The following is a 57,671-nucleotide window of genomic DNA, read 5'->3' on the forward strand; positions in this document are numbered from 1 at the left end:
CGAGCTGTTTTTTCCAAACAGAAATCGTTGAAGGGGCAGGAATATTAAAGATAGCTGCCGTCTCAAATAAGGACATACCGTTTTCAATCATAAAGTTTAGTACGTCTAGTTTAAATTGTTGTGTGTAATTTGTACATCGTTTTAGAAAAGCTTCCAGACCATTCTGTTTATATTGGTTTACCCAATTCAAAATGATTGTGTCACTTATACCGAGCGATCTACCCATTTCTCGATAACTTTCATTTCCGTTCAAATAACGTAGAACGATTTGTATTTTTTCATCAGCTGTAAATTTAGCCATAGAAAAACTGCACCCCCAATTGTTAGGCTGTGTCTAACAATTGGGGTGCAGTTCACTCAGCTTGCTCTTTTACTTATGACGACGGTTTTTCCCACCAATCGGAATTGGTTTCGCTAAATATTTAATTCGTTCCATAATACGTGCTGCCTTCATTTCTTCAGCCTCGCCACGCTGCGTATACGTTAAATGGTGTTCCAGTTGTTTAAAATCAAAATTAGACGTAAAGAACGTCGGTAAGTTTTCTAACATACGGAATTGTAAGATTGCACCGAGTACATCGTCACGGACAAAGCTTGACATCGCTTCTGCCCCGATATCATCTAACATTAAAACTTGTACGCGTTTAACCGCATCAATCTTCTCACCAATCGAATTATCTTGAATTGAACTTTTAATTTCACGTAAAAATTCCGGGAAGTATACGAGCATCGAACTTATTTTCTTTCGAGCAAGCTCGTTCGCTATTGCTCCTAACAAATACGTTTTTCCTACACCAAATTTACCGTACAAATATAAACCTTGTGCTTTTTTACCTGGTTCATATGTACTTAAAAATTCATTCGCTGCACCAATCGCATCGATACGTGCATTTAAATCAGAAGGATCTAAGTTTTCCATAGTTGCCTGTAAAATATCCGTTGGCATATATACACTTTGAACAAGTTTTTCATATTTCTTTCTCTCGTCATGCGCTACTTTTCTAACGCAGCGATCGTATTGAATATCAATCATCTTCCCTTGAATAACAAGCTTTGGCTCGTACCCTTGTAGCATATTTTTACATGAGCCTAAATCCGGACAATCCACGCAACCTACACTTTGTCCAATATATTCATATAACTTCACAAGACTGCGCTCAATCATAGAAGTCGTTACTTCACCCTTATGTTCATCTATAAATTCTTTCACACGCGGATGCGCCATTACTTCTGCCTTTAATACTTCATATCTATTTTTAAAGTTTTCATTTTCCATTAATTTTGCAAATGAATTTTGAATATGCTCCATTTTCTCACCTCAAAGAGCGTTCATTCTCTTCTATTAATCACGCTTATATTTTTTTAACACTTCTTCTAGTCGTTTTCGTTCATCTTCTAGCGTACTTGCATCTTTTTCTACACTTACATCTTTCTTCACTGTTTCTTTCTCTTGTTCTTTCGGCTCTTCTTCCTTAAGCCAATCTGGCACCATTTCTTTCCGCACCGTTTTCTTCGCCGTACGGCCTTTTTTCTTCGTCTCAGCCCACTCTTGATATTGACGGTTCTCTTCTTTCGCTAACGCCATCGCGTCCGCTACTGTACCGACCTTTTTACGTGCCCAATGCCCAGCAATCTTCTCGACATACGTTTTCGCAAGTTTCATATCTGAGCGTAGCATAACGTAATAAATAAGTACATTCACAACTCCTGGTGTCAATTTTTGATTAATCATGACATCTTCAACGATTTGCAAGTCCGCTTTCGTTGCCTCTGCACCACCAGAAATCTCTTTCAATAGTTGTTTTGGTGAGATTTCCTCTAGCTGCTTTATTAGCATCTCCTCTTGCGATGAAGGCTCTTTCTCTTTCATCGTACGTGCAGCATGAGGCTGTACTCTTTCACTTAATACCGGTAATGCTTGACCATTTTCAAATTGATACCAATCGCGCGCTCCTTTTCTAAGCCTTTCCATATCAATTGTTTGCATCTCTGTCACTGCACCAAGAACGATATTTTGCATCGATAACACATCTACACCATACACGTAAGCAAGTGTTATAACGCAGTCTCTCACTTGATCTGTAATCGCCTTTTTAGGAACAAGAGCGGACAATCCATCTACAAATAAAGAGAAATCAAAGAAATCATTCCAAACTTTCGGAGCGTCTCCCTTCTCGTTACTTGGCATAGTTGTCGTTTTTGGAATACGAAGGTCTTCTTGCGCATGCTCAAGTTGTCCTGGATTAAACGAACCAAACACATCATTGAAAGAACGCGTAACATTTTCATAAGAAGCAAAATCAAATTCTTCTTCTAAGAAATATTGCTTTACTTGATTATATTTTGTCCTGCTCAATCGATTGTATAAAAAGATACTTAAAACAATATCATCAAAAAACTGCTTCGGAGATAAAGGTGGTTGCAACTCATATATGAACATTCGAATATCTTTTTCTTTCTTAATATATACCTTCAAAAGCCCAATTGCCTCTAACTTTACTCGTTCCTCATATACTTCAGGAAGTTGCATTTGCATAGTCACCATAAGGGAATGATGCGTATTCTCTTTTCCAAATACACGATCTTGCTCAAGCTCTCCCCATAGTGTCATGTATAAGCTAAAAGCTCTACTACCTATTAACGGCTGATACAACATCGTTAACACTTTTCGGTCGTAATTGTGCAGTAGTCCTTTCGCACTTACTTTATAACGATCAATCGGCAATAGCTCCATCCATGACTGTTTTTCCATTCTTGCTTTTCCTTTCTCTCATCCAATCTATCCTCTACTTCATTCGTTCTATCTTCATTATATAAATTCTTAGTGAAAAAGAGCTATTAGCTTGCGCTTCTAGCTCTCTTATCCTATTACTTACGGTATGTAAAGAGAATAAAATACAACTTCTACTCTCTTTCTTTTTGCAGTATATCTTTTAATTCTTCAATAAATACATTTAAATCTTTAAATTGACGATATACAGAAGCAAAACGTACGTAAGCAACATCATCAATATCGCGAAGTTCTTCCATAACAATTTCACCAATCATATCACTTTTCACTTCTGATATACCTAAATTACGCAGTTCACGTTCCACGCTTTGTGTTACTTCTTCTAATTGTCTTAAAGATACTGGTCTTTTTTCACACGCTTTAATTAAACCGCGTAAAATCTTTTCTTTATTAAACTCTTCTCGTGTGCCTTCTTTTTTTACAACGATAAGAGGTGACTCTTCTACCCTTTCAAAGGTCGTAAAGCGACTTAAGCAGCTTTCACACTCTCTCCTTCTTCGAATAGAGCGCCCCTCGTCTACCGGACGCGAATCTAACACTCTTGTACCATTATGAGAACAGGATGGACAACGCAATTCATTCACTCCTTTACACTATACTCTTTATTTTTCTCTACTCACTTCACCTAAAATATATATACAATATTATATAACTCATTCTAACTCTCTTACCACTTTAAGTTCCAGCGCATCACTTTATCATCTCATCCTTAAAAATAAGATGGTATATAGGGCACTACCTCATTTGCAAGAGTCCAATTTATTCAACTAACGAGTACGTTATATTTTCCCTTTTTTATAAACTAAAAAAGAGGTGCATTATACACCTCTTTACATTTTAAATCAATTATGTTCTTTTTTAAAGAGCTTTTGTTTCTCTCTGCTTAATTTCGAAGCTACCAGTGCCTCGAGGAAGCTCGATGCTCTCACGCGTTTTCGCGTTTAAACCTTCTGCAATATATTCTGCAGCAACATTTGGATCAATACGATCCCCACAAGTATAAACATCAATACTTGCGTAACCGTGCTCCGGAAAGCTATGAATTGTTAAATGTGATTCTGAGATAATTACTACTCCACTTACACCTTGTGGTGCAAATTTATGGAAAGCAACCTCACGCACTTCAGCACCAGCTCTTAGTGCTGCATCCACAAATAATTGTTCAATATACGGCATGTCATTAAGCTTGTCGAAATCGCAATCCCAAAGTTCAGCGATCACGTGACGACCCATCGTATCCATAGTATCCATTCTACAGTTCCCCCTTGTAAATTTATTCTAACTGTTCGAATTGAAAACTAATTTGCAATTTGGCTTGCTCCACTACCACGGGGGAAAGTTAGTCCAGAGAGGTCCTAACCCTTTAAGTAGTGACTACGTACCTCAGCTCTTAAGTTTACGAGTGTTAGTATACTTTGTTTATTTTCATTTTGCAACAACAGTTTTTTCGATTTTCTGTCATATTTTCCTCTTTACTTTTCCCTAAAAAAAATAAACGATTCACAAATGCAGTAATCACAACGTTTCGTGGTATGTCCACTTTTTAAAATATACTTATATAATTTTTTTCCTTTTCAGAAAAAATTAAAAAAAGAGGGCAAATATCGCCTTGCCCTCTCCTCCCTTATTCACTTAAATGTGTTGCACATTTTCTTGTTTCGCTAACTCTTCAACAACTAACGTTACAAGATCTACAACACGACGAGAGTAACCCCACTCGTTATCATACCAAGCAAGTACTTTCACTTTACGATCACCCATTACCATTGTAGATAAACCATCGATAATAGCTGAGTGTGTATTTGTATTAAAGTCGATAGATACTAAAGGCTCTTCGCTGAATTCTACAATACCTTTTAACGCACCGTTTGCAACAGTTTTGAATGCATCGTTAATAGCTTCAACTGTCACATCGCGTTTTACATCTACTACTAAATCAACAAGAGACACGTTTGGTGTTGGTACACGAAGTGCCATACCATGAAGTTTTCCGTTTAAATGTGGAAGAACTTTTGCTAGCGCTTTCGCAGCACCTGTCGTTGTCGGAATGATTGATTGTCCGCAAGCACGTGCTCTTCTTAAATCTTTATGTGGGTTATCAATATTTTTTTGGTCATTTGTATAAGCGTGAACTGTCGTCATTAAACCGTTTTCAATTCCAAACTGCTCATCTAACACCTTCACAACAGGCGCTAAACAATTTGTTGTACAAGATGCATTTGAAATAACAGTATGTTTTGTAATATCTAATTGGTCTTCGTTCACACCAACTACAATTGTTACATCTTCATTTTTACCAGGCGCTGTTAAAATAACTTTTTTCGCTCCAGCTTCAACGTGAAGAATTGCTTTTTCTTTCGAATTAAATTTACCAGTTGCTTCAATTACAACTTCAACACCTAAATCTGTCCAAGGCAATTCCTTTGGATCGCGGTTGTTTAAAAGGCGAATCATTTTTCCATCAACTAATAAGTGATCTTCAAATGCTTCTACTGTTCCGTCAAACTTGCCATGAACTGTATCATATTTAATTAAGTGTGCTAACGTTTCAGATGGATAGCTTGCATTGATTGCTACAATTTCGAATGCGCTTTCTTTTATTGCTTGACGAAATACCATTCTCCCAATACGTCCAAATCCATTAATTGCCACACGAGTCATAATATGTTATCCCCCTTGAATGCGTTATACTATTTATCTCCAATCCCAATAATAGTATAACACAAAAAGGGGATATGTCACTAAGCATTTTCATTAATTTCACAATTTTTTAGTCAATAATGTTCCACTTTTTTAAAATTACCTGCAATTGTGTTTTCGTTCCCATAATTGTGCCATCATTATTTATCACTTCATCTGCATTTTTCACTTTTTCTTCTAACGGCATTTGAGATTGAATACGAGCTGTTGCTTCTTCTTCTAAAAAGTTATTTCGTTTCATTAAACGTTCTAATTGCGTATGCGGCTTAACCGCTACAACTAAAATGCGGTCAACGAGACTTGTTAATTTGCTTTCAAATAAGAGAGGAATATCTAACACAACCGCTTGCATACCTTCTTTTATGTACATTTCCTTTTGCCTATTCATTTCCTCACGCACTGCAGGATGAACAATTTTATTTAACTGCAATCGTTTTTCTTCATTATAGAAAACGACACTTCCTAGTTTTGGACGATCTAGTTCTCCATCCTCTTGTAACACTTCCGTTCCAAATACTTCTACTATTTTGTTATATGCTGGTTTTCCTCGCTCTACAACTTCTCTTGCGATAATATCTGCATCAATAACTGGTATGCTCAGTTCACGAAACATTTGAGACACTGTACTTTTTCCGCTTGCAATGCCTCCCGTTAATCCAATTACTACTGTCATAATAATCCTCCTCATAATAAAAGGCGCGAAACTAATGTTCCACGCCCATACTTACATTTTCCAAATTCCAATAATGATGAGTAATACTCCAGGCAGGAATGTAAATTTTTGTAACCACTTCATATTTGATAAAACCGTTCCAAGTTTCATTCCAATAAATAAAAACAAAGAACTCATAACTGCAACTAATATCGCCATCATAGCGGGTGCATACCCTAATAAAGATGCACCAATTCCGGCACCAAATGAATCTACAGAAAGAGCTATACCAAGAAGTAATGCTTCTCCTGCAGAAATGGTGCCTGATTTATCAAAATCTGCAACAGTCGGTTTCCGTAAAATTTGAATCACTAGGCCTAGCGAGGCAATCTCTAATTTCCAGACCTTCTCCTCTTGCTTCGGTTCTTCTTTTCTCTCACTTCGAAAAAATTGATATAATACCCAAATCCCTATTCCAATAAGAACAAGCCCACCGATACGCGTTGCGATAACAGGTGAAAATACTTTCGCGATCATATGTCCAATTCCCATTGAAACAAGCATAACAGCCGCTGAACACATTCCGATAATTATAATTGATCTTAGTGGAATTCTTACGCTTCTTAAACCATATGTTAGCCCTACACTACAGCTATCTAAGCTTAATGTAAAAGCTAATAAAATAAGAGATAAATAAAGGTACATCGGTAAGCTCCTCCCTTATACATAGCTCTGCTGTATGTATATGACAAATGCCTATCCGATGTTATCTCTTTTCTATATTCTAGGCTGACAAATTGGGCAGTAATGCGTTCCTCGCCCGCCAACAACTGTTTTTTCTAATATCGTGCCACAAGTTACGCACGGCTCTCCTTTTTTCCCATATACATTTAGGAGTTCTTGGAACGAACCAATTTGCCCTTGTGAGTTGATATACGTCCGAATTGTACTTCCGCCACGCTTTACTGCTTCGCCTAGCGTTGTAACGGTAGCCTCATAAATTCGCTCAATTTCTTCTACTGTTAAAGACGAAGCTTCTCGTTCTGGATGGATTTGAGAACGGAATAAAACTTCATCTACATATATATTTCCAAGCCCTACTAAAAGACGCTGGTCCAGTAGCACAACTTTTATTTTACGATTTGTCTTTTGTAATCTTTCTTGTAAATACTGCGGTGTCATTTCAGCATCAAATGGCTCCGGACCTAAGTCAGCAAGAGGCATTTGGTTCATTTCTTCACCTTTCTTAAAGAGATGCATCGTACCAAACTTTCTCACATCTTTATAATGTAATTCCGTTCCATCTGTAAATAAGAAACGGACGTGCGTATGTTTATCAATCGGCTCATCCTCTTGATGTAATAAAAACTTACCTTCCATACGCAAATGTGAAACAATGACATAATTCGTTACATATAAAAGCAAAAACTTTCCTCTTCGCTTTATATTTTCAATCTTCTCGCCTTTTAGCATTTCTTTAAAGATTTCTGCATCATCCGGTCGTTTCACTATTTTTGGATAAGTAACAATAACATCTTCAATCGTTTTTCCTGTTACAAGATTTTCAAGTGTCCGTCTGACGTTTTCAACCTCTGGTAATTCAGGCATTTCATCACTTCCTTATTTTGCGTCGTACCAAGTTGGACCGTAAGAATAATCAACTTTCAGCGGAACTGCAAGTTCAATCGCATGTTCCATTACTTCAGGTACAAGCTGCTCTAATTTTTCGATTTCTTCTTTTGGTGCTTCAAATATTAATTCATCGTGTACTTGCAGAAGAAGACGCGCTTGTAATCCTTCTTCTTCTAAACGATCTGCCATAATAATCATCGCTTTTTTAATAATATCTGCTGCAGTACCTTGAATTGGTGTATTCATCGCTGTACGCTCAGCGAAGCTACGCAAGTTAAAATTACGACTCGTAATTTCTGGAATATAACGGCGACGATTTAATAATGTAGCTACATATCCTTTTTGTTTCGCATCTTTTACGATGTCCTCCATGTATTCTTGTACACCAGGGAAACTTTCTAAATACTTTTCAATAAATTCCGCTGCTGCTTTTCTTGTAATTCCTAAGTTTTGTGAAAGACCATAATCACTAATACCATACACAATTCCGAAGTTAACAGCTTTCGCTTGTCGTCTCATATTTGAAGTTACTTCATCTTTTTCAACGCCAAATACATCCATAGCTGTTTTCGTATGAATATCCATGTCATGTTGGAACGCTTCAACTAGCCCTTTATCATTTGCAATATGAGCTAATACACGCAGTTCGATTTGTGAATAATCAGCCGCATACATAATCCATCCTTCTTCTGAAGGAACAAATGCCTGACGAATCTTTCTTCCTTCTTCTAATCGAATCGGGATATTTTGCAAGTTCGGATCCGTTGAACTTAATCGACCTGTTTGCGTTAACACTTGATTAAAGCGAGTATGAATTTTAGATGAATCTTCATGTACAACTTTCAGTAAACCTTCAATATAAGTTGAATTTAGTTTCCCTAATTGACGATAATGTAAAATATTTGGAATAATTTCATGGTGATTCATAAGCTTATCTAGTACATCAGCTGACGTAGAATAACCTGTTTTCGTCTTTTTAATAACCGGTAAGTTTAAGTTCTCAAACAGAATAACACCAAGCTGCTTCGGTGAATTAATATTAAACTCTGTTCCCGCAAGCTTATAGATTTCCTGTTCCATTTCCTTTAATCTACCCGCAAGTTCTTCTCCCATATTACGAAGACGCTCTGTATCAACTTTTACACCCTTTACTTCCATATCAGCTAATACACGTGCAAGCGGCAATTCTAACTCTGTAAACAGTTCATATTGCTCATTCTTCTTTAACTCTTCAACGAATGTTTGCTTTACATCATATAATACATGCACTTTACGAGCCACATGCTCCGCGACTACCTTTAACTCTGGAACAGCACGTTTCGCACCTTTTCCGTAAACTTCTTCATCTGATTTCACAGCATGCGTTTCTTTCATTTTCGCTACAGTACGGAAATCTTTATCTGTATCAGCCGGGTCAAGTAAATAAGCAGCGATTAATAGATCAAAGTCAATCCCTTGCATATCTATCCCATTCCATTTCAGTGCAACGATTGCACGCTTCGCATCAAATGTATGCTTTCTCATCTCTCCATCTGCAAGCCACTCTTTAAAAGCATCTGACTTAAGAGCAATGTCTGTCTGAATAAAGTAACATCCATTTTCATTTTGAATACCGAAACCTTGAATGTCTGCTTTATGATAGTTATCTTCTTGTACTTCAACGATAAGCGCACTATCTTGCTGAAGCATTTCTTCTGTAACTTCTTCCACAATATCAAATGTAATATCATCTAATTCAGCTGGAGCTGTTTCTTCTGGCGTAACGCCTAATTTATTTAAAAGAGATGTAAATCCTAAACTCTCGAACATTGGAATGACATCACTTGCTTCATATCCTTTATACGCCATATCATCCACATGAACTGTAATCGGCGCATCTGTAATAATAGTTGCAAGATCCTTACTCATAAGAGCTTGTTCTTTATTTTCTTCCAGTTTTTCTTTTAATTTCTTCCCACTTACTTGATCTAGATTTTCATACACTTCTTCAACCGTTCCAAACTGTGTTAACAATTTAATCGCCGTTTTTTCACCAACTCCTGGTACACCCGGAATATTATCTGATTGGTCTCCCATTAAACCTTTCATATCGATAATTTGCTTTGGTGATAAGCTGTATTTTTCAAATAAAGCTTCTTTCGTATATTCATCCACTTCTGTAATCCCTTTTCGCGGAATACATACAAGCGTGTTATCAGAAACAAGTTGAAGTAAATCTTTATCTCCTGAAATAACTTTTACACTCGCCCCTTGCTCACTCGCTTCTTTCGCTAACGTTCCCATGATGTCATCCGCTTCATAATTTTCTAATTCATAACGCGGTACATTGAACGCATCCAGCATCTCACGAATAAACGGGAACTGCTCTGATAATTCAGGTGGAGTCTTTTGACGTCCTCCTTTATACTCACTATACGTTTTATGACGGAACGTTGTTTTGCCTGCATCAAACGCCACTAACATATGAGTTGGCTTTTCTTCCTCTAATATTCTCATTAACATCATTGTAAAACCGTAAATTGCGTTCGTATGTATACCTTTGTCGTTATTTAAAAGCGGTAGTGCAAAGAAAGCACGATACGCGATATTATTACCATCTACTAATACGACCTTTTTTTCCAAAATTGAAACCTCCCCATACAAATTTGAAATGATTTTTTTCACAGAAAAAAACCGTTCCTTTCCTCTCTCTATATTAACATGACTAATAGAGAGAAGAAAAATAACGGCTATTTTCTTTCATATATAAAACAGACTTATATTGGCATAAAGGGAAGTGACGAGAACAGCTTAACTATTCTCGTCCAAAATTACTCCTTGGATGAAGGGGTTTTCATGTATTATATTAACAGAGCTTTATTAATATTTAATTAAGCCATTGTTAATATATTGTAAACATCCTTCATCCTATTTTTCAGTTGCTGATTTCGGTAAAACAACTGTAAACGTTGTCCCTTCTCCAACTTCACTATCTACTGTAATCGTACCTTGATGCGCCTCAACTAAATGCTTTACGATCGACAATCCAAGGCCGGTACCACCAGTATTTCTACTTCTTGCTTTATCCACCCGGTAGAAACGTTCAAAAATACGCGGAATTTCCTCTTTACTAATACCAATTCCAGTATCCGATACTTTTATATAAGCATTATATTTATCTTCCGCTAACTCTACTGAAACAACGCCTCCAGCCGGTGTATATACGATTGCGTTATTAATTAAATTAATAAAGATTTGTTTCAAACGACTTGGATCTCCAATAACAGAGGCACGTTTTAATACATTAACTTGTAAAGAGATTTCTTTTTCTCCTGCTTTATTATCAAGTACCATATGAATATCTTCAAGCAGCCCCTTCATATCAACGGTTCCCATATTTAATTTAAATCCTTGTTGTTCGATCTTCGACAAATCTAATAAATCTTCAATTAATCCTTGCATGCGCTCACTTTCTTTTAAAATAATGTGCAAGAAATGTTCGCAGAATTTTTTATTATCCATCGCTCCGTCTAAGAGTGTTTCTGAAAAACCTTTAATAGAAGTAATCGGTGTCTTTAATTCATGAGAAACATTCGCTAAAAAGTCTTTTCTCATTTGTTCTAATTTCTTTAACTCTGTTATGTCATGGAATACGAGAACAATCCCTTTCCATTCATGGTTTGTCCCGATAATCGGCGCTCCATATACTTCGAAATGCTTCCGTTCAATTCCAAGTGGCAATAACATTTGTTTACGCACTTTCACTTCTGTCATAAAGATTTCTTCTACAAGCTCAATAATTTCTGTATGATGAAACGATTCATAATATAAGCGATCTAAATATTCTTCATCTGTTACGTGGAAAGTTTCCTTATAAGAGCGGTTTACAAGGTTTATATATCCTCGGCTATCAATTAAAATCATTCCGCTTCCCATATTTTCAATTAACGTATGCAGACGATCTTGCTGCATTTCTTGTTCAAGTGTCATCTCTTGTAAATTTCGAGCTAAAATATTAATCGCTTTACTCAGCATCCCTGTTTCATCCGAATGACTTTCGTATGCACGTGCTTTATAATTACCCTTTGCCAATTCAATTGCAACTTTCGTAACCGATTCAATTGGCCTAATATATTGCCCTGTAATTTTCATACCTAAAAATACAACTACGAGACAAGCAATGACAAATCCGATAATTAATAATCCCCACGTTTTTTGATGTACGTCTCTTAAAGGATCAATTATACTTTTCACCAAAATGTATCCTTGTTTTCCTTCTACATCTTGAACGAACACCGCATGATAAAATTCATTCTTTCGATCCGTTTCTTTCGTAATCACTTTACTTCGTTGTTTTGCCACTTCCGAAGAAAGTTCTTTAATCGTCTCTGGACTAAATGCCAATTCTTGTCCTTTTCTATATTGAACTTTCTTTTTTTCATCCAAAAATACGATAGAAGCTGGTATTTTTTCTTCTAACTTTTCAAATACGTATGGATTTTTTAAGACATTATCAAACCCTTGCTCTTCTGCTAACGTCGCAACATACTCTGTCTCTTTTACCATTCTCTCTTTAGCATGATCTATATAGTAGTTTTCAAACACAGTTTCTAGTAATAAACCTAGTCCAACTAAAATAAATACAATAAGAGAAACAAATGTAAAAAGAAGCCTGGAACGAAATTTATTCATTCCCTTTTGGCTCCTCTAATTTATATCCTAAACCACGTATCGTTTTAATGTACGTCGGTTTTTTCGTATTTTGTTCAATTTTATCGCGCAAATGGCTAATATGAACATCAACAATTCGTGTATCACCAGCAAAATCGTAATTCCATACAGCACTTAGTAATTGATCACGTGTTAACACGCGACTTTTATTTTTCGCAAGATACACAAGTAGTTCAAATTCTTTTGGTGTTAATTCAAGCTTTCTTCCTTGGAAATAAGCCTCATAAAATTCCGGTAAAATTTTAAGTTCTGCAATTGTGATGCTATCTTCATCTGGCGCTTCTGCAACTTGTTCTTCTTGTTGTAATTTCGTACGACGCAAAATCGCCTTCACACGAGCAACAACTTCTCTTGGACTAAATGGCTTTGTCATATAATCATCCGCCCCAAGTTCAAGGCCTAGCACCTTATCAAACTCATCATCTTTTGCCGTTAACATTAAAATCGGCGTCATAACGCGCTGCAATCGTAATTCTTTACACACTTCCATACCATCCATTTTCGGAAGCATTAAATCTAATATAATTAAATCTGGGCGTTCTGTTGTCGCTTTTTGAAGCGCCATTTCTCCATCCATCGCTGTTATAACTTCAAACCCAGCTTGTTGTAAATTAAATTCGATTAAAGTTAAGATAAATTCCTCATCATCAACTACTAAAATACGATTGTTCATTCTTTTCCTCCAAGTTATAGACTTGAAACCTTCTTCATCCTAGTATTTTCCCCGTTATTCTCATCATACTAGAAAACAAGGTCCCTCTCAATATAATTGTCTATTCATGGAGATCGTTTGTGTAGAATTGAGAAAATAGAAGTAATTACGATTCACCTGCAACTACACAGGATTTTGCCAAACTTTATAGATTGCTCTCTCTTCTTTAAAGCTCACTTCCGTATGAACTATAAAATCTTGATTTTGTGCTAAGAAAAACGAAAGAGCATACGCTATTTTATAATCTGGTGTTTCATATCCATCAAATACTCTCCCGTACATTTCATTCGCAACCCGGTCTGCCCACACTTCAGCTTCTCTTACCGTTTCAAAGATCACGTCTTCTCTTTTCCACCTCACCTAAAAAACCACTCCTTTAATTGACTTCAATTACCGATAATTATATTATTAATCTTAATATATAAATTAATAATATAAGGAGGTCTATTATGCGACTAATACTATCCATTCTATCTTTAGCAGTCACATGTATCCTTGCTTTTAACGCTCCGAGCTGGGATACGATTAAAACGGGGTGCTCAGAATTTGCTGAAGGGTTCAAAGAAGGGTTCTTCAACTAAAAATAGCGCTAGCATCCTTATTAAAGGTATGCTAGCGCTATTCATATTTTCATCTTTTTAAAAATTATCTAATGCTTTTTCCATAATAGAAACTGATTTAAAAGGTGGCGTTACTGTTAATGAACCTTTCACAACAGTTTCTCCTTTTTCATCATGAGCAGATACAAGCATATCAATTGTATGTTCCTCCTCAGAAACAGCCACAACTTCAAAGTGGATTTGTAACGTTTCATAATGGTGAACATGTTTCACGAATGTAAGGTCCTTTCTCGTAATATGACTTCCTGGACCCGGTAAATATTTCGTAACCGCCGTTGTAATCATTCCCGTTAGCATAATGCTTGGTACAATCGGCTTTTCATACGGAGTTTGGGATGCGTAATCATGCTGAATATATAATGGATTGGCATCATTCGTTAACCCTAAGTACAATAACAAATCTTTATCCTCAATTTTTTCAGTGATAGATAATTTCTCTCCTACTGTAATTTCATCCATTTTACGACCAATTTGAACTTTTTTCTTTAACATGTTACAACCCCCTCCGATTTTTTCACCTTATTATCCTACTAAAAGCGATACCTTATCCGAAATTTACTATGATGAGGGCAATGTATAGTATAAATCTACAGTTTCATTATAGGATATTACAAATGATAGCGTTTTCATATTATTTCAAAAAAACAATTCGGTAAATAGTAGAAAAAGATTCGGAATCCCGAATCTTTTTCACTACTATTCAATTATTAAACAAGAACTTTCATTACATTACGTACAGATTCTACAGAGCGATCTAACGCTTCTTTTTCATCTGCAAGAAGTTCTAATTCAATAATTTTTTCAATTCCGTTACCACCTAGAATTACTGGTACCCCTAAGTAAAGGTCACTATAACCATACTCACCTTCAAGGTACGCAATAGCTGGTAATATACGGCGTTGATCTTTTAAGATTGCTTCTGTCATTTCAACTAAAGAAGCTGCTGGTGCGTAATATGCACTACCGTTTCCTAATAAGCCTACAATCTCACCGCCACCTTTACGTGTACGTTCTACGATTGCTTCTAAACGCTCTTTCGGAATTAACGTTTCTAACGGAATACCGCCTGCATAAGAATAACGCACAAGAGGTACCATGTCGTCACCGTGTCCGCCAAGAACAAATCCTGTAATGTCTTTTACAGAAAGATTTAATTCTTGTGCGATGAATGTACGGAAACGAGCTGTATCTAATACACCCGATTGGCCGATTACACGCTCTTTCGGGAATCCTGCTTCTTTAAATACAGAATATGTCATTGCATCAACTGGATTTGTTAACACAACAATAATTGCATTTGGTGAATGTTTTGCAATGTCGCGCGTAATACTTTTCATAATTTTAGAGTTTGTTGCTACTAAGTCATCACGGCTCATACCAGGCTTACGTGCAATACCTGCTGTAATAACGACAACGTCAGAATCAGCAGTATCTGCGTAATCAGATGTTCCAATAATGTTAGCATCAAAACCTTGTACTGGGCTCGCTTCTAACATATCTAACGCTTTCCCTTTTGTTGGATTTTCCAGTTGTGGAATGTCCACTAATACAACATCTGCAAGTTCTTTTTGTGCTAATAAGAATGCCGTTGTTGCTCCTGTAAATCCTGCACCGATGACTGAAACCTTCTTGCGTTTGATTGTCATAATTTACCCCCCGCTTTAATTATGCGTTTTTGATTATCGCTACATCCATGTTTTTAATAAGTTCATTAGCGAACTCAGAACATTTCACTTCTGTTGCACCTTCCATTAAGCGTGCGAAATCATAAGTTACTACTTTTGAAGCAATTGTTTTCTCAACAGAAGCAGTTACTAATTTCGCAGCTTCGTTCCATCCTAAGTGTTCTAATAATAATACACCTGAAAGAAGAACAGAAGATGGGTTTACTTTATCTAAACCTGCATATTTTGGAGCTGTACCGTGTGTAGCTTCAAAGATAGCATGTCCAGTCACATAGTTAATGTTTGCACCAGGTGCAATACCAATTCCACCTACTTGTGCAGCAAGTGCATCAGAGATATAGTCACCATTTAAGTTCATTGTTGCAACAACATCGAACTCACGTGGACGAGTTAAAATTTGTTGTAAGAAGATGTCTGCAATAGAATCTTTTACGATGATTTTTCCAGCCACTTCAGCGTCTGCCATCGCTTTATTCGCTGCATCTTTACCATCTTTTTCAACGATACGATCGTATTCAGCCCAAGTAAATACTTTGTCGCCGAATTCTTGTTCCGCTACTTCGTAACCCCAGTTTTTGAAAGCACCTTCTGTAAATTTCATAATGTTTCCTTTATGAACTAATGTAACAGAAGAGCGTTTTTCGTTAATTGCATATTGAATTGCAGCACGAACAAGACGCTTTGTCCCTTCTTCTGAAATTGGCTTAATACCAATACCAGATGTTTCTGGGAAGCGGATTTTATTAACACCCATTGCTTCTTTTAAGAAAGCAAGAACTTTTTCTGCTTCTGGAGATCCTTGCGCATATTCAATTCCAGCATAAATGTCTTCTGTATTTTCACGGAAAATAACCATATCAGTATCTTCCGGACGTTTTACAGGTGAAGGAACACCTTCAAAATAACGAACTGGACGTAGACATACATATAAATCTAATTCTTGACGAAGTGCTACGTTTAGAGAACGAATACCACCGCCAACTGGAGTTGTAAGTGGACCTTTAATCGCGATTAAATATTCACGAATTAAGTTTAAAGTTTCTTCTGGTAACCACTCGCCTGTTTGGTTGAATGCTTTTTCCCCTGCAAGCACTTCTTTCCAAACGATTTTCTTCTCACCATCATAAGCTTTTTCAACTGCTGCTTCTAGTACGCGAGATGCAGCTGCCCAAATATCAGGACCAATTCCATCTCCCTCGATAAATGGAATAATCGGATTGTTTGGTACATTCATAACACCATTAGTTACAGTAATTTTTTCACCTGTCGTCAATGTGATAACCCCCATGTTTGAAATTTCATATGTATGAAACTGAGGGAATAACCCCTCAGTTCAAACCGTTAGTCAAATTAAAATATTCTAATCATTACATCTTTCCGAAAAAATCAGACTTTTGAAAGCGTATTTTCACTATCAAAATAGTGTTATTCGCTTATCGTTGTGCAATTGGAACATACACTTGATGCGTTGGTCCATTATAATCAGCACGCGGACGAATTAAACGGTTGTTTTCATATTGTTCTAGAATATGAGCTAACCAGCCTGACATACGGCTAATTGCAAAAATAGGTGTAAATAAGTCATGGTCAATTCCTAAACAATGGTATACAGAAGCTGAATAGAAATCAACATTTGGTGGAAGACCTTTTTCTTTTGTTACAATGTCTTCAATTTTGATAGACATATTATACCATTTCTCTTCTCCTAAAAGCACGCATAATCTCTTAGACATTTCACGTAAGTGTTTTGCACGTGGATCACCCTGCTCATACACACGGTGGCCAAAGCCCATGATTTTCACTTTATTTTGAAGAGCATTATGAATATATGACTCTACATTTTCTTCTTCACCAATCTCAGTTAACATCTTCATTACATTTTCATTTGCCCCACCGTGAAGAGGACCTTTTAATGCACCGATTGCTGCTGTAATACCAGAATATACATCTGAAAGTGTAGCTACGCAAACACGTGCAGTAAATGTAGAAGCGTTTAACTCATGATCTGCATGAAGTACAAGCGCCTTATCAAAAGCTTCAATTTCAACTTCATTTGGCTCGCGATCATTTAACATGTACAAGAAGTTTGCAGCTAATGATAAATCCTTTCTTGGCTCAACAATATCTAAACCTTTACGGATTCTCGCGTAAGCAGCAACTAAAGTTCCTACTTGCGCCTGTAATTTAACCGCTTTCAAATAATTGGACTTTTCGTCCATAATTTCAGCGCTCTCATCGTATAATGATAGCATGGAAATTGCAGTTCGTAAAACAGACATCGGATGTGCAATTTTTAAATCTACTTGTTTCAAATATGTTAAAATCTCACCTGGAACTTTATAGTATTCTGATACAATTTCATTAAATTCTGCTAGTTCTTTTTCATTAGGAAGCTTGCGGTGCCATAATAAGTACACTACTTCTTCAAACGTAGCATTCTCAGCTAAATCATCAATATTATACCCAACATAAGTTAATGTATCATCAATAATAGAGCTCACAGATGATGTTGTTGCTACTACCCCTTCTAAACCTCGAATAACAGTCATGACATTCTCTCCTTTTCCTGAAAATTCTCCCAACCTTGCTCCTTATATCTATTTGCTCCCCTTTTGAATTATGAACGCCCGTTCACTCTTTAGGCAAGCAAAATGCACGATCATGCAAATTTGTTGCAATGTTCCCCTCTTATTGTCCATTGTTTACATGGAAAGCATGAGCGTGAATGTCTCCCCGAATCCTCACGCTCAAAACAACAAGTTAGTGAGGAAAATTAATTCCGAAGAGTTTTATGATAAAAACAACATAAAACAATATCATTATAAAATTGTTTTATGTTGTTTTTATTTTATCTGGTGTAAAGTCTCTGCTGTTATGTAACTTTTCAAAGTTTCTAATCCTATTATAAACAATTATCTGACTTTTGTGAACAGAAAGAATTCAAAAATTTTATATTACTATAAAATTCCTTATTTAAACATTTGTATAATACTCATAACCGCATAGGCAATTCCAGCCCCAATTAACGGACCAACAGCAACCCCATTAAATAGCGCAACCGCTATAATTGTCCCAAAAACAAGCGCAGTTGTAATGTGGGGATCCGTTGTCAACAATTGTACGCCGCCTTTCGCTAACAAAGCGACCGCTACACCTGAAGCTAAAGCAATCCACGCATAATAAGATTTTGCCGCTTCTCCAAGTTGTTTAAAACCTATTTCCCCCGTCGCAATCGGTACGAGCACCGCTATTGTAATGACCGTTACACCTAGGTTAATTCCTTTCGTTTGTAAATAAGGAAAGACCTTATCTCCTAAAAACGTAAACTTCAATAAAAATAACACACCAATAGCCACAGTAAGCGATTGGTTTTTCGCAATAAGTCCTATAATAAGTAGTATGAATAAAAATAACGTTGACTGACTAATCATGTTTGCACTTCCTTTCTGAAAATAATGAACTCATTTCCAAACAAAAATACCTTTAAACCTATCGTTATACATGATATATCGATGCCTATTCAACATGAATCACTTCATTTTTTATGTATTTTAAAATGATAAATTGAGACTTTCACCATAAAAATTTAAGCGTGTATACATTTAAAAAAACAGACGTCTCTTCTTTCTTTTCTAATTAGAAACAGGTAAAATAAAAAGAAGAGAAAATGAAGTTTTTACCATATAGTAGAAGCATCAACACCAAGCTTTCACAGTCACTCACATACTGAAAAAGCAGGAAAAATCCATCATTCCACTATAACATAAAGTGAAACTTTAATCAGTGGGGCACACTCGTTATAAGTTGAACGAATTAGGATAATCCAAATTGGAATGGGAGGTATACATCTTTGAACCGAAACTTACTATATATGATATTGCGACTCATATTTGTCATTGTAGCAACGGTAGCTGGGTTCTATGTATTACTATACATGTCAGGGCTTATCTATCCTTTTATTATCGCTTTTGCATTTGCTTATTTGATTAATCCTGTCGTCAATTTCCTTAATCAAAAACTACAATTTCCTCGCGCACTAGCAGTACTCGTTAGCTTAATTCTCGTATTTGGAGCTATCGTTGGACTTGTTACATATCTTGTGACTGAAGCAATATCTGCCACAACATACTTACTACAACTTGTTACAGTAAAGTTTCCAGATATCGTTACATTCGCTCAGCAATTTGCACTTAATCATATTATGCCTCTCTACGATGATTTAATCTCTAAATTTAATCATCTTGGAGAACCACAGCGCTATACAATTACACAAAACATTCAAAACTTAGGAACAGAAGCGACAACACAAATGAAAGAACTTTTAACCGCCATTATAAGCGGGTTAACGAATTTCATTAGTGCACTGCCAACAACTTTAACTGTCCTTGTATTCATTTTATTAGCCACTTTCTTCATTAGTTACGATTGGCACCGTCTTGCTCAGAAAGCAAGAAAATTGCTACCGAATCGTGTACATGGCTATGGAAAAACTATTTTTGTCGACTTAAGAAAAGCTTTGTTTGGTTTTGTGAAAGCACAACTTACACTCGTATCTATGACAACTGTCATTGTACTAATCGGGCTTTTAATATTACGCGTACCATACGCCATTACTATCGCGATTATTACAGGGGTTGTAGATTTACTACCATATTTAGGAACAGGCGCAGTCTTTGTTCCATGGGTTATATACGTATTTTTCACTGGCGATACCGCATTCGCCATTGGTCTTCTCATTTTATACATCGTCGTGATTGTCCAAAGACAAATTATGGAGCCGAAAGTACTTTCATCTAACATCGGTCTCGATCCATTAGCAACACTCGTCGCTCTATTTGTCGGCTTTAAACTTTTTGGCTTTTTAGGATTAATCATCGGCCCAGTCACCTTAGTACTACTTAATACATTACACAAAGCTAATGTCTTCCATGACTTGTGGAAATATATTAAAGGTTCACCTTCAAAATAATAGTTTCTAATTCATACACAACAAAAAACTTACATGTAATCAGTGGGAAATTCCCACTGATTATTCCTTGTACTTATTTTTCATACTTATTACATAAAACAAGAGAATTGCACTCAAAAAAGATAATTCTCTTGTTTTTTTGCATGAAAAACGCATATTCCGTGGTGTTTTTACATATTTATTCTATTTATTTTATAATTATCATTTACATTTATTACTTTTTATGTAAATGAATAAATATACAAAATAGCATAAAATAAGACTTCAACTAACAATCTCCGCCTTTTTATATGAATTTTTTACACCAATCGTTCCTCTATATAAGAAAACAAAACTTTAATTTAGCAGTGTTTCCCTCCATCTTATTCATCTAAATTAATAGCACTAAAAAATCACAAGTTTAATCGAAGTACACACAAGAGTTCAAACGAAAATTATATAGCAAATATAATAAGCGAACGTTTTGTTCATCCCCACTCATCATTCGCCCCACATCAGACACTTACGAGCAGCCCAGCTTTGAGATAGAAATTCCACCCCACAAATAGCGCGGTAAAACAAAGCTTCAATCAGCAAGTTCCTCTCCTTTTACAAGACAAAAAAAATAGCACTTAGATTTCTACAATCTAAGTGCTATTTCTGAATAATAATAGTAGAATTCTTTCTAAATTTCCATTCCATCCACTTCATAACAAGCGGCTTCAATAAAGCTCTCGTAATAGGGATCACGCAGATAAACCCTAGCATATCTGTCACATACCCAGGAAGCACTAAGAGAATACCTCCTACAAATACAAAAATACCATCTAGTACCGCCTCACCTGGCATTTCCCCTCTATTCAACTTAGATTGAATCTCTCCAAGCACTTTAAACCCTTGTCTTTTCGCCAAATACACACCTACAACACCTGTAAATACAATCATAGCGAACGTAGACCATAAACCTATTACATGACTTGATCCAATTAAGACCGTAATCTCAATCGCCGGTATTAAAATAAACAAGAATAGTAACCACTTCATAGTTCTACACCTCTCTCACATCTCACTTTTAACGCCCTCACAATGCCTATATACATCATATGAAATATAGATACCCTTTCATATTAAAACCCATAACAAACAGCTTTTAAAAGCAATTCTAGGCGCTTTAAGCTAATTTTATCTCGTTTTTGTGTAAAAAAAAGAGAAGGACTCCGATCCTTCTCTCCGTATTACTTATAGCACTTCCGCATGTCCATTATAAACAATTCCGCGTGCTGCATCAACTGTTACTTCTTGGCCATTTTTTAAAGTTGCTGTTACGCCGTTTACACCAACGATAACAGGAATACCGATTGATACACCTACAACAGCTGCATGGCTTGTTAAGCCACCTTCTTCTACAACTAAAGCTGCAGCTTTTTCGATTGCAGGAATCATATCTTTATCAGTGCTTGTTGTAACAAGGATATCACCTTCGTTTACGTTCGCTACAGCTTCAGCAGCTGTTTTTGCTACAACTACTTTACCTTTTGCAGCTTTACGACCGATTCCTTGTCCTTTAGCAATTTCTTCACCAACAACGTGGATTTTCATTAAGTTTGTTGTACCAGTTTCAGCAACTGGAACACCAGCAGTAATCACTACAGTATCTCCAAGTCCGATTAGGCCTGCATCCATACCTGTTTGAATTGCTGTATCTAACATTTCGTCAGTTGAAGCTGCGCGCTTCTCAGCCATAAATGCTTGTACACCCCAAACAAGCGCAAGACGACGTCCTACTTGCTCGTCAGATGTTACAGCTACGATTGGAGATTTTGGACGGTATTTAGAGATCATTTTCGCAGTATATCCACTTTCTGTTGGAGCTACGATTGCAGCTACATCAAGAGCAAGTGCTGTATGTGCAACAGATTGGCTAATTGCATCTGTAATTGTTGGAGTGAACTCTTTAATACGTTTTTTGAACATATCTTCATATTGTAATGATTTTTCAACACGTACCGCAATGTTAGCCATCATTGTTACTGCTTCTACTGGGTATTGTCCAGCAGCTGTTTCACCTGAAAGCATGATTGCATCTGTACCATCGAAGATTGCGTTAGCTACGTCACTTGCTTCCGCACGAGTTGGACGTGGGTTACGTTGCATAGAATCTAACATTTGTGTTGCAGTAATAACTGGTTTACCTAACACGTTACATTTTTTAATTAGACGTTTTTGTACTAACGGTACTTCTTCTGGTGGAATTTCTACACCCATGTCACCACGAGCTACCATTAAACCGTCAGAAACTTCTAAGATTGAATCGATGTTGTCGATACCTTCTTGGTTTTCGATTTTTGGTACGATTTGGATGTATTGAGCGTTATGCTCTTCTAATAATTCACGGATTTCTAATACGTCAGACGCTTTACGTACGAATGAAGCTGCAATGAAATCAACTTTTTGCTCGATACCGAAGATGATATCTTTTACGTCTTTTTCAGTGATACCAGGAAGCTTAATGCTTACGTTTGGTACGTTAACACCTTTTTTATTTTTTACAGTTCCGCTGTTAAGAACTTTTGTACGGATGTTTCCATCAGCTTTTTCGATTACTTCTAGTTCGATAAGACCGTCATCGATTAGAATACGAGAACCTGGGTCTACATCGTCATAAAGACCAGCATAAGATACAGAGAACTTCTCTGCAGTACCTAATACTTGCTCAGTAGAAAGAACTACTTCTGCACCTGTTACAAGCTCAGCTTGTCCGTCTACGAAGTCGTGAGTACGGATTTCTGGACCTTTTGTATCAAGTAAGATACCAACTGTTTTACCAGTTTTCTTTGAAGCTTCACGAATGTTTTTAATACGAGCTCCGTGCTCTTCATGGCTACCATGAGAGAAGTTTAAACGAGCAACGTTCATACCTGCTTCGATTAATTGCTCTAATTTTTCAATACTTTCACTAGCAGGACCTATAGTACATACAATTTTAGTTTTACGCATATTGCACCTCCGAAAATTATGAAACCGTTCCCAAATATCTGACATTACGCCGATTAGATGGATAATTCTTTAGATAATTGATACATGTCTTTATCGATTGTATGCTTTTGAGCTAACGCTTCGATAATGTCATGATCAACAAGTTTGTTATCTTGAATACCTACACAACGTCCGCCTTTACCAGCAATTAATAATTCAACTGCTCTTGCGCCAAGACGACTTGCTAATACACGGTCTTGTGCACTTGGTGATCCACCACGTTGTACGTGACCTAATACAGTTACACGAGTATCAAAGTTTGTTGCTTCTTCAATGTGCTTACCGATGTCAATTGCACTTCCAACACCTTCAGCTACAACGATAATACTGTGTTTTTTACCACGTTCACTACCACGCTTCAGACGAGCGATAACATCATCCATGTCATACTCTTCTTCTGGAATTAAGATCGTTTCCGCACCATCAGCTAAACCAGCCCATAATGCGATATCACCAGCGTGACGTCCCATTACTTCGATAACATATGTACGTTCATGAGATGTAGCTGTGTCACGAATTTTATCAATTGCATCAATAACAGTGTTTAAAGCTGTATCGAAACCAATTGTGAAGTCTGTTCCAGGGATATCATTGTCGATTGTACCTGGTACACCAACACATGGGAATCCTTGTTCAGTTAATTTTTTAGCGCCTTGGTAAGAACCATCTCCACCAATAACAACAAGTCCTTCGATACCGTGTTTCTTTAATTGCTCGATACCTTTTAGTCGTACTTCTGGATCTTTAAACTCAGGACATCTTGCTGTATATAATTTTGTACCACCGCGGTGGATAATATCGCCAACAGAACCAAGTTCTAATTTTTCAATGTGACCAGAAATTAATCCAGCGTATCCATGGTAAATACCATATACTTCAATATCATGGAAAATCGCTTTACGAACAACTGCACGAATGGCAGCATTCATACCAGGTGAATCTCCACCACTTGTTAATACACCAATACGTTTCATTTGTACTCACCTCATAAAGATTATTTGCCTTATAATAAAATAACACGAAAAAATATAAAAATACAATGGAGAAGATGTGTCTTTTCATAATAAAAACGTGCATTCGCGAAGTGGAACGCACGCTTTTCTTATTTTATCCAAATGGAAGCGTTTGAAAACGAAACTTGCCCAATTTTCATATATTTTTCATAACGTTTTTCGATTAATTCATCTTTCGAAATTCCGTTTAATTGTTCAAAAGTTTTTCGAATCATTAAGTCTATATTTTCTGACTGTTTCAAAATATTACGGTGAGCTCCGCCTCTTGCTTCTGGAATAATTTCGTCAATTACACCTAATTCTTTCAAATCTGCTGCTGTAATTTTCATTGCCTCTGCAGCTTCCTTTGCTTTTCCTGCATCTTTCCAAAGAATTGCCGCTGCACCCTCTGGTGTAATAACAGAATAAGTGGAATTTTCTAGCATATGAATGTAATCTCCAACTCCAAGGCCTAGCGCACCACCACTACCACCTTCGCCGATAACGATACAAATAACAGGTACCGTTAAACCTGCCATTTCAAATAAATTGCGGGCGATAGCTTCACTTTGACCACGTTCTTCAGCAGCTTTACCAGGATAAGCTCCTTTCGTATCAATAAAACAAATAATAGGACGATTAAACTTTTCCGCCTGCTTCATTAAACGTAATGCTTTTCGATATCCTTCTGGATGAGGCATTCCAAAGTTACGGCGAATATTTTCTTTCGTATCTTTTCCGCGCTGATGCCCAATTACAGTTACAGGCATCCCTTTATATTTCGCAATGCCACCGACAATCGCTGCATCATCGCCAAATAGACGATCTCCATGACATTCGAAAAAATCAGTAAATAAGTGCTCAATATAATCGAGCGTTGTCGGTCGTTCTGCATGACGAGCAATTTGAACACGGTCCCATACTTTCAGATTGCCGTATATATCTTCCTCTAAATTTTCTAGCTTTTCTTCCAAAATACGAATCTCCTCGCTGAAGTCCATCTGGCTGTTTTTCGTATAGTCTTTCAGTTCACGAATCTTATTTCTTAGCTCAACAACTGGTTTTTCAAATTCTAGCTCTGCCATACAGCCATTTCCCCTCCTTGATGAACTTCTAAAATCTTGCGAAGTGATTCTCTCATATCATCACGATGCACCACCGCATCTAATTGACCATGATCTAGTAAGAATTCTGCCGTTTGGAAATCTTCTGGTAGTTTCTCACGCACCGTTTGTTCAATTACACGTCTACCAGCAAATCCGATAAGTGCACCTGGTTCTGCAAGATTATAATCACCAAGTGAAGCGAAACTCGCTGAAACCCCGCCCGTCGTTGGGTGAGTCATAACAGAAATAAATAATCCTCCTGCATTACTATGCTTTTTCAAAGCTACGCTTGTTTTTGCCATTTGCATTAAACTTAATATACCTTCTTGCATACGGGCACCACCCGAAGCAGTAAAGATAATAAATGGAACTTGTAAGTCGTACGCCTTTTCAACCGCACGGGCGATTTTTTCTCCTACTACAGAGCCCATGCTCCCCATTCGAAAACGAGAATCCATTACTGCAACAACAACAAGCATGTCATCAATTGTTCCTTCACCAGTTACAACCGCTTCGTTCAATTCAGTCTTCTTACGATCGCTCTCTAGTTTCTCTTCATAACCTGGAAACTCGAGTGGATTTAATGAAACCATTTCTTTGTCATACTCACGGAATGACCCTTCGTCCAATATACTATCAAGACGTTCCCATGCATTCATAGGATGATGATATCCACAATTCACACATACTTTTAAATTTTTTAGAAGTTCTTTCGTATACATGATTTTTTTACATTCCGGACATTTTGTCATAACGCCATCTGGTACATCTTTTCGTACTTGTTCTGAAGGTATTGCAGCGTACTTTTTCTTTTTCACGAATAAATCTCTTAGCACAATTTGACCCCCTTCGTTGAGAGCTAAGGTTAGCGTAAGAAGAAAATGGGGCTAACACCAAAGTTTGATGTTAGCCTTATCTTCTCAATCTGTCTAATAACCTCACTCTTTACGTTTAACTTTAACCGCTAAGCGGTAGAATGTTTGTCATAACGTGTCATGGTCATTTCGACAAATTTTATACATTACGAGTGAAACTGTATATTCTCTACTAATTCATCGTAAATTTTTAGTGCATCATTTTCTTGTTTTTCTTCCAAAGTAGCATAAAGCTTTCTATACATATCGATAGAATCTCTTGAAACTTTACAAGAAAGAGTTGCTACGTAATCATTTACGATCATCCAAATGCGATATAGTAAATAATTATCGACTTGTTCAATAAGTGTTTTAAAGAACGTTTGATGAAGCGTTGGGACTGAGCTTTCATTTCCTTCAAGTACTTGGTGTAATCTACTTAGTACTTTAGAAAACGTTTCTTTCGGTAAATTACATACAATTCGAATCATATCTTTCTCAAGTAATCGTTTCGTTTGTAATAAATCACGAATTGTTTTCTCATCTTGCAATAAGAACGGGGCAATTAATTGTACAAGACCGTTATCATAAAAGTTTCGAATAAACGTCCCTTCACCACGTCTCGTTTCAATCAATCCTACCAGTTCTAAAGCACGCAATGCTTCTCTTACAGAGGAACGTCCTACGTTTAAGCGTGAACTTAACTCACGCTCAGACGGCAAACGATCCCCCGCCACCAAACCATCCTCTTCCATAATGGAACGGATTTTTTTTACAATTTCGAGATATACTTTTGTATTTGATGATGTCAATGGAAATTCCTCGCTTATTCTTTACCAATCAGCGCTAATTGTTTTGTTTTTTCAGCGATCTCATTTGGATCTACTTGACGGCGAGCTACTCCTGTCTCCATTGCTGCTTTTGCAACGTAAGCCGCTACTTGAGGCGCTACACGCGCGTCAAATGGTGCCGGAATGATATAGTCTGCATTTAACTCATCTTCTGCTACAAGCTCAGCAATAGCCTGTACAGCTGCCATCTTCATTTCTTCGTTAATTTGTGTCGCATGTACGTCAAGTGCACCGCGGAAAATACCAGGGAACGCCAGTACATTATTTACTTGGTTCGGGAAGTCAGAACGACCTGTTCCAACAACAGCTGCGCCCGCTGCTTTTGCCAATTCTGGCATAATTTCTGGAACTGGATTCGCCATTGCAAAAATAATCGCATCGTCATTCATTGTACGAACCATCTCTTCTGTTAATGCACCTTCTGCAGATACACCAATGAATACGTCCGTACCTTGTACAACATCAGCTAAAGAACCTTCTATACGATTCTTATTTGTATATTTTGCAACTTCATCCTTCACCGGATTCATACCTGTAGGACGACCATCATAGATTGCGCCTTTACGGTCACACATAATAATGTCGCGTACACCATAGCGATATAAAAGTTTAATAATTGCAATACCTGCTGCACCTGCGCCATTTGCGACAACTTTAATGTCAGACATTTTCTTTCCAACTAATTTCAGTGCATTTACAAGACCTGCTACTGTTACAATAGCTGTTCCGTGTTGATCATCATGGAAGATAGGAATATTTGTTTCTTTTTTCAAACGCTCTTCAATAATGAAGCAGTTTGGTGCTGCGATATCTTCTAAGTTAACGCCGCCAAAAGTTGGCTCCATTAATTTTACAGTTTCAACAATTTTATCTACATCGTTTGTATTTAAGGCAATTGGGAATGCATCTACACCAGCAAAGCTCTTGAATAATACAGCTTTACCTTCCATTACTGGAAGAGATGCTTCAGGTCCAATGTTACCAAGACCAAGTACAGCTGTTCCATCTGTCACAACTGCTACCATATTTCCCTTCATCGTATATTCATATACCTTACTTTTATCGTCATAAATTTCTTTACAAGGTTCTGCAACCCCTGGAGAATATGCAAGACTTAAATCTTTTGCATTTTCTACTTTTACTTTTGATACAGTTTCTAATTTTCCTTGATGCACTTTATGCATGTGAAGTGCTTCTTCACGAAGTGTTGACAAACTATCCACTCTCCTCAAATTATTCTTGCTGATATCAATTTCTCCAAGTGGTCTGACCACGAACACTACTACTATAATAATCGAAGTGTAGGGAAATTGTCCATTATATTTTCACAACTACATTTTCTTCCCCGACAATTTCACGAAGTGCTCCTAAACATTCTTCACTTGGATGAATCGATAAACTCCGAGATAATTGTACCATTTTATGTTCCTTTTCATAATAAATTAGTACTTTCGCAAAACCTGAATAGTCGAACAATATTTTCGTAACCTGATTTAAAAGCTTTTTCTCATACTGAGACGGCAATTTCACGTAAACAGATGCGTCTTTCTTTTCTTCATAAACATCCATTTCCTCTAGCGGATATAGTCCATTTACAATCCATTGCAGCTTATGATTTCTTAGCTCAATCGTACCGTCAACTAAAACAATTGCTCCTTCTTGCAACTTATCCGAGAAATGTATATACGTTTCCGGGAAGAGGACCGCTTCCATTTCATCATTTTGATCACAGAATGTAATAAATGCCATCTTTTGAAACTTTTTCGTACGAATCACTCTCACACTTGTTATATACACAATAGCTCTTTGTACTTTTTTCTTGTGTCGCATCGCCTGAGCGAGAGATGGAATTTCTAATTCTTTTGCTAACTTCACATATTGCGCTGTCGGATAACTTGATAAATAAAAGCCAAGTGCTTCCTTCTCTTTATTTAGTTGTTCAATAAAAGATAACTCTTCTCCTTGTACATATTTTGATTTTGGAACAGCATCTCCTAAATCACGTGCGAGATTCGCGTACTCTAACGCCCCTTTAATACTTTTCCATAAATTCGTTCTCGAAACACCAAAATCGTCAAAACATCCCGACCAGACGAAAGCTTCTAAATTACGCTCCGTTACGAACTTTGACGGCATACGAAGACAAAATTCAAATAAATCTTCGAACATTTTTTTCTCTCGTTCTTCTAATAATGCCGTCACTGTAGCCATTCCAATATTTCGGATCGAAAGTAAACTGTAACGTATCGCATTCCCTTCTATTTGGAAGTTGTAGCCACTCCTCTGAAGAGACGGTGGCAAAACGTGAAAACCTTTCCGCTTCGTTTCTCGTATATACTGTACAATCTTATCTTCATTTCCAATTGCGCTTGATAATAATGCCGTCATAAATTCCAGCGTATAATTCGCTTTCAAATAGGCAAGCTGATATCCAATCATACTGTAAGCTACAGCGTGACTTCGGTTAAAACCGTAATTCGCAAATCTTACAATTAAATCGTAAATTTTCTCTGCGGATGTCTCATCATAACCATTTCGCAAACATCCTTGGACGAAATGCTTACGTTCCTGATCTAAAATATCACGATTTTTTTTACTCACCGCACGGCGCAGTAAATCTGCTTCTCCGAGCGAAAAACCAGCTAACTTCGATGCAATTTGCATAATTTGTTCTTGGTATACAATGACGCCGTATGTTCTTTCTAAAATTGGCTTTAAATCCGGATGTAAATATTCAATTTTTCTTTTTCCATGTTTCGATTCAATAAAAGTCGGTATCTGTTCCATCGGTCCTGGTCTGTATAACGAGTTAACAGCTACGATATCTTCAAACTCATTCGGTTTTAACCCGCGAAGTACATTTCGCATACCACCCGACTCAAGCTGGAATACACCTGTTGTATCCCCTCTGCCTAATAATTGGAACGTCTTTTCATCTTGAAGAGGTAAGTTTCTTATATCGATTTCTTTCCCTGTTTTGTTCGCGATAAATTTTATAATATTTTCAAGTAACGTTAAATTACGTAATCCTAAAAAGTCCATCTTAAGCAAACCAAGTTCTTCTAGCGCATCGGCTGGATATTGCGTAACATAAACATCGTTATGTCCTTCTTGAATTGCTACACTTCCTGTTAGCGGTTCTTGACTCATAATAACACCAGCCGCATGAATAGACGTATGACGTGGTAAACCTTCTACACGTTTTGCGATTTCAAATACACGCTCATGCAGAAGATTCCCTTGTATAAACTCACGAAGTGATTGTGATTCTTCATATGCATCTTTTAACGTTATACCAAGCTTTGATGGAATAAGTTTTGAAAATATATCAATATCTCGCGGCGGAAGCCCCATTACGCGGGCAATGTCTCTAATTGCCGCTTTTGCTGCAAGCGTACCAAACGTTACAATTTGCGCAACACGGAGCTGACCGTATTTATCTTTCACATAGCGAATCATCTCATCACGTCTTACGTCTGGAAAATCAATATCAATATCGGGAAGCGTCACACGTTCAGGATTTAAAAACCTTTCAAATAATAGATCGTATTCAATTGGATCAATATCTGTAATTTCTAATACGTATGAAACGAGTGAACCAGCTGCCGATCCACGACCTGGTCCTGTTAGAATATGATTTTCATGTGCATACTTCATAAAATCCCATACGATGAGGAAATAATCACTAAATCCCATACGAGAAATAACATTTAATTCATGATCCAAACGCTTTATATGCACTTCTTTCGGTTCACCATATCGTTTCCGCAAACCTTCTTCACAAACACGACGCAAGTATATATCACTCGTTTCATTAGACGGAACAGGAAACTTCGGAAGTTGATTTACATGGAACGGTATTTCTACTTGGCAACGCTCTGCAATTTTTATTGTATTTTGGATTGCTTCCGGCGCATGGGAAAATAGTGCTTCCATTTCATCCGATGACTTTAAATAATACTGATCTGTTTTCAGCCTCGGCCTATCTGGATCAGTCATTTTCGTTCCACTTTCAACAGATAGTAAACATTCGTGAACAAGCGCGTCACTTTGATTGATATAGCGCACATCGTTTGTTGCAACGACTGGAATATTAACCCTACTAATAAATTCAGGTAGTTTCTCTTGTAAAAGCAACTCATCTTGAATCGCATGATGCTGCAAACTCATATAAAAATGGCCAAACATATTTTGATACGTGCGAGCTACTTCTTCAGCCTGACTCTCATTGTCTTCTAGTAATAATTGCTCAATTTCGCCATCTTTACCTGGTGAAATTGCAATTAATCCTTTCGCATAATGCGCAAGCCACTTCTTAGGAATACCTTCTTTGGACTTTGTCATAATACTGCTAGAAATCTTTAATAAATTTTGGTAGCCTATTTCATTCTCAGCAAGTAATACAAGCGGATAAGACCTTTCTTCTTCTTCACTAAAAATAGAAGCGGTTAATCCAATAACGGGCTGTATACCATGTTTCTTACATGCTTTATAAAACGGAATAACGCCATACATAACATTTTCATCCGTAATAGCCAGCGATGAAAAACCGAGTTCTTTCGCCCTGACTACAAGCTCATCAATTTTACAAGCACTTTTTAATAAACTAAAAACGGTTTGACATTGTAAATGCACAAACTTCACTGTTGTACCCTCTCTTTACCTATTTGACTACTTTTATTATAGGTGATGAGGAAAGTGGAAATCAAAACATACTTCTTATACTTTGTCCATATATATGAAGAAGAAAGGGGAATGACGATGGATGTAAGAGAACATACTTTTTTCTCTCTGCTTATTATTAGTTATTTTATTGCCTTTGGGGTTATACTTGGCGGTTCATTAATTGGTGGATTTGGTGCGTTTCTTATCGGAAAACCAGCTCTAACTTACATTAATCAATTCGCCCAAAATTTAAGAATTTGGGCACTCGTTGCAGCAATCGGCGGAACATTCGATACCTTTTATAGCTTTGAAAGAAGTTTCTTTGGCGGAGATATGAAAGATATCGTAAAGCAAATTCTCCTTATTTTTTTCGCAACTGGTGGTATGCAAACAGGTCTCATTATTATTAAATGGCTAACGCAGGAACATGTATGAGAGTACCAAGTGCCAATACAGCAAAAAGATGGTACTTAGTATTAGCTGGGGCTGCTGTTGGAGGCGTGTTGAGCTGGTTTATTTTTTTGTACATATACGGTGTTTTTCAAGAAGAACAAGCTAGTAAAATAGCAGAACAAAGAGAAATTATAGAAAAACAAGAAGCAAAGCTCCACGTCCTTCTCGAAGATCAAGAAAAATTGAACACTGAAAATAAACGGCTCTTAACCATTCAAGAGATTAAAATAAAACTTATCAATCGAGAAAAATACGATTTAGACAATCTCACACTCGAAAATATGACTACATCTATCCATAATGACCTCCAACATCTTTTAACGAAAAACATTCAAAGTATCGCAAAAAATAAAGACCTACTTAAAAAGGTAATCGAAAATAAAACGTACAAACATTACGATCGGCTATACCGTTTTAAAGTCGATACAATATCTTTTGATACAGTGCTTGAAATTAGCATTACTATAGAGAAAGAAAAATAAAGAAGGAGGGCTTTAGCGCCGCTCCTTCTTTTCGTTCTAACATATAGTCTCTTATTTACAAATCTCACGTAAATCAGCAAAAAGACGATCCGCTTCTTCCCAAGAAGATGCCTTCGCACCAGAAGCCATCGGATGCCCCCCGCCGTTATATTGCATTGCTAATTTGTTTATAACTGGTCCTTTTGAACGAAGACGAACACGAATTACGTCGTCTTCCTCTAAAAATAGAACCCACGCCTTTAATCCATCAATATTGCCAAGCGCTCCAACAACACCAGATGCTTCAGAAGGAAGTACATCAAACTCTTCTAATACTTCTTTCGTTAATTTAATGTAAGCTGCTCCTTCTTCTACCATCGTAAAGTTTTGTAAAATATAACCGTTTAAACGAGCAATTTTTTCTTTTGTCTTATACATCTCATTGTATAAATCTGTGAATTTCACACCCATGTCAACAAGCTCACTTACGTAACGAAGTGTTTTTGCTGTCGTATTCGGGAATAAGAAACGACCTGTATCTCCAACAATTCCTGCTAAAATAAGGCGGGCTGCTTCTTTTGTTATTTTTAATCCTTTATCTTTTCCATAGTTATAAAACTCATAAATCATTTCACTTGTAGAACTCGCTGTCGTATCTACCCACGTAATATCTCCATACGGATCTTCATTTGGATGATGATCAATTTTAATTAACATCTTCCCTTTTGTATAGCGTTGATCGTCAACACGTTCTTGATTCGCAGTATCACAAACAATAACAAGCGCATTTTCGTATACACTATCTTCAATATCATCCATTACTCGTAAGTATGCTAGTGACGGTTCATTGTACCCAACCGTATAAATATTTTTCTCTGGAAACGATTCTTGTAGAATTATACCAAGACCACCCTGTGAACCTAACGCATCTGGATCCGGACGCACGTGGCGATGAATAATAATTGTATCAAACTCTTTAATTGCTCCTAAAATTTGCTCATGCATATGTATAATCTCCTTTTTAATCAACTTCTTCACTTTATCCTCCATTATAACGGAAAGTATTTCATACATGCGAACAATTGCTTTATAATAAAAGTTAGAAAGTTTGGATATTTCTTTTTATTTTCTATTATTTTTCACAAAGCGATGGGAGTGTTCATTATGCCAGTATTAGTCTTCTGTATTATCGTCTCATTTATGTTGTACCTCTTTTACAAAACAAAATACTTTCGTACAAACCGCCCAATGGAGAAAGGTTGGCTCTCAGGAAAATCCGCAATGGCACTCGGTTCATTCGTTTTATTTTTCGGGATAAACCAATTCTTTTTAGAACTTTCAACCGCTCGTATTATCGTTGGTGTTTTATTCGTTCTATTTGGTAGTGCAAGTGTATTTAACGGGTTTCGCCAATACAAACATTTCTTGCCATTAGCAGTTAAAGAAGCTGAAGTCTATGAAGCAACGTAAAAAAGCATCAATATTGTGATGCTTTTTTACGTCCCTTAACTTTCAAAATCATATACGCAACAAACGCAGATGGTATATTAAATGGGTTCCCTTGTACGTGAAAATGTAATTGTTCTTCTCCAAAAGACATTTTTTCATATAACTCTCGCTGAGATAATCCTGTCTTTTCCTTTTTTTCATGTAAACCTTGTAAATATAAATATTGAATCGGTATCATTACAAGAAAGTAAAATAGTGCGATACTACCAAAAAAGAGTACGGCTGACGACATAATGCATACCACCTCTCGCGATTCCATTTTCTTACAATATAATCATAACACAATATACAACTGAATTGAATTATTATTCCGTCTTTTCTCACATTACTTTTCCACTCCATCCCATACATATTTCACTAAAACTCCCATCTAAAATCATGCCTTTCAAATTTAAAACAACAAAAAAAGATGGAACAAATCAAAACGATTTGTTCCATCTTTTTATTTATCGATTAACTGAACCATAAGTAATGCTTTTCCAACAACATTACCTTCATGATGCACCTCTACATCGACCTTACCAAATTTACGTCCAATTTCTAATACTTTCGGATGAACAGATACAACATTATCAATTTGAACCGGCTTTACGAAATAAATCGTTAAGTTTTCAACAATTAAATCACTTTTCTTTTGCGCACGAATGACGCGATTTGTCGCTTCTGTCACAATTGTTGCAAATACACCGTACGATAACGTCCCGATTGAGTTCGTCATTTGCGGCGTCACCGAAAATTGATATAGATGCTCATTCTTCGCTTCTTTTGGTGTCATAAATTGATTCGTTACAATATCATCAATGGTTTCTCCAACTTGTGGCTGACGTTGAATCATTTGCAGTGCCTGAAGTACATCTTGACGGCTAATAATACCTTGCAGTTTGTTTCCTTCCTCAACGACAGGAAGTAATTCAATTCCTTCCCACACCATCATACGTGCCGCAGCTGCGACAGACATTTTACCGTTCACTGTAATTGGGTGTTTTGTCATTACTTTATCAATTGGTGTTTCTTTCGCTACTCCGATCATATCTTTTGAAGTTACGATTCCTAGTACTTTGTTACTTTCATCGACAATTGGATATCTTCCGTGCATTGTCTCTTCGTTATATGCATGCCATTGCTGTACTGTATCACTCGGCTTTAAATATAACGTTTCTTCAATTGGCGTTAAAATATCTTCAACGAGTACAATTTCTTTCTTAATAAGTTGGTCATAAATTGCACGATTAATTAACGTTGCGACCGTAAATGTATCGTAGCTACTTGAAATGATCGGCAGCTTTAATTCGTCTGCTAATTTCTTCACATGATCTTCCGTATCAAATCCGCCCGTAATTAATACAGCGGCTCCAGTTTCTAGCGCTAATTCATGTGCATTGGTACGGTTACCAATAATGAGTAAATTCCCAGCTTCTGTATAGCGCATCATCGCTTCTAATTTCATAGCTCCGATTACGAATTTATTTAATGTTTTATGTAGTCCTTCTCTGCCTCCAAGTACTTGACCGTCGACAATGTTAACGACTTCTGCATATGTCAGTTTTTCGATATTCTCTTTCTTCTTTTGTTCAATTCGAATTGTTCCGACACGTTCAATTGTACTAACATATCCTTTATTTTCTGCATCTTTAATTGCACGGTAAGCGGTCCCTTCACTTACACTCAAATCTTTCGCAATTTGTCTTACAGAAATTTTATGGCCTACTGGCAGGCTATTAATATGTTCTAAAATTTGGTTATGCTTGGTAGCCAAATGGTTTCACCATACTTTCTTTTCCCTAAATTCTTCATGTGTTGTACTTTTAGTATACTATATTTTCAAAACTGTTACACTCTCTCTTTGCATACCTGTACTATTTTTTTTATAACAAAATGACGCTTACATTCCACCAGTCATTCTATTACAACAATGTAATGCTATTGTCATCTCATTCGATAGTTCGCCCACTTAATTGCCTATACAATTAAGACAAGAAATAAAACAAAGGAGCGAACACATAATGAAAAAACTTTTAGAGGTTGTAGGTGCTGTATTTTTAGCTTTCGTAGATGGGAAAAAAGTTGCAATGGAATTGAATGAAACACCTGAACAACCACGTACCAAAAGAGAAGAATCACCAAAACAAATACAAGCATTAAAAGCTGTCCTACACACGTAAAAAACCCTTCACTTTTCTTTTCAAATGAAGGGTTTCTTTTCTATAGTGTAATACTTTCTCCAGCTTCTAATACTTTCCCTGTACAATTTTGTAGCTTTTCTACAAATTGATATGGATCTTGTTCAATAACTGGGAACGTATTGTAATGCATCGGTACAACAGTTTTCGCATTAATCCATTTTGCTGCTAGTACAGCATCTTCTGGCCCCATTGTGAAATTATCACCAATTGGTAAAAATGCTAGATCAACTTTATTTAATTCCCCAATTAACTTCATATCAGAGAATAGTGCAGTATCTCCTGCGTGGTATACAGTTTTCTCTTCTGCTGTAAATAAAATACCTGCTGGCATACCTGTATATGTAATCGTCTTATTTTCTTCATCAATATAACTAGAGCCGTGGAATGCTTGTGTAAACTTCACTTTTCCGAAGTCAAATTCATGTGAACCACCAATATGCATCGGGTGTGTATTTACACCTTGCCAACTTAAAAATGTTGCTAGTTCAAATGGCGCTACAACAACTGCATTATTTTTCTTCGCAAGTTCTACTGTATCTCCAACATGATCACCGTGTCCATGCGATAAAAGAATTGCATCCACTTTTACATCTTCAGTTTTTAAATCTGTTTTCGGATTACCTGTTAAAAACGGGTCAATTAAAATAACTTTTCCATTCGCCTCAATTTTCACAACTGAATGTCCATGATAAGATACTTTCATTATTACATTCCTCCCCTGTTCACATTCTCACTTTGTATTCTACATGATTTTTCAATTCCCTGTCTTTTCTAACATCTATTTACTTGTCATAACGCTTTCTTCCGAGTTAAAGTTATATTTGTAATTAAATATCTCGGGGGTGCCAATCGATGAATGCTAGATTAGAAAATTTAATGCAATGGCTAAAAGAAAAAAACGTAGAAGCTGCGTTCTTAACTTCTACACCAAACGTCTTCTACATGACAAACTTCCACTGTGAACCACACGAAAGATTACTTGGTATGTTTGTATTCCAAGAAAAAGAACCTATTTTAATTTGCCCTAAAATGGAAGAAGGTCAAGCACGTAACGCTGGCTGGGCACATGAAATTATCGGATTTACTGATACTGACAGACCATGGGATATGATTGCAAAAGCAATTAAAGACCGCGGCATCAATGCAAATGCAGTTGCAATTGAAAAAGAACATTTAAACGTAGAGCGCTACGAAGAATTAACGAAATTATTCCCAAATGCAGCTTTCAAATCAGCTGAGGAGAAAGTTCGCGAACTTCGTTTAATTAAAGATGAAAAAGAACTTTCTATTTTACGCGAAGCAGCTAAAATGGCGGACTATGCTGTTGAAGTTGGTGTAAATGCAATTAAAGAAGATCGTAGTGAACTAGAAGTATTAGCAATTATTGAACACGAATTAAAAACAAAAGGCATACATAAAATGTCATTTGATACGATGGTATTAGCAGGTGCGAACTCAGCTCTTCCACACGGTATTCCTGGCGCAAACAAAATGAAACGCGGTGATTTCGTACTATTTGATTTAGGCGTAATCATTGACGGTTATTGCTCTGATATTACACGTACAGTGGCATTCGGCGAGATTTCTGAAGAACAAACTCGTATTTACAACACTGTACTTGCTGGACAACTACAAGCAGTTGAAGCATGTAAACCAGGTGTTACACTTGGCGCAATCGACAACGCTGCTCGTTCTGTTATCGCAGATGCAGGTTACGGAGACTTCTTCCCACACCGACTTGGTCATGGACTTGGAATTAGCGTACACGAATATCCAGATGTAAAAGCTGGTAACGAGTCTCCATTAAAAGAAGGTATGGTCTTCACAATCGAACCTGGTATTTACGTACCAAACGTAGGTGGCGTTCGTATTGAAGATGATATTTACATCACAAAAGACGGATCAGAAATTTTAACGAAATTCCCGAAAGAGTTACAATTTGTAAAATAATAGAAAAAGGCAGCGGGAGTGCTGCCTTTTTCTATTTCCCTACTATTTCAAATTTCTCTACAATCATTTTTGCTGGATAACTTTCAAGTATTTGAGAAAACCATACTTTTATTTTATCCCCTGTTTTTAACTGTTTATATGCGTCTTTGTCCTTAAAGCTCAAGACTATATGTGCTGGATGCTCTTTATTCATTTGTTGTTCTATATAATGTTGCAACTCTACTTTTGTTTCAACCGTTTTATCATCGGCAAAAAACATCGTGTCATTTCTTAATATGATATACCCTTCTTTAGGTACTTCTTTTACCGTTACTTGCTCTACTTGTTTTGTATCACACGCTGATAATACGACTAGAAATACACTTAAAAACATAACAATTTTCATATGCCTATTCATTTTTAACTCCTTACTCTAGGCTATTTCAAATTTAACACCATCTTCTCCTCATACTTATCATCCCATTTAATCACAACTTCTATAGGTTCATCTTTAGAGATAGGCGCGCAACTTACACAAGAAGACTTCATTTCAACCTTTGCTCCTCTATGAACTTCTGACGTTTGTGTCATTGTACTAAAGGCTCCATTAATAGCAATCTCTAAGTTTTTAAATTCTGTCTTTCCATCCCCGCCCTTATATTGAAACGTAAACATTCCATCTTCACTGTCATCCTTAATATGCCCTTTATATTGTCCAGTCCAACTTTTGCTCTCGCTAGAAAAAGTAAAATACCAAATCGAGCAGCTTCCTAAAAAGAAAATACTAATGAAAAAGAATAACGCTCTCTTCATCATGCCCCTCCATTCAAATGCACTTATTTATTGTCTATTTCTTCCTTCTATTATACTATTAAAATACAGAATTTTCTAAAATATGGGGTTTATATGTTACAACAACAGTTAGAAGAAATTCGTAATAATAATTACATACTGGATAACACACTTAACATTGATTCTTTAAGTTCCAATATGCTTGAGCAAATTGGCGATACTGATAGCTATTTAAGGGACAAACTCATCTACTCTACTTTTTTTCATCTCATCAAGAAGGAATATCTTTCACACACACAATTACAGAAACTATTATTAGAAAGCATCGGTGAAAAATATTTATTGTATAAGATTCATTCAGATGATGAAGATGCGGTATTTACCCGAGCATTTACAACATTATTAATCGCCCTCATTATTGATGCTGATACAAATCATAATTTCTTATCACAGACTGATATTTCAAATGTAAAAGATCAACTAATTCTATATATGAACAACGAACATGATTTCCGGGGATATGTGCAAAAACACGGCTGGGCACATAGTATCGCTCATGCTTCTGATACATTTGAGGCGCTTGTGAATAGTCCTAAACTGGAAACTTTATATTACGAAGAAATATTACAAACTTTATTAAACAAAGTTTGTGTTCATTCCATCTATTACAAATATGAAGAAGATGAACGTATCGTTTATCCGATTGTCGCAATGCTACAAAATGGCTTAAAGGAAGAAGCACTCATATTAGCCCTTCGTGATTTAGTAGCTCAATTACCCGTTCAAAAACAAACATTACATATTGAATCATACGAGTTTCTATACGGAAATATAAAATCTTTCTTACGCAGCTTATTTTTCAGACTGCGCAAGCTTTCTATATGCGAAGAAACAGAATGCGAAATTGAAAAATTGCTACAAGAACTTCCAAAATATTATTAAAAAAAGAAGGCCACTCAAAAAGTGCCTTCTTCTATTTCACTAATATTTAATTGAAATTTCACGATCCAAACTGAGAAAAGGTGGACAAGAAGCGCAAACGCCATACATGCTCCGCTTAAAAAAGTTAGTATAGGATGCGAATACACGTGCCCCAATCCATAGGATACCGCCACGAAAAACATTGTTATGTAAATATAAATTGCTCCATGTATTTGCCTCATATAAACCTCCTTTTCCCATATTATAACATAAATTTTCTGATTATTCACATTAATTGCTTGTAATCAATATTTCTCAACTGTTACACCTCTTACAGCAGCCTTAATATATGGTGCTCCTTGTAAACTTTGTAAATCCTCTGTTTTGCCTGTTACGACTACACCGTATATTGGTAGGTCTTTTGGTTTGGTGTTTTTTATTTCTTTATCCCGCATTAACGGGCAGTAAGACCTCACATCAAAATTCAGCGGAAGCAAGAAGTTAGATGGGGGATGAACCCCACACTGATTAAAGTTTCACTTTATAGTTTATCCTAAAATATTCTCAGTATCCCTCTTTATTTTCACTTAAAGACATCCAAATGCAGCTTTTATAAATTGTTTCATAATAAAAAGCACATCCATTTTGATGCGCTTCTCTGAAATACTATTCTATTATTTCATCGCGTCCTTCACAACATCTTGAATCATAACGACTTCTGTTTTCATATCAACAGAGGGTGCTTCTTCATCAATACACTCATACCAAAATTCCAAGTGCTTTTTATCAATTTCATAATGAGAATTTTCGACAAGAGCCCCACCTTCTCCTTGCACAGAATACCAATATAAGTACTCTTCTCCATCTCTTATTTCCCGGAAAATTGTCTCAACGTACATCTTTTCGTCGTTTAATGTCAAAAGTACTTCTTTCATATTGTCATTCAGAAGCTGCATCCATTCATTTACTCGATGACTCTTACCAGGCTTAACTTTAAATCTCGTTAATTCTACATTCATTTTTCTTCCCCCGTTTTCTTACGTACAAACAAACTGTATTCTATTGGATGATAAAAACTTAATTTACTAGCTAATTTTCGCGAAGGAATATTGTCTACATAACAATCCCAGCTCGGTATAATATCATTTTGCATGCAATGTTCAATGAACCGTGTTGCAACAGCTTGAGCTAATCCTTTCCCTTGATGCGCTTCATGTGTTGCAATATCTATTTCAGCATAACCATTCCCGCTAAATATCGAGACACATTCAGCTACAATTATCCCATCTTGTTCTATACAAAATCCAAAACCACTATTCAAAAACGTTTCTTTTGATCCCCAATATTCTTTGTAGTACTCCTCTTTAAATTCACTGCTTCGCTCTATATCTCTTCTATCAATACGCTTCACTTCATATGTATTTTTGTTAAAATCTCGTTTTCTCTCCTCAAAGGTTACTCTTTGAAATTTCATTCGCGGGATGTTCCGAAGTGTATTACTAAAACGCTCTTCTAACATCATTTCCCAATCTTCACTTGAAGTAAAGAGTGTAAATCTCTTCTCTGTTTTCTCAATAGCTGTTTTTAAATATGAAAATAACTCTTCGTTATAATTTTGATCATCAGTATCACCAAATAAATAATAGATACCGTTAGCTGTAATAATTAATCCTGCTGTTAATTTCTCGTTTGCAAAAACCTCACCATCTATCACTTGATCACATACCGCATAAGCAAACGTCGTCGTTTTTGTATGACTTTCTAAAATCGGAAGGATTTTTCTATACTCGGCTACGGATAATTTTTTCATAATTGCTCCACTTTAATCGTATCCGCCTCTATATGTTCAAAACAAAGATTTACAGTTCTCTTTAATGCTCTCGTTCTATGAATCTTACATGCTGGAATTAAGATTGAATCATTTGGCTTTAAAACCGCTGTTTCTCCATCTTCAAAATCAATAAGTAATTCTCCCTCTAACACAATAAATAATTCATCCGAATTAGAATGATAGTGCCAATCATATTCACCAGTAAATACAGCGATTCGTAAGCAATGACTGTTTATATTTGAAACGACGAAGTTTTTATGTTGATCTTTAATATCCTTTGTTAATTCTATTAAGTTCACAGTCTCCATCTTTCGTCCCATCCTTTCATTAGTCGTTCTTCTAAAAAACTAACTTAATCTCCACCACCTCCGCAATCTCCTCCACCATCACTTGAGCTACTACAGTCATTGCTACTGTAGTCACCGAATCCACTTGATGAGCTTGAAGCGTATGAAGATTTTTTGCTTCTTTTTCTATCTTTTTTACTTTCATGACTAGGCCAAACCTTATCAAATAATATAAAGAATAAGATTCCTTCTACCATAACAAGCATAACGCCAAAAATACCTTCAATAACATTAGGGGTTATCCCCAAACATTTAACCATCCCACATAAAAACACACAAAAAATCACATACAAGAACATACAAATATACCGAAATGTTTTCTCTATTGTAATGACTACTTTTTGTGAAAAAGGTATGTTCTGCTCCTGTTTTTTCTTTATGTACTTTTGTCTCTTTGCTTGCTTTTTCTTCCTCTTTTTACTCCCCATTGAATCCCCTCTTTTTATTATATAATTCTAAATTATCATAATAAAAAATGATTTACACCAATAAATAACAATTATTCACATGTTATTTCTCCATATAAAAAAGACCCTCCTCACGAAAAGGAAGGTCTCAAATGTATTTCTATTATGATAAAGCAGGAGCTTTTTCAAGAAGCTCTTTTGCATCAGCGTATTGTAAGCCGTGAGCTTCCGCAACTGCTTCGAATGTTACATAACCATCTAATGTGTTAATACCTTTTAATAATGCAGTGTTGCCTAAGCAAGCTTCTTTGTAGCCCTTGTTAGCAATTTGTACTGCATATGGTACTGTTACGTTTGTTAATGCAAGAGTTGACGTACGTGGAACTGCACCTGGCATATTAGCAACTGCATAATGAACAACGCCATGTTTTTCGTAAGTTGGGTTGTCATGAGTTGTAATACGATCAGTTGTTTCGAAAATACCACCTTGGTCAATCGCGATATCTACAACGACAGAACCTGGTTCCATTGATTGAATCATTTCTTCAGTTACAAGTTTTGGCGCTTTTGCACCCGGAATTAATACTGCTCCAATAACAAGGTCAGATTCTTTAACAGCTTCTGCAATGTTGTATGGATTAGACATTAATGTTTTTACTTGGTTACCGAAAATATCATCTAATTGACGAAGGCGTTCTGCACTTAAGTCAATGATTGTTACATCTGCACCTAAACCTACTGCAATCTTAGCTGCGTTTGTACCAGCTTGACCACCGCCAATAATTGTTACTTTGCCGCGTTTTACCCCTGGAACGCCTGCAAGTAAAATACCTTTACCGCCTTTGTTTTTCTCAAGGAATTGTGCACCGATTTGTGCAGACATACGACCAGCCACTTCACTCATAGGTGCAAGTAATGGTAAAGAACGATTGTCTAATTGTACTGTTTCGTATGCGATTGATGCAACTTTGTTATCGATTAATGCTTTCGTTAATTCTGGTTCTGGAGCTAAGTGTAAGTATGTGAATAAGATTAAGCCTTCACGGAAATAGCCGTATTCACTTGCTACTGGCTCTTTTACCTTCATAACCATATCTTGATTCCATGCTTCTTCAGCAGTTTCTACAAGTTTCGCACCAGCTTGTACGTATTCTTCATCTGTAAAGCCAGATCCTAAACCTGCTCCTTTTTGAACAAAAACTTCGTGACCATTTTGTACTAAATGTACTGCTCCCGCTGGCGTCATTGCCACACGGTTTTCATTGTTTTTAATTTCTGTTGGAATACCGATACGCATGATTAGTTCCCCCTTGAGTTATGAAATGACCCCTGAATCATTTTTTAAAGCGCTTTCTACGCTCTTATATTTTAACATAATATCTCAATATTTGACAAAAAAATAACACGAGTTTTCCGATAGATTTAATTTTATATTAAAGGACAGTATTATCCGCACCTCTCAGCACAATGGATAAACTGTCCAATTATTCGAAACTTCATCTTATTTTATTCTATCGATGTCTATGAATAACATCCACTGCACCAGTCACTTCAATAATTGTACCGGTAATCATATCGGAATCGTCCTCACATAAAAACGAAATGGTTCTTGCAATATCTTCACCTGTTCCAGATCTACCAATCGGTGTGTTATGCTCTTTCAGCTGACGTGCTTCTTGAATAGTTGCCTCTTTCATATCGCCAATAATATCACCAGGACATACCATGTTCGCAGTGATACCATACTCCGCTTCTTCATAAGCAACTGTTTTCGTTAATGAAACAAGTCCTACTTTCGCTGCGGCAAAAGCTGAACGATAAATCCATCCCGGTGCACTATCCGCCCCTTGAAATCCGTAATTAATAATACGGCCAAAGTTCTGTTTTCTCATGACCGGAACGACAAGTTTTAATAAATGAAATACCGCTGTTAAATTTCCCTGAATCATTTCATTCCATTCATCTTCTTCATAATCAACTAACTTTTTTCGTTCAAATACATATGGACCAGCATTATTAATTAAAAAGTCAATTTTGCCAAAACGGCTCATCGCTTCTTCTACTATTTTATGTAAATCTTCCTTTTTCGTGACATCCGCTTGCACGAATTGTAGACGCTCTTCCACATCTTTATATGTTTCTTTCATCGTTTCCATAGCCGTGATATCGCTATGGTACGTTACTGTTACTGAATAGCCTTTAGCCAATAACTTTTCTGTTACTTGCTTTCCTAAACCTTTCGTACCGGCTGTAATGAGCGCATGTCTCACAAAACTGCCCCCTTTTAAATTGCTATACTTCATATGTAACAAGTTCTCGCTCCAATTACAACTAAAATGAATTGAAACAGAGTTTTCAAAATTCTGTAACGTTTCTGGCAAGCACGTTACCAAAATTTGTTTTATAATTAAGTTGTAAACAGTTATAAAACAGATTGGGAGGAATTTACTATGAATAATACATATACAAATATTTTAATCGCAGTGGATGGTTCTAAAGAAGCAGAAAAAGCCTTTAAAAAAGCAATTCAAGTCGCAAAGCGCAACAATGCAACATTAACAATTGCTCATATCGTTGATGTAAAAGCATACTCAGCAGTAGAAGCTTATAGCCGTGCAATTGCGGAACGTGCAAATCTATTTGCAGAAGACCTATTAGAAGACTACAAAAAAACTGCGCTTGAAGCTGGTCTTGAAAAAATTGAAACTGTATTAGAATTCGGTAATCCTAAATCAAAAATTTCAAAAGAAATCGCTCCAAACCATAAAGTAGATTTAATTATGTGTGGTGCGACTGGTTTAAATGCTGTTGAGCGTTTCCTAATTGGTAGCGTCTCTGAACATATTATTCGCTATGCGAAATGCGATGTCCTTGTTGTTCGTGGTGATGAAGAGCAAGGTGAGCTTTAATTTATAGATAAAACACCAAGTCCACATAGGCTTGGTGTTTTTCATTTTATAAACTTCACTATAAACAAAAGACATGCTACGACAACAACGGTAATTGCCAACACATAAGGCGGAAGAAACTTCAAAGACCATAATGCCATCATAATCGTCGCAACCGTTAAGTACGTTCGCCTTGCACCTTCTGTCATTTTTTTACGAAATAAGAAAACATACAAATAACCAATTGGCGGCGTAATAAAGCAAAGAACGTATATGATTTTTGATTTTAAATACCACTTTTGTTCTCCAAGTTTCTTTATATCCCCTTCTATTCTCTTATGCTCTTGTTCTTTCTCTTCTTCTACAAGCGGATTTTCCTCTTCTCCTCGCTTTTCTTTCATATAAGGAAGAAAGTGCATAAAAAAATAGTATGCGAATACGAATGCTCCAAATCCAATATTTACTCTTTCTAATGGAATATGTTCACTAAAAAAAGCAGCAGTAAGCACTAAAGACAAACAGTATGTCATCATCCAAAAGGAACGTTTTCTCTTTTTCCGTTCCATTTCTTTTTTGCCTTGTATATCTTTTCTTTTCGAAAGCCATATAGAAATAAAGCAATCTACTACAAATAGAGCAAAAATAAATATCGCAACGTGTACTGTTTCTAAATCCTCAAATGAAAAGATATTTGGGAATGCAACATGTAATACAATGAATGTGTACAAAATTAGCCCTATAAAATAAATACGTCTCATTTTCCATCCCTTTCTTATTTCCTAACATTACGTTAACATACATTTTTTAGAAATAGACGGACAAAATATATATGTGTAAAAAAGGAGGATGCTATATGGATGATTCTGAACGCATTATTTTAGATGTGAACGGCAAAGAAATTGAAATGCTAGATACGATTCGCACTCATTTTAAAGAGAAGCACGGCGTTGAACTAAGTAATGGTGCATTACTTCGTGATTTGATGGATATTGAGTATATTCGAATTACGGAAGATCGACATAAGTATGATTAAAAGAAAACGACTGCAGGCGAATGCCATCAGTCGTTTTCTTTCTTTATTTAAGCTCTTGATGTTTCCCGCCCATACCACCAGACTCATTGCTATCTTGGTGTACAGTTAGTTTATTTGTTTTCGCATCTTTTAAAACTCTATATGTATATGATTCATTTGGTTCATCTTTAAACTGTACATTCATACCATAAGAATCCATTTTGCTATAAAAGGCCGGTTTTATATATAAAATATCACTTTCTTTATATCCTTTATCTTGTAAATGCCACATCGTTGCGATAACCGCTTCTTCTCGCTTTTCTTTTTCACCAACATACATATATTTGTCCAAAAGAAACACTTTAGCATTTGCAATTAAGCTAATTAACAGTACAATGATCAACACTATTTTTTTCATAGACTTCCCCTAAATTGTTATTTTTTACTACATTGTAACTTAAATGCTAGTAAAAAATAAAGTACGCCAGACTTTACTAGACTGGCGTACTTCCCAACTCAATTCTTAATAACTTCTTTCGTTAACCCCTTCGCCTTCTCCAAAGCGTTTTTGATTTGTTCAAACCCAGTCCCGCCAGCACTGTTACGACGCTTTACAGCTGCATATGGTGACAGCACTTCATACAAATCTTCTTCAAATAAGGAGCTCATTTCTTTATATGTTTCAAGAGAGACATCTAATAAATAAATTCCTTTTTGTGTGCAATATAGCACTAACTTTCCAACAATTTCATGAGCTTGACGGAATGGTAGTCCTTTGTTCGCTAAATAGTCAGCAATTTCTGTTGCGTTGGAGAAATCTTGCGTCACAGCTTGCCCCATTTTTTCTTTGTTTACAGTCATCGTTTCAAGCATGCCCGCCATAATATGAAGGCATCCTTCTACTGTTTTAACTGTATCAAACATTCCTTCTTTATCTTCTTGTAAGTCTTTATTGTAAGCGAGCGGTAATCCTTTCATTACTGTGAGTAAACTGAATAAATTACCGTATACTCTGCCTGTTTTACCACGGATTAGTTCCGCCATATCCGGGTTTTTCTTTTGCGGCATAATGCTGCTTCCCGTTGCATATTGATCGCTCATTTCAATAAATTGAAACTCTTGGCTACTCCATAAAATAAGTTCTTCGCAAAAGCGTGATAAGTGCATCATAAGCATAGAGGAGTTACTTAGGAACTCCAGTATGAAATCACGATCGCTTACTGCATCTAAACTATTTTCATAGATTCCATTAAATCCAAGAAGCTCCGCACTATACTCTCGGTCAATGGGGAATGTCGTTCCAGCTAACGCTCCTGCTCCTAATGGCGAAATGTTAATACGTTTTAACGAATCTTCATAACGATTCACATCACGCTCTAACATCCAAAAGTAAGCGAGAATATGATGAGCAAATGAAATCGGCTGGGCACGCTGCAAGTGCGTATAGCCCGGCATAATGGTTTCAATATTATTTTCTGCTTGTTGAACAAGAACAGTTTGCAATTGTTTTGTAGCTTTTATAATATGTTCTACCTTTTCTTTTAAATACAAATGCATATCTGTCGCTACTTGATCATTACGACTTCGGCCAGTGTGAAGTTTTCCTCCTACTTCGCCAATTTGTTCAATTAACATTTTTTCGATGTTTAAATGAATATCTTCTGCTTCTACTGAAAATTGTAGCTTATTCTCTTTTGCTTCTTTCAATAAATATTGAAGACCTATCTTTATTTTCTCTGCTTCTTCTTTCGTCACGATGCCCTGCTTTGCTAGCATCGTGACGTGCGCAATACTTCCTTTTATATCTTGATTTACTAATTGTTGATCGAAGGAGATGGATGCTCCGAACTCTTCAACCCATGCTTCCGCTTCTTCTGTAAAACGTCCGCCCCAAAGTTTGCTCACGCTTCCACCTTCTTTTGATTCACTTGGCTGTATACTTTCGTCGGTAAACCGAATAATGAAATGAATCCAACTGCTGCATCATGATTAAATTCATCTTGAGCAGTATATGTTGCTAATTTTTCATCGTATAAAGAGTATTCAGATTTACGTCCTTCTACAATCGCATGACCTTTAAATAATTTCACACGCACTGTACCTGTTACATTCTTTTGCGTTTCTTGTAAAAATGCATGAAGCGCTTGTTTTAAAGGTGAGAACCATAAACCATTATAAATAAGTTCTGTTATTTTCTGTTCAATCACTGGTTTAAAATGTGCTACTTCTTTTACGTGTGTTAAATCTTCCAACTCTTTATGCGCAGTGATTAACGTCATTGCTGCTGGGCATTCGTATACTTCACGAGATTTAATACCGACAAGACGATTTTCTACGTGATCAATACGTCCAACGCCGTGTTTTCCAGCAAGCGCATTTAACGTTTTAATTAATTCTGCAAGTGAATATGCAGTGCCATTTAAAGTAGTCGGTACGCCTGCTTCAAATCCGATTTCTACAAACTCTGGTTTATTCGGTGTATCTTCTAATGCCAATGTCATCTCATATGCATCTTCTGGCGGCGCTGCCCATGGATCTTCTAAAATTCCACATTCGTTGCTGCGTCCCCATAAGTTTTGATCGATTGAAAACGGGCTATCTAAATTAATCGGAATTGGTACATCGTTTTCTTTTGCATAGGCAATTTCTTCTTCACGTGACCACTTCCATTCACGTACAGGTGCAATCACTTCTAAGTAAGGATTTAATGCTTGAATAGAAACTTCAAAACGAACTTGATCATTTCCTTTCCCTGTACATCCGTGTGCAACTGCAGTTGCGCCTTCTTGTTCTGCGATTTCTACTAATTTCTTCGCAATAAGCGGACGAGATAATGCAGAGACAAGAGGGTATTTCCCTTCGTATAATGTGTGTGCTTGCATCGCCATCAATGCATATTCGTTTGCAAATTCTTCTTGAACATCAATCATATATGATTTAATTGCACCTACTGAAAGTGCCTTTTCTTTTACAAATGCTAAGTCTTTACCTTCCCCTAAGTCTAAACAAAGCGCGATAATATCATAATTCTTCTCTTGTAACCATTTAATTGCAACGGAAGTATCAAGACCTCCGGAATATGCTAATACAACTTTTTTCTTCTCCATTTTGCATCCCCCTAAAGAATAAATATTCATTTTCTTTTATAATAATTCACACTTTACCACCTTTCACAAAATGTATCAAGAGTCATTTTCAAATTTTTTCAAACAATTTCGTCGAACTTCTTTCTGTTTTTATGTACAATATAAGCAGGAAAACGGGGGTGAACTTATGGAAAAGTATTTCTTATACGATGAACATCTAGGAATTGAAATTCCACATTTACAAGAAGACTGGGAAGAAATCCCCGAAAAAATGCAACATGCTATTTTACTAAAATGGGAACAAGTTCGCGGGAAAATTCCTGATCGTATAAAAGAACTTGAGCACTATATTAATACAAAACAACATTATTTAAATAACGAAGAAGACTTCGAAGTTTCTTGTAAACTAAATTCAGAAATTGCCGATCTTGCTTCCATCATTAATGACCTTTGGCTTTGGTATCGACTCACTCAAAATGTATCTGAGGGGAAAGCACACCAATGAAAAAAGCATGCCCCTCAATAACTTTGGGTCATGCTTTTTTTGTCATAACATGATTTACAATATATTTCTTGTGCTGTTTTCGCCAAACATACATCGAATGGACCAACTAATATACTTCTTTCTTTCGGCAACTTTACAAAAGCAACAAGCTCTTCTTCATATTGAATTTTTTTCTGACATGAAATGCATATTAATTCTTTTCTTTTGAACATGTCTTTTAGCATACCTTCACTCTCCCCTTCATCTATCTATATTAATATACTCTCATAATAGTTAAGACTTGTAAAAAAATGACACATTCTGAATCGAATGATTCATATACTATGTACAAAAGGAGGTTTAAAAATTATGCGTGCTTTCGTTATTATCACTTTAACTTTTTTAAGTGTAATTAGTTGGGATGCGTTTTTTAAAGATAAAAGTGATGAAAAGAACACAACGGAATAAAACCCTTTTTTCTTACTTATTGGACAAACCGTTATAAACTGTCCAATCCTCCGAAATAACTTAGGCTTTTCTACAAAAATATTTAAACATAACATTTTTTGTAGATTCCCTCCGTTTATTGTCGGTTTCCATCCGCATATATTTTTTAAAAGTATGATATAATAGTATAAATCTTGAAGGAAGGGATTTTGATATCATGATCGCTCGAAGGAGCATGTGGCATCGTATTGACGAATCATACACGTAGCGTATTTTTCAGCTCAGATACTTTAGTCTAGCGAAAAAAATACGAGAGTGGGGAAATTATGATTGCCCGAAGGATAATTTGGCAAAAAAAAGACTCTTCTTACACATAGCGTTTTGTTTAGGACTTAATTGTTACTAACTAAACAAAACAAAGAAGAGCAGGATTGCTAAATGACGAATCCTACTCCACGTTTTGTTTAGTCGTTTTAAGACTTAAACTAAAACGAAGGTAGGGAGAATTGATGGACGAGAGGATTATTCGTTATTTCTTCAGCGACATATAGCGTAGTTAGTTTTTTCGTAAACTAACTGAAAGCTACATGTGAGCTCGTAGTTAGTTTACAACACAAAAAGGACTACTAACTACGGAAAGAAGGAATAACGATGAGGAACATCCAAAGTCGGCAAATTATTAAAGAAATTTTTATGGTTTTAATCGGTTCATTTATTTTAGCAGCAGCGCTATATCACATTCACTTCCAAAACCACTTAACAGAAGGTGGATTTGTAGGAATTGCACTATTCATTCAAAACTTTTATGATATTTCACCATCTATTTCAACTGTATTAATGGATATCCCAATTATTTTACTGTGCGCTTCATTTTTAGGTAGAAAAATGGTTGGTTATTCATTCCTAGGTTCAATTTCATTCGGAGTATTTTATTCCTTTATGGAAAATTATTCTCCATTTACGGTAGATTTATCAAATAACTTATTTATAGCTGCAGTAGTTGGCGGTGCGTTAGCTGGTATTGGACTCGGTTTTATATTACGATTTGGCGGTGCAACCGGTGGAGACGATATTTTAACAATTGTATTAAGTAAACGAACTCGTTTTACAATTGGGCAAATTTTCTTCGTCTTTGACGCGATTGTTCTTGCGCTTTCATTATATTATTTAAATTGGACAGAAATTGCTTTTACTATTCTTTCGATTGCCGTACAAGCAAAAACATTGGATTTAATTTATTATCCAAAAACAGAAAAAACAGCAGAAAAGCAGCCAGTATCTGTTCCAATGTCCAAAAAACATGCAACGAATTAAAAAAGCGAAAGGCTTCGGCCTCTCGCTTTTTTTATGCTCTTTTTTCTTTCTCGACTATATGGCGCACTTGATAAAATCTATTTGCAAATTCAGTAACGTTTCTTGTTAAACGATAATTCACTGTAGATCCAATTGCCATTCCAATTACCGGTATACCTTGGAATAATTTACGACGAAGAGCATAAATCGAAAATGTCTTCAAAATTTGTTTTAACACAACCTCAGTAGAAGCTGTTTGTAGCACTGCTTCGTCTCCTTCGTAAAAGAACGAATCTTCTTGCTCCAGCTCTTGCAATAAATTGTACCATGCATATTGCTGAAGTCTTCCTGGTAGTAATGACGCATGAAACACCTTTAACGCAAGCATCATTTCATACGGCTTGTTCACATCATGTCCAAATGATGTTGCAATAAGTTGGACTGCCTTCACATTTAACGCGATCATAACCGGAAAATCCGCCGTTAATAATAATAAACCTCCAGCACCTGTTGCCCCGCCTTGTACAAATGAATATAGACGATGACGTGCTGTTTGCTGCTCTGCTATGTATGTTAATTGATCAATAGATAATGCTTTCAAATCTTCAAGCTGTTCAATCGATTCATCAAATAATCTTGATGTTCCTAAAATCCGATTACGTGCATCTAACTGTGCTTGTGAACTTTGAATAAATGCATGCAAATGAAAGAGCCATCCATCTGCTTTCGTGAAGAATTCTTTTCGCTTTTTCTCAGGTAATTTCGCAACTGTAGTATGTAACCATTTATCAAACACTTTTTGAAAATCGGTCGCTTCTTGCTCAACTAATTGCGCTTCCCATTCTTTTATATTGTCTAAAATGGCTTGTTCTCGCTTCGATCGCATCGTAACAACCACCTCGTTCGATTTTTTTCTATTGTAACATATTTCTGCTTATTCTTTGCAAATATGCTTGTCTATCTCTATTCACATACCATTTTTGAATGGCATAAAATATTAACAAAAAGGATGAGATAAATCACATGAATCTATCCGATATAAAAAAAGAATATAATGCGGTATTCAGCTTAGGACAAAACTGCTGGCCTGCTTGGGCATTATATCAATTAGAATTATCACCATTTTTTGGCGTTATTGATTTTATGCTAAGCCCCTCATTAGAAAAAGTGAATGTATTATTACAAAATCGATTTGACCGCTTTTTAAATTTCGAAAATTTATCCTTCATCTCATTTTGGGATGATGATGCAAAATTAAGATTAAGGGACAACCTTTATGAAATTGACTCCTGTCATGACTTTAAAACAGATGTAAACACACCAACTTCTTGGCCTTCTTATACAGAAATTAAGTTAAACTATGAACATCGTATTAATCGTTTTCTAGCTACAATTGAAACGGCAGAATCCATATTATTTATTCGAACTGGAGGAACATATGAAGAAGCATGTTCCCTAGAACAAATTTTATCTCAAATCGTTACACATACATTCTCTGTCCTGTTACTAATTCCTGCCGATATACCAACTATCACCCAAGAAGATTGGGGATTACAACGTATTTGCGTTATGAAATGTCCTATTATGGATGTATACCAATACAATGAAGCATTTTGGAAAGACTTATTTGATGGAATTACAGTTAGACCGCACACTTAAATACACGATACTTTTATCACACCATACATTATAATCGTCCTTATACAAAACAAATAAGGAGTGATTCTATATGTATCCACGTGCAAAAGCTTTCGGTCTTGCTGTACATCAAGATCGCCTTCTCGTACAAGAATATTATACAGAAGGCGAAATATATTATCGTCCTCTTGGCGGTTCAATTGAACTTGGTGAAAAATCAGCACATACTGTTATTCGGGAGTTTAAAGAAGAGCTTCATACGGAGATAGAAATCACCAATTATTTAGGGTGTTTAGAAAATGTCTTTCATCTCGATGGAGACATTGGTCATGAAATCATTCAACTATATTCTTTGCGTTTATTAGACACGTCACTATATGAAATGAAAATATTAAATATACAAGATGAAGAAACAGTAGCGTATGCGAAATGGATTCCTATTACGGCATTCATTCAGAAAGAAAAAATATTATATCCAGATGGAGTTTTAAAATACATCCAAAAGAAAAAAGACGAAATCCTATAGGATCTCGTCTTTCTTTTCATATATTAACCAATATCTCCAAGACGTAGTACGTCACGAGCAATCATAACTTCTTCGTCAGTTGGAATTACGATAATTTTTACTGGAGAGTGTGGGAAGCTGATGAATGCTTCTTCACCGAATACGTTATTACGTTTTGCATCGAAGTATACGCCCATGTACTCAAGGCCTTCTAATACACGCTCACGAATAATCGCACTGTTTTCACCTACACCAGCTGTGAAGATGATTGCGTCTACACCTTTCATACGAGCAGTGTAAGAACCGATGTATTTGTGGATACGGCTTACGAATACATCAAGTGCTACTTTCGCACGGTGGTCGCCTTCTTCTTCTTTCGCAATGATGTCACGTAGGTCACTAGAGTAACCAGTAAGACCTAACATACCACTCTTCTTGTTTAATACGTTAACTACTTCTTCTACTGTTTGGCCTGTTTTTTCCATGATGTATGGAATTAACGCAGGGTCAAGGTTACCAGAACGTGTACCCATTGTTACACCAGCAAGTGGTGTGAAGCCCATAGAAGTATCGATAGATTTACCGCCTTCTACTGCTGCGATACTTGCACCGTTACCTAAGTGACAAGAAAGTAAGCTTAAGCTTTCAATTGGACGACCTAATAATTCAGCCGCACGCTCAGTTACATATTTATGAGAAGTTCCGTGGAAACCGTATTTACGGATGCCGAATTTTTCATAGTACTCATATGGTAAGCTGTATAGGAATGCAGATTCCGGCATTGTTTGGTGGAATGCTGTATCGAATACTGCTACTGCTGGTACGTTTGGTAATACTTCTTGGAATGCTTTAATACCAACAACGTTTGCTGGGTTATGAAGTGGTGCTAAATCGCTTAATTCTTCGATATCAGCTAATACTTCATCAGTAATTAAAACAGAGTCAGCAAATTTTTCGCCGCCGTGAACAACACGGTGACCGATACCGCCAATCTCATCTAGAGATTTAACGATTCCGTTTTCAGTTAACTTTTTAAGAAGCATATTAACTGCTACTGCGTGATCTGGAATGTTTGTAATTTCTTTTTGTTTTTCGCCATCTACAGTAATAGTGAAGATACTATCTTCTAAACCGATACGTTCTACTAAACCTTTTGTTAATACTGTTTCACTTGGCATTTCAAATAATTGGAATTTTAAGGAAGAGCTTCCTGCGTTAATCGCGATGATTTTTGACATCTAGTCTTTCGCCCCTTTTTCTCTTGGTAGTTGTGTGGATGTTTCCACAAACCGCTCGATTTTATCTGATCAAATTCACCAAATATGAAAACGTTTCATCATTAGCAAATTTTATACTCACGATTTTAATTTAAACATCGTCCGACATATATTTCAAGTGAAAAAATTGTAACACCAAGAAAAAATATATATTACAGATTTCAAAAAAATTCAGTTAAATCTTGTATATATTTAAAAATATGACATATTATATAAAACTGTACTACATGAATCACTAATGCTGTTACATATACCCAGCTTTATTTATGTGTTGCAAACCAAGTATTTAATTGATCCATAATGTCTTCCATCGCCTTCATGTTAGAGAATTTAGGCAACTCCACTAATAACGCCTGTTTTGGCATTGTTACATTAGCGCCTTTCTTTTGGAGAACAAATATACTTTTTGCATTTTTCTCGTTTTTAAACATGGAAACAGGAAGCTGTAATAACCCTTGAATAAAGCATGTTTCTTTAATAAATGCATGTAATTTTGGTGCCTGGTCACTTTCAAAAATGAAGTTTGGTACTAAGAAGAATAAGTAACCGCCCTCTTTCGTATGTTTCACACTTTGTTCAATAAATAAGTGATGGGCATACGACATTCCTTCATCTGCTTTTAATTTATATTCACTTGCACCGATTTCGTTTGGATAATAACCAACCGGTAAGTCTGAAACGACTGCATCAACTGGATCGATATAAAGTGGTGCTAGTCCATCTTGATGGAAGAATTCGATTGCATGCTTTTGTAAATTTGCATTTACTAAAGCAAGTTTAATTAGCACTTCATCCACTTCTACACCAAATCCACTCATTGTTAGTCCTTCTTTGGCGCTATTAAATACTGTAGTCATTAAATTACCTGTTCCAATTGCAGGATCTAAAACTGTGATCTCGTTTTGACCTTGCATAAATTTATGGAATAAGTAACTCATGAACATTCCAACTGCATCAGGCGTCATTTCATGATTCGCTTGTACGCCTTCTTTCATTCCTTTTAAGATGGCTAACTGAAATGCTTTACGAATTTCTTCACCTTTATATGTTTCTTCATTAAACGTACTATATTCACGATTCAGCCTTTCAATTGCTGATTCGGATAATTCCTCTTGTAAAATCGCTCCCTCAAACAAGTTATCACCTGTTTCTACAAGCGCCTCTAAATATGTTACATCTAATTCTTTACGTAAAACTACCGCAGAAGAATCAAAAATAGAAAATAATGTTTCTACTGTCTGACTCACGTACATTCCTCCTTCTCTCTTTTACACATAACTTATATCATACCACAAAGTGATTTTTTCCAAAAAGAAAAAGCGACCTCCTGTAAAGAGCTCCCCTTTAGTTATATATGATATAACGTTTTTTCTCATATATCGATGCTGTTACAGAGCAATATATGAGAAAAAACGACCTCTTTATAAGAGGTCATTTTCATCACATTACTTCGCAGATTTAGCTGCTTCTAATGCTGCTTCATAGTTTGGATGGCTTGTACCTTCGCTTACGTATTCTGCGTAAACTACTTTGTCATTGCTATCTACTACGAATACTGCACGAGCAAGTAAACGAAGCTCTTTCATTACTAAGCCGTAAGCTTCACCGAATGAAAGGTCGCGGTGGTCAGAAAGTGTTACAACGTTTTCTAAACCGTTTGCTGCACACCAGCGTTTTTGAGCGAATGGTAAATCAGCGCTAATTGTTAATACTTTCGCGTTTTCAATACCTGCTGCATCTTGGTTAAAACGACGTGTTTGTGCATCACACACACCTGTGTCGATTGAAGGTACAACACTAATTAATTTCACTTCGCCTTTGTATGTTTCTAAACTTACTGGAGATAAGTCGTTTGCTAATACTTGGAAGTTTGGCGCTTGATCGCCAACTTTAACTTCTGTTCCAACTAAAGTCATTGGATTACCTTTAAAAGTTACGTTTGCCACTTGAAAATCCTCCCTTATTTAAACAAAATATGTACAATGTAAATGATAGTTTGTCCCTATCGATAATGCAAATAAAATCGCTTTATTTACAAAAAAATTAAAGAAGCTAACCTATTGATTAGCTTCTTTATTCGTTAAATTTGAAATTCAGGATCATCTTCTTTTCGTTTATCCATCATTTCTTTCACTTTATCAACAGCTTGTGGCGCTAATTCAATTATTTTATCGATGACGTGTGTTTGTTTATCTAAGTGCAATACTTTCACACCATCTCCATTTATAACAAGAAAGGCAACAGGATTAATAGA

Annotated in this window: 63 protein-coding genes and 1 pseudogene (1 of these 64 running past the window's edge); 14 read left to right on the forward strand and 50 right to left on the reverse strand. The window is 36.3% G+C overall.

The window, feature by feature from the left end; all coding sequences use genetic code 11:
* From BLT20_RS14685 to BLT20_RS14750, 13 genes are all read right to left on the reverse strand, one after another.
* A partial coding sequence (locus tag BLT20_RS14685) for a helix-turn-helix domain-containing protein (RefSeq protein WP_139195752.1) occupies positions 1–301 on the reverse strand: 301 nt, incomplete at its 3' end.
* A gap of 69 nt (positions 302–370) precedes the next feature.
* On the reverse strand, positions 371–1,309 hold the full coding sequence (gene dnaI, locus BLT20_RS14690; protein WP_000400104.1) for a primosomal protein DnaI: 939 nt from the start codon (positions 1,307–1,309) through the stop codon (positions 371–373).
* Between the two features lie 33 nt (positions 1,310–1,342).
* Positions 1,343–2,752: a replication initiation and membrane attachment family protein gene (locus tag BLT20_RS14695; protein ID WP_000415049.1), complete on the reverse strand. Its 1,410-nt coding sequence runs from the start codon at positions 2,750–2,752 to the stop codon at positions 1,343–1,345.
* 152 nt (positions 2,753–2,904) lie between these two features.
* Positions 2,905–3,366: a transcriptional regulator NrdR gene (gene nrdR, locus BLT20_RS14700; protein WP_001203687.1), complete on the reverse strand. Its 462-nt coding sequence runs from the start codon at positions 3,364–3,366 to the stop codon at positions 2,905–2,907.
* A gap of 283 nt (positions 3,367–3,649) precedes the next feature.
* Positions 3,650–4,033, reverse strand: coding sequence for an adenosylmethionine decarboxylase (gene speD, locus BLT20_RS14705; RefSeq protein ID WP_002003660.1), 384 nt, complete (start codon positions 4,031–4,033; stop codon positions 3,650–3,652).
* Between the two features lie 390 nt (positions 4,034–4,423).
* Positions 4,424–5,452 (reverse strand): glyceraldehyde-3-phosphate dehydrogenase, encoded by a 1,029-nt coding sequence (locus BLT20_RS14715; RefSeq protein WP_000198974.1) that lies wholly within the window; start codon positions 5,450–5,452, stop codon positions 4,424–4,426.
* Positions 5,453–5,561: 109 nt separating this feature from the next.
* On the reverse strand, positions 5,562–6,164 hold the full coding sequence (gene coaE / locus BLT20_RS14720; protein WP_000219314.1) for a dephospho-CoA kinase: 603 nt from the start codon (positions 6,162–6,164) through the stop codon (positions 5,562–5,564).
* Positions 6,165–6,215: 51 nt separating this feature from the next.
* Positions 6,216–6,848, reverse strand: coding sequence for a sporulation membrane protein YtaF (gene ytaF / locus BLT20_RS14725; RefSeq protein ID WP_000281747.1), 633 nt, complete (start codon positions 6,846–6,848; stop codon positions 6,216–6,218).
* 72 nt (positions 6,849–6,920) lie between these two features.
* A complete protein-coding gene (mutM, locus tag BLT20_RS14730; RefSeq protein ID WP_001114478.1) occupies positions 6,921–7,751 on the reverse strand; it encodes a DNA-formamidopyrimidine glycosylase in 831 nt (276 codons plus the stop codon).
* A gap of 12 nt (positions 7,752–7,763) precedes the next feature.
* Positions 7,764–10,397: a DNA polymerase I gene (polA, locus tag BLT20_RS14735; protein ID WP_000412825.1), complete on the reverse strand. Its 2,634-nt coding sequence runs from the start codon at positions 10,395–10,397 to the stop codon at positions 7,764–7,766.
* Positions 10,398–10,682: 285 nt separating this feature from the next.
* The gene (gene phoR, locus BLT20_RS14740; RefSeq protein WP_001032106.1) at positions 10,683–12,446 is read right to left on the reverse strand and encodes a sensory box histidine kinase PhoR; all 1,764 of its coding nucleotides are present in this window, start codon (positions 12,444–12,446) and stop codon (positions 10,683–10,685) included.
* A complete protein-coding gene (phoP, locus tag BLT20_RS14745; RefSeq protein ID WP_001065220.1) occupies positions 12,439–13,158 on the reverse strand; it encodes a two-component system response regulator PhoP in 720 nt (239 codons plus the stop codon). The genes phoR and phoP overlap by 8 nt, the downstream gene beginning before the upstream one ends.
* Before the next feature lie 162 nt (positions 13,159–13,320).
* Positions 13,321–13,557, reverse strand: a complete 237-nt coding sequence (locus BLT20_RS14750; protein ID WP_001267385.1) for a hypothetical protein — start codon at positions 13,555–13,557, stop codon at positions 13,321–13,323.
* An 89-nt stretch (positions 13,558–13,646) separates the two neighbouring features.
* Here BLT20_RS14750 and BLT20_RS31060 point away from each other — a divergent pair, with 89 nt between their 5' ends.
* Positions 13,647–13,778, forward strand: coding sequence for a hypothetical protein (locus BLT20_RS31060; RefSeq protein ID WP_001237022.1), 132 nt, complete (start codon positions 13,647–13,649; stop codon positions 13,776–13,778).
* A gap of 57 nt (positions 13,779–13,835) precedes the next feature.
* Here the strand turns inward: BLT20_RS31060 and BLT20_RS14760 are convergent, their stop codons facing one another.
* The 5 genes from BLT20_RS14760 to BLT20_RS14785 all read right to left on the reverse strand — a co-directional run bounded on the left by BLT20_RS14760 (position 13,836) and on the right by BLT20_RS14785 (position 18,933).
* Positions 13,836–14,309: a MaoC family dehydratase gene (locus BLT20_RS14760; protein ID WP_000914180.1), complete on the reverse strand. Its 474-nt coding sequence runs from the start codon at positions 14,307–14,309 to the stop codon at positions 13,836–13,838.
* A 215-nt stretch (positions 14,310–14,524) separates the two neighbouring features.
* Complete coding sequence (gene mdh, locus BLT20_RS14765) at positions 14,525–15,463, reverse strand: malate dehydrogenase (RefSeq protein ID WP_000153230.1); 939 nt, start codon at positions 15,461–15,463, stop codon at positions 14,525–14,527.
* 19 nt (positions 15,464–15,482) lie between these two features.
* The gene (icd, locus tag BLT20_RS14770) at positions 15,483–16,775 is read right to left on the reverse strand and encodes an NADP-dependent isocitrate dehydrogenase (protein WP_000206898.1); all 1,293 of its coding nucleotides are present in this window, start codon (positions 16,773–16,775) and stop codon (positions 15,483–15,485) included.
* 160 nt (positions 16,776–16,935) lie between these two features.
* The gene (gene citZ / locus BLT20_RS14775) at positions 16,936–18,084 is read right to left on the reverse strand and encodes a citrate synthase (RefSeq protein ID WP_000503652.1); all 1,149 of its coding nucleotides are present in this window, start codon (positions 18,082–18,084) and stop codon (positions 16,936–16,938) included.
* 387 nt (positions 18,085–18,471) lie between these two features.
* Positions 18,472–18,933 carry a DUF441 domain-containing protein gene (locus BLT20_RS14785; protein ID WP_000625507.1) on the reverse strand — a complete coding sequence of 154 codons (462 nt, stop codon included), beginning with the start codon at positions 18,931–18,933 and terminating at the stop codon, positions 18,472–18,474.
* 419 nt (positions 18,934–19,352) lie between these two features.
* Between BLT20_RS14785 and ytvI the strand changes: the two genes are divergently transcribed.
* A complete protein-coding gene (gene ytvI / locus BLT20_RS14790; protein ID WP_001081388.1) occupies positions 19,353–20,471 on the forward strand; it encodes a sporulation integral membrane protein YtvI in 1,119 nt (372 codons plus the stop codon).
* 633 nt (positions 20,472–21,104) lie between these two features.
* On the opposite strand, the gene BLT20_RS14795 is transcribed toward ytvI, so the two are convergent.
* From BLT20_RS14795 to dnaE, 8 genes are all read right to left on the reverse strand, one after another.
* Complete coding sequence (locus BLT20_RS14795) at positions 21,105–21,494, reverse strand: FxsA family protein (RefSeq protein WP_000871628.1); 390 nt, start codon at positions 21,492–21,494, stop codon at positions 21,105–21,107.
* A 195-nt stretch (positions 21,495–21,689) separates the two neighbouring features.
* Positions 21,690–23,447: a pyruvate kinase gene (pyk, locus tag BLT20_RS14800; protein ID WP_001232673.1), complete on the reverse strand. Its 1,758-nt coding sequence runs from the start codon at positions 23,445–23,447 to the stop codon at positions 21,690–21,692.
* 53 nt (positions 23,448–23,500) lie between these two features.
* The gene (gene pfkA / locus BLT20_RS14805; protein WP_000821157.1) at positions 23,501–24,460 is read right to left on the reverse strand and encodes a 6-phosphofructokinase; all 960 of its coding nucleotides are present in this window, start codon (positions 24,458–24,460) and stop codon (positions 23,501–23,503) included.
* Between the two features lie 128 nt (positions 24,461–24,588).
* Positions 24,589–25,563, reverse strand: a complete 975-nt coding sequence (gene accA / locus BLT20_RS14810) for an acetyl-CoA carboxylase carboxyl transferase subunit alpha (RefSeq protein ID WP_000818804.1) — start codon at positions 25,561–25,563, stop codon at positions 24,589–24,591.
* On the reverse strand, positions 25,551–26,420 hold the full coding sequence (gene accD / locus BLT20_RS14815; protein WP_000942856.1) for an acetyl-CoA carboxylase, carboxyltransferase subunit beta: 870 nt from the start codon (positions 26,418–26,420) through the stop codon (positions 25,551–25,553). Before accD ends, accA begins: the two co-directional genes overlap by 13 nt.
* A gap of 185 nt (positions 26,421–26,605) precedes the next feature.
* Positions 26,606–27,250, reverse strand: coding sequence for a FadR/GntR family transcriptional regulator (locus BLT20_RS14820; RefSeq protein WP_000204448.1), 645 nt, complete (start codon positions 27,248–27,250; stop codon positions 26,606–26,608).
* A 14-nt stretch (positions 27,251–27,264) separates the two neighbouring features.
* The gene (locus tag BLT20_RS14825; protein WP_161946891.1) at positions 27,265–28,473 is read right to left on the reverse strand and encodes an NADP-dependent malic enzyme; all 1,209 of its coding nucleotides are present in this window, start codon (positions 28,471–28,473) and stop codon (positions 27,265–27,267) included.
* Positions 28,474–28,606: 133 nt separating this feature from the next.
* Complete coding sequence (gene dnaE, locus BLT20_RS14830; protein ID WP_000673728.1) at positions 28,607–31,933, reverse strand: DNA polymerase III subunit alpha; 3,327 nt, start codon at positions 31,931–31,933, stop codon at positions 28,607–28,609.
* 42 nt (positions 31,934–31,975) lie between these two features.
* Here dnaE and BLT20_RS14835 point away from each other — a divergent pair, with 42 nt between their 5' ends.
* Together BLT20_RS14835 and ytrI are read left to right on the forward strand one after the other, a co-directional pair.
* Entirely contained in the window at positions 31,976–32,389 is a 414-nt protein-coding gene (locus BLT20_RS14835) for a YtrH family sporulation protein (RefSeq protein ID WP_002026415.1), read from the forward strand.
* A complete protein-coding gene (gene ytrI, locus BLT20_RS14840; RefSeq protein ID WP_001265736.1) occupies positions 32,386–32,889 on the forward strand; it encodes a sporulation membrane protein YtrI in 504 nt (167 codons plus the stop codon). Before BLT20_RS14835 ends, ytrI begins: the two co-directional genes overlap by 4 nt.
* A 51-nt stretch (positions 32,890–32,940) precedes the next feature.
* On the opposite strand, the gene BLT20_RS14845 is transcribed toward ytrI, so the two are convergent.
* Positions 32,941–33,873, reverse strand: coding sequence for a DHH family phosphoesterase (locus BLT20_RS14845; RefSeq protein WP_000545127.1), 933 nt, complete (start codon positions 33,871–33,873; stop codon positions 32,941–32,943).
* Positions 33,874–34,032: 159 nt separating this feature from the next.
* Here BLT20_RS14845 and BLT20_RS14850 point away from each other — a divergent pair, with 159 nt between their 5' ends.
* Positions 34,033–34,338: a YtpI family protein gene (locus BLT20_RS14850; RefSeq protein ID WP_001144776.1), complete on the forward strand. Its 306-nt coding sequence runs from the start codon at positions 34,033–34,035 to the stop codon at positions 34,336–34,338.
* A gap of 7 nt (positions 34,339–34,345) precedes the next feature.
* Here BLT20_RS14850 and BLT20_RS14855 read toward each other — a convergent pair whose 3' ends face one another.
* Together BLT20_RS14855 and BLT20_RS14860 are read right to left on the reverse strand one after the other, a co-directional pair.
* The gene (locus BLT20_RS14855; RefSeq protein ID WP_000093045.1) at positions 34,346–34,609 is read right to left on the reverse strand and encodes a DUF3949 domain-containing protein; all 264 of its coding nucleotides are present in this window, start codon (positions 34,607–34,609) and stop codon (positions 34,346–34,348) included.
* A gap of 210 nt (positions 34,610–34,819) precedes the next feature.
* A complete protein-coding gene (locus tag BLT20_RS14860) occupies positions 34,820–36,133 on the reverse strand; it encodes a CBS domain-containing protein (RefSeq protein ID WP_000201572.1) in 1,314 nt (437 codons plus the stop codon).
* 247 nt (positions 36,134–36,380) lie between these two features.
* Between BLT20_RS14860 and BLT20_RS14865 the strand changes: the two genes are divergently transcribed.
* Positions 36,381–36,539 (forward strand): hypothetical protein, encoded by a 159-nt coding sequence (locus BLT20_RS14865; RefSeq protein ID WP_000734566.1) that lies wholly within the window; start codon positions 36,381–36,383, stop codon positions 36,537–36,539.
* A gap of 40 nt (positions 36,540–36,579) precedes the next feature.
* Here the strand turns inward: BLT20_RS14865 and BLT20_RS14870 are convergent, their stop codons facing one another.
* Positions 36,580–37,263 (reverse strand): metal-dependent hydrolase, encoded by a 684-nt coding sequence (locus BLT20_RS14870; protein WP_000868927.1) that lies wholly within the window; start codon positions 37,261–37,263, stop codon positions 36,580–36,582.
* A 149-nt stretch (positions 37,264–37,412) separates the two neighbouring features.
* Here BLT20_RS14870 and pepQ point away from each other — a divergent pair, with 149 nt between their 5' ends.
* Positions 37,413–38,510 (forward strand): Xaa-Pro dipeptidase, encoded by a 1,098-nt coding sequence (gene pepQ / locus BLT20_RS14875; RefSeq protein WP_000994026.1) that lies wholly within the window; start codon positions 37,413–37,415, stop codon positions 38,508–38,510.
* 31 nt (positions 38,511–38,541) lie between these two features.
* On the opposite strand, the gene BLT20_RS14880 is transcribed toward pepQ, so the two are convergent.
* Both BLT20_RS14880 and BLT20_RS14885 read right to left on the reverse strand, forming a co-directional pair.
* A complete protein-coding gene (locus tag BLT20_RS14880) occupies positions 38,542–38,907 on the reverse strand; it encodes a DUF3221 domain-containing protein (RefSeq protein ID WP_001079377.1) in 366 nt (121 codons plus the stop codon).
* A 20-nt stretch (positions 38,908–38,927) separates the two neighbouring features.
* A complete protein-coding gene (locus tag BLT20_RS14885; protein ID WP_000816717.1) occupies positions 38,928–39,302 on the reverse strand; it encodes a hypothetical protein in 375 nt (124 codons plus the stop codon).
* A gap of 93 nt (positions 39,303–39,395) precedes the next feature.
* On the opposite strand from BLT20_RS14885, the gene BLT20_RS14890 reads away from it, so the two are divergent.
* Positions 39,396–40,223, forward strand: a complete 828-nt coding sequence (locus tag BLT20_RS14890) for a DUF2785 domain-containing protein (protein ID WP_000941475.1) — start codon at positions 39,396–39,398, stop codon at positions 40,221–40,223.
* A gap of 14 nt (positions 40,224–40,237) precedes the next feature.
* Here the strand turns inward: BLT20_RS14890 and BLT20_RS14895 are convergent, their stop codons facing one another.
* The 8 genes and pseudogenes from BLT20_RS14895 to BLT20_RS14930 form a co-directional block, all read right to left on the reverse strand.
* Positions 40,238–40,444: a hypothetical protein gene (locus BLT20_RS14895; protein WP_001248908.1), complete on the reverse strand. Its 207-nt coding sequence runs from the start codon at positions 40,442–40,444 to the stop codon at positions 40,238–40,240.
* Positions 40,445–40,507: 63 nt separating this feature from the next.
* Positions 40,508–40,648, reverse strand: a pseudogene (locus tag BLT20_RS30210) (anti sigma factor C-terminal domain-containing protein); the annotation flags it as partial.
* A gap of 228 nt (positions 40,649–40,876) precedes the next feature.
* Positions 40,877–41,221, reverse strand: a complete 345-nt coding sequence (locus BLT20_RS14905) for a DUF6176 family protein (protein ID WP_001100217.1) — start codon at positions 41,219–41,221, stop codon at positions 40,877–40,879.
* Complete coding sequence (locus BLT20_RS14910; protein ID WP_000736743.1) at positions 41,218–42,012, reverse strand: GNAT family N-acetyltransferase; 795 nt, start codon at positions 42,010–42,012, stop codon at positions 41,218–41,220. The genes BLT20_RS14905 and BLT20_RS14910 overlap by 4 nt, the downstream gene beginning before the upstream one ends.
* On the reverse strand, positions 42,009–42,341 hold the full coding sequence (locus BLT20_RS14915; protein ID WP_000450925.1) for a cupin domain-containing protein: 333 nt from the start codon (positions 42,339–42,341) through the stop codon (positions 42,009–42,011). Before BLT20_RS14915 ends, BLT20_RS14910 begins: the two co-directional genes overlap by 4 nt.
* 44 nt (positions 42,342–42,385) lie before the next feature.
* Entirely contained in the window at positions 42,386–42,808 is a 423-nt protein-coding gene (locus BLT20_RS14920; protein WP_000534935.1) for a hypothetical protein, read from the reverse strand.
* 142 nt (positions 42,809–42,950) lie between these two features.
* A complete protein-coding gene (gene ald / locus BLT20_RS14925) occupies positions 42,951–44,084 on the reverse strand; it encodes an alanine dehydrogenase (RefSeq protein ID WP_001219403.1) in 1,134 nt (377 codons plus the stop codon).
* Between the two features lie 214 nt (positions 44,085–44,298).
* The gene (locus tag BLT20_RS14930; RefSeq protein WP_002024902.1) at positions 44,299–45,090 is read right to left on the reverse strand and encodes an SDR family oxidoreductase; all 792 of its coding nucleotides are present in this window, start codon (positions 45,088–45,090) and stop codon (positions 44,299–44,301) included.
* A 147-nt stretch (positions 45,091–45,237) separates the two neighbouring features.
* Between BLT20_RS14930 and BLT20_RS14935 the strand changes: the two genes are divergently transcribed.
* The gene (locus BLT20_RS14935) at positions 45,238–45,696 is read left to right on the forward strand and encodes a universal stress protein (protein WP_001066673.1); all 459 of its coding nucleotides are present in this window, start codon (positions 45,238–45,240) and stop codon (positions 45,694–45,696) included.
* A gap of 41 nt (positions 45,697–45,737) precedes the next feature.
* Here the strand turns inward: BLT20_RS14935 and BLT20_RS14940 are convergent, their stop codons facing one another.
* A complete protein-coding gene (locus BLT20_RS14940; protein WP_001252878.1) occupies positions 45,738–46,433 on the reverse strand; it encodes a hypothetical protein in 696 nt (231 codons plus the stop codon).
* A gap of 95 nt (positions 46,434–46,528) precedes the next feature.
* On the opposite strand from BLT20_RS14940, the gene BLT20_RS14945 reads away from it, so the two are divergent.
* Complete coding sequence (locus BLT20_RS14945) at positions 46,529–46,708, forward strand: hypothetical protein (RefSeq protein ID WP_000342760.1); 180 nt, start codon at positions 46,529–46,531, stop codon at positions 46,706–46,708.
* A gap of 43 nt (positions 46,709–46,751) precedes the next feature.
* Here BLT20_RS14945 and BLT20_RS14950 read toward each other — a convergent pair whose 3' ends face one another.
* The 3 genes from BLT20_RS14950 to BLT20_RS14960 form a co-directional block, all read right to left on the reverse strand.
* Positions 46,752–47,105, reverse strand: coding sequence for a DUF3139 domain-containing protein (locus BLT20_RS14950; protein ID WP_000725032.1), 354 nt, complete (start codon positions 47,103–47,105; stop codon positions 46,752–46,754).
* A 98-nt stretch (positions 47,106–47,203) separates the two neighbouring features.
* Entirely contained in the window at positions 47,204–48,592 is a 1,389-nt protein-coding gene (gene argH / locus BLT20_RS14955; protein ID WP_000041246.1) for an argininosuccinate lyase, read from the reverse strand.
* Positions 48,589–49,794, reverse strand: a complete 1,206-nt coding sequence (locus BLT20_RS14960) for an argininosuccinate synthase (protein WP_000412315.1) — start codon at positions 49,792–49,794, stop codon at positions 48,589–48,591. Before BLT20_RS14960 ends, argH begins: the two co-directional genes overlap by 4 nt.
* 166 nt (positions 49,795–49,960) lie before the next feature.
* Between BLT20_RS14960 and BLT20_RS14965 the strand changes: the two genes are divergently transcribed.
* Complete coding sequence (locus BLT20_RS14965) at positions 49,961–50,278, forward strand: hypothetical protein (protein WP_000417218.1); 318 nt, start codon at positions 49,961–49,963, stop codon at positions 50,276–50,278.
* A 14-nt stretch (positions 50,279–50,292) separates the two neighbouring features.
* On the opposite strand, the gene BLT20_RS14970 is transcribed toward BLT20_RS14965, so the two are convergent.
* Entirely contained in the window at positions 50,293–50,502 is a 210-nt protein-coding gene (locus tag BLT20_RS14970) for a hypothetical protein (RefSeq protein ID WP_000910274.1), read from the reverse strand.
* An 853-nt stretch (positions 50,503–51,355) separates the two neighbouring features.
* Between BLT20_RS14970 and BLT20_RS14980 the strand changes: the two genes are divergently transcribed.
* Positions 51,356–52,018 (forward strand): YitT family protein, encoded by a 663-nt coding sequence (locus tag BLT20_RS14980; protein WP_001244515.1) that lies wholly within the window; start codon positions 51,356–51,358, stop codon positions 52,016–52,018.
* Between the two features lie 31 nt (positions 52,019–52,049).
* Here the strand turns inward: BLT20_RS14980 and BLT20_RS14985 are convergent, their stop codons facing one another.
* The gene (locus BLT20_RS14985) at positions 52,050–52,883 is read right to left on the reverse strand and encodes an EcsC family protein (protein WP_001256853.1); all 834 of its coding nucleotides are present in this window, start codon (positions 52,881–52,883) and stop codon (positions 52,050–52,052) included.
* A 137-nt stretch (positions 52,884–53,020) separates the two neighbouring features.
* On the opposite strand from BLT20_RS14985, the gene BLT20_RS14990 reads away from it, so the two are divergent.
* Both BLT20_RS14990 and BLT20_RS14995 read left to right on the forward strand, forming a co-directional pair.
* Entirely contained in the window at positions 53,021–53,656 is a 636-nt protein-coding gene (locus BLT20_RS14990; protein WP_001053729.1) for a DUF1796 family putative cysteine peptidase, read from the forward strand.
* 70 nt (positions 53,657–53,726) lie between these two features.
* Positions 53,727–54,161, forward strand: coding sequence for an NUDIX hydrolase (locus BLT20_RS14995; protein WP_000283500.1), 435 nt, complete (start codon positions 53,727–53,729; stop codon positions 54,159–54,161).
* 23 nt (positions 54,162–54,184) lie between these two features.
* Here BLT20_RS14995 and ackA read toward each other — a convergent pair whose 3' ends face one another.
* The 4 genes from ackA to ytfJ form a co-directional block, all read right to left on the reverse strand.
* Positions 54,185–55,378 (reverse strand): acetate kinase, encoded by a 1,194-nt coding sequence (gene ackA, locus BLT20_RS15000; RefSeq protein ID WP_000034575.1) that lies wholly within the window; start codon positions 55,376–55,378, stop codon positions 54,185–54,187.
* A gap of 299 nt (positions 55,379–55,677) precedes the next feature.
* Positions 55,678–56,664 (reverse strand): class I SAM-dependent methyltransferase, encoded by a 987-nt coding sequence (locus BLT20_RS15005; protein ID WP_000084367.1) that lies wholly within the window; start codon positions 56,662–56,664, stop codon positions 55,678–55,680.
* A gap of 198 nt (positions 56,665–56,862) precedes the next feature.
* Positions 56,863–57,363: a thiol peroxidase gene (gene tpx / locus BLT20_RS15010; protein ID WP_000024525.1), complete on the reverse strand. Its 501-nt coding sequence runs from the start codon at positions 57,361–57,363 to the stop codon at positions 56,863–56,865.
* 134 nt (positions 57,364–57,497) lie between these two features.
* A protein-coding gene (ytfJ, locus tag BLT20_RS15015; RefSeq protein WP_000350003.1) for a GerW family sporulation protein crosses the window boundary here: on the reverse strand, positions 57,498–57,671 show its end. It continues 222 nt past the right edge of the window; the window shows 174 of its 396 coding nt (coding positions 223–396); its start codon lies off the right edge, out of view — the gene reads right to left on this strand; its stop codon occupies positions 57,498–57,500.

The organism is Bacillus sp. cl96 (assembly GCF_900100505.1).
In the GTDB taxonomy this organism is placed as follows: Bacteria; Bacillota; Bacilli; order Bacillales; family Bacillaceae_G; genus Bacillus_A; species Bacillus_A cereus.

Coding starts and splice junctions, on each gene's coding strand:
- BLT20_RS14985 (WP_001256853.1), bottom strand. CDS start 52,883: ATGCGATCGAAGCGAGAACAAGCCATTTTAGACAATATAAAAGAATGG.
- BLT20_RS14945 (WP_000342760.1), top strand. CDS start 46,529: ATGGATGATTCTGAACGCATTATTTTAGATGTGAACGGCAAAGAAATT.
- BLT20_RS14855 (WP_000093045.1), bottom strand. CDS start 34,609: ATGTCGTCAGCCGTACTCTTTTTTGGTAGTATCGCACTATTTTACTTT.
- BLT20_RS14785 (WP_000625507.1), bottom strand. CDS start 18,933: ATGATTAGTCAGTCAACGTTATTTTTATTCATACTACTTATTATAGGA.
- BLT20_RS14695 (WP_000415049.1), bottom strand. CDS start 2,752: ATGGAAAAACAGTCATGGATGGAGCTATTGCCGATTGATCGTTATAAA.
- speD (WP_002003660.1), bottom strand. CDS start 4,033: ATGGATACGATGGGTCGTCACGTGATCGCTGAACTTTGGGATTGCGAT.
- BLT20_RS14980 (WP_001244515.1), top strand. CDS start 51,356: ATGAGGAACATCCAAAGTCGGCAAATTATTAAAGAAATTTTTATGGTT.
- BLT20_RS14760 (WP_000914180.1), bottom strand. CDS start 14,309: ATGTTAAAGAAAAAAGTTCAAATTGGTCGTAAAATGGATGAAATTACA.
- BLT20_RS14885 (WP_000816717.1), bottom strand. CDS start 39,302: ATGAAGAGAGCGTTATTCTTTTTCATTAGTATTTTCTTTTTAGGAAGC.
- BLT20_RS14940 (WP_001252878.1), bottom strand. CDS start 46,433: ATGAGACGTATTTATTTTATAGGGCTAATTTTGTACACATTCATTGTA.
- BLT20_RS14895 (WP_001248908.1), bottom strand. CDS start 40,444: ATGAGGCAAATACATGGAGCAATTTATATTTACATAACAATGTTTTTC.
- BLT20_RS14920 (WP_000534935.1), bottom strand. CDS start 42,808: ATGGGGAGTAAAAAGAGGAAGAAAAAGCAAGCAAAGAGACAAAAGTAC.
- BLT20_RS14930 (WP_002024902.1), bottom strand. CDS start 45,090: ATGAAGTATAGCAATTTAAAAGGGGGCAGTTTTGTGAGACATGCGCTC.
- pfkA (WP_000821157.1), bottom strand. CDS start 24,460: ATGAAACGTATTGGTGTATTAACAAGTGGTGGAGATTCACCTGGTATG.
- BLT20_RS14890 (WP_000941475.1), top strand. CDS start 39,396: ATGTTACAACAACAGTTAGAAGAAATTCGTAATAATAATTACATACTG.
- dnaI (WP_000400104.1), bottom strand. CDS start 1,309: ATGGAGCATATTCAAAATTCATTTGCAAAATTAATGGAAAATGAAAAC.
- ytrI (WP_001265736.1), top strand. CDS start 32,386: ATGAGAGTACCAAGTGCCAATACAGCAAAAAGATGGTACTTAGTATTA.
- BLT20_RS14970 (WP_000910274.1), bottom strand. CDS start 50,502: ATGCTAAAAGACATGTTCAAAAGAAAAGAATTAATATGCATTTCATGT.
- BLT20_RS14910 (WP_000736743.1), bottom strand. CDS start 42,012: ATGAAAAAATTATCCGTAGCCGAGTATAGAAAAATCCTTCCGATTTTA.
- BLT20_RS14715 (WP_000198974.1), bottom strand. CDS start 5,452: ATGACTCGTGTGGCAATTAATGGATTTGGACGTATTGGGAGAATGGTA.
- BLT20_RS14915 (WP_000450925.1), bottom strand. CDS start 42,341: ATGGAGACTGTGAACTTAATAGAATTAACAAAGGATATTAAAGATCAA.
- BLT20_RS14950 (WP_000725032.1), bottom strand. CDS start 47,105: ATGAAAAAAATAGTGTTGATCATTGTACTGTTAATTAGCTTAATTGCA.
- mutM (WP_001114478.1), bottom strand. CDS start 7,751: ATGCCTGAATTACCAGAGGTTGAAAACGTCAGACGGACACTTGAAAAT.
- BLT20_RS31060 (WP_001237022.1), top strand. CDS start 13,647: ATGCGACTAATACTATCCATTCTATCTTTAGCAGTCACATGTATCCTT.
- phoP (WP_001065220.1), bottom strand. CDS start 13,158: ATGAACAATCGTATTTTAGTAGTTGATGATGAGGAATTTATCTTAACT.
- ytaF (WP_000281747.1), bottom strand. CDS start 6,848: ATGTACCTTTATTTATCTCTTATTTTATTAGCTTTTACATTAAGCTTA.
- BLT20_RS14870 (WP_000868927.1), bottom strand. CDS start 37,263: ATGAAAGTATCTTATCATGGACATTCAGTTGTGAAAATTGAGGCGAAT.
- BLT20_RS14845 (WP_000545127.1), bottom strand. CDS start 33,873: ATGCATGAGCAAATTTTAGGAGCAATTAAAGAGTTTGATACAATTATT.
- phoR (WP_001032106.1), bottom strand. CDS start 12,446: ATGAATAAATTTCGTTCCAGGCTTCTTTTTACATTTGTTTCTCTTATT.
- pyk (WP_001232673.1), bottom strand. CDS start 23,447: ATGCGTAAAACTAAAATTGTATGTACTATAGGTCCTGCTAGTGAAAGT.
- BLT20_RS14825 (WP_161946891.1), bottom strand. CDS start 28,473: ATGCATAAAGTGCATCAAGGAAAATTAGAAACTGTATCAAAAGTAAAA.
- BLT20_RS14865 (WP_000734566.1), top strand. CDS start 36,381: ATGAAAAAACTTTTAGAGGTTGTAGGTGCTGTATTTTTAGCTTTCGTA.
- BLT20_RS14905 (WP_001100217.1), bottom strand. CDS start 41,221: ATGAATGTAGAATTAACGAGATTTAAAGTTAAGCCTGGTAAGAGTCAT.
- BLT20_RS14850 (WP_001144776.1), top strand. CDS start 34,033: ATGCCAGTATTAGTCTTCTGTATTATCGTCTCATTTATGTTGTACCTC.
- pepQ (WP_000994026.1), top strand. CDS start 37,413: ATGAATGCTAGATTAGAAAATTTAATGCAATGGCTAAAAGAAAAAAAC.
- BLT20_RS14995 (WP_000283500.1), top strand. CDS start 53,727: ATGTATCCACGTGCAAAAGCTTTCGGTCTTGCTGTACATCAAGATCGC.
- BLT20_RS14880 (WP_001079377.1), bottom strand. CDS start 38,907: ATGAATAGGCATATGAAAATTGTTATGTTTTTAAGTGTATTTCTAGTC.
- mdh (WP_000153230.1), bottom strand. CDS start 15,463: ATGACAATCAAACGCAAGAAGGTTTCAGTCATCGGTGCAGGATTTACA.
- accA (WP_000818804.1), bottom strand. CDS start 25,563: ATGGCAGAGCTAGAATTTGAAAAACCAGTTGTTGAGCTAAGAAATAAG.
- BLT20_RS14960 (WP_000412315.1), bottom strand. CDS start 49,794: ATGGAGAAGAAAAAAGTTGTATTAGCATATTCCGGAGGTCTTGATACT.
- ackA (WP_000034575.1), bottom strand. CDS start 55,378: ATGTCAAAAATCATCGCGATTAACGCAGGAAGCTCTTCCTTAAAATTC.
- BLT20_RS14935 (WP_001066673.1), top strand. CDS start 45,238: ATGAATAATACATATACAAATATTTTAATCGCAGTGGATGGTTCTAAA.
- BLT20_RS14965 (WP_000417218.1), top strand. CDS start 49,961: ATGGAAAAGTATTTCTTATACGATGAACATCTAGGAATTGAAATTCCA.
- BLT20_RS14795 (WP_000871628.1), bottom strand. CDS start 21,494: ATGAAGTGGTTACTATTCTTGTTTATTTTAATACCGGCGATTGAGATT.
- coaE (WP_000219314.1), bottom strand. CDS start 6,164: ATGACAGTAGTAATTGGATTAACGGGAGGCATTGCAAGCGGAAAAAGT.
- ald (WP_001219403.1), bottom strand. CDS start 44,084: ATGCGTATCGGTATTCCAACAGAAATTAAAAACAATGAAAACCGTGTG.
- BLT20_RS14990 (WP_001053729.1), top strand. CDS start 53,021: ATGAATCTATCCGATATAAAAAAAGAATATAATGCGGTATTCAGCTTA.